This is a genomic window from Micromonospora sp. NPDC007230, from assembly GCF_042869115.1.
Lineage (GTDB): Bacteria > Actinomycetota > Actinomycetes > Mycobacteriales > Micromonosporaceae > Micromonospora.
Genome location: NZ_JBIAFE010000015.1, coordinates 1 through 55,005 on the forward strand (window position 1 = coordinate 1; position 55,005 = coordinate 55,005).

59 protein-coding genes, 1 other RNA gene and 3 pseudogenes (1 of these 63 only partly in view) are annotated in these 55,005 nt (G+C 72.4%); 46 read left to right on the forward strand and 17 right to left on the reverse strand.

The features are described 5' to 3' along the window. From ACFYML_RS21245 to ACFYML_RS21260, 4 genes and pseudogenes are all read left to right on the forward strand, one after another. Positions 1 to 83, forward strand: a pseudogene (locus ACFYML_RS21245) (transposase); the annotation flags it as partial. Between the two features lie 131 nt (positions 84 to 214). Continuing rightward, on the forward strand, positions 215 to 739 hold the full coding sequence (locus tag ACFYML_RS21250; RefSeq protein WP_387422292.1) for a hypothetical protein: 525 nt from the start codon (positions 215 to 217) through the stop codon (positions 737 to 739). Positions 740 to 866: 127 nt separating this feature from the next. Beyond that, positions 867 to 1,382, forward strand: a complete 516-nt coding sequence (locus tag ACFYML_RS21255) for a SigE family RNA polymerase sigma factor (RefSeq protein WP_387422293.1) — start codon at positions 867 to 869, stop codon at positions 1,380 to 1,382. Beyond that, entirely contained in the window at positions 1,379 to 2,359 is a 981-nt protein-coding gene (locus tag ACFYML_RS21260) for a hypothetical protein (protein ID WP_387422294.1), read from the forward strand. The genes ACFYML_RS21255 and ACFYML_RS21260 overlap by 4 nt, the downstream gene beginning before the upstream one ends. A 273-nt stretch (positions 2,360 to 2,632) precedes the next feature. Here the strand turns inward: ACFYML_RS21260 and ACFYML_RS21265 are convergent, their stop codons facing one another. After that, positions 2,633 to 3,136, reverse strand: coding sequence for a hypothetical protein (locus tag ACFYML_RS21265; RefSeq protein WP_387422295.1), 504 nt, complete (start codon positions 3,134 to 3,136; stop codon positions 2,633 to 2,635). A 313-nt stretch (positions 3,137 to 3,449) separates the two neighbouring features. On the opposite strand from ACFYML_RS21265, the gene ACFYML_RS21270 reads away from it, so the two are divergent. The 3 genes from ACFYML_RS21270 (at position 3,450) to ACFYML_RS21280 (ending at position 6,607) form a co-directional block, all read left to right on the forward strand. Then, entirely contained in the window at positions 3,450 to 4,940 is a 1,491-nt protein-coding gene (locus tag ACFYML_RS21270; RefSeq protein WP_387422296.1) for an NCS2 family permease, read from the forward strand. A gap of 220 nt (positions 4,941 to 5,160) precedes the next feature. After that, positions 5,161 to 5,643: a GNAT family N-acetyltransferase gene (locus ACFYML_RS21275; protein ID WP_387422297.1), complete on the forward strand. Its 483-nt coding sequence runs from the start codon at positions 5,161 to 5,163 to the stop codon at positions 5,641 to 5,643. A gap of 166 nt (positions 5,644 to 5,809) precedes the next feature. Next, a complete protein-coding gene (locus ACFYML_RS21280) occupies positions 5,810 to 6,607 on the forward strand; it encodes an alpha/beta fold hydrolase (protein WP_387422298.1) in 798 nt (265 codons plus the stop codon). 11 nt (positions 6,608 to 6,618) lie between these two features. Here ACFYML_RS21280 and ACFYML_RS21285 read toward each other — a convergent pair whose 3' ends face one another. Next, complete coding sequence (locus ACFYML_RS21285; RefSeq protein ID WP_387422299.1) at positions 6,619 to 7,554, reverse strand: phosphotransferase family protein; 936 nt, start codon at positions 7,552 to 7,554, stop codon at positions 6,619 to 6,621. Positions 7,555 to 7,595: 41 nt separating this feature from the next. Beyond that, a complete protein-coding gene (locus tag ACFYML_RS21290; protein WP_387422300.1) occupies positions 7,596 to 8,171 on the reverse strand; it encodes a dihydrofolate reductase family protein in 576 nt (191 codons plus the stop codon). A 90-nt stretch (positions 8,172 to 8,261) separates the two neighbouring features. Here ACFYML_RS21290 and ACFYML_RS21295 point away from each other — a divergent pair, with 90 nt between their 5' ends. Next, on the forward strand, positions 8,262 to 8,837 hold the full coding sequence (locus tag ACFYML_RS21295) for a TetR/AcrR family transcriptional regulator (protein WP_387422301.1): 576 nt from the start codon (positions 8,262 to 8,264) through the stop codon (positions 8,835 to 8,837). Positions 8,838 to 8,907: 70 nt separating this feature from the next. Further along, the gene (locus ACFYML_RS21300) at positions 8,908 to 10,059 is read left to right on the forward strand and encodes a polysaccharide pyruvyl transferase family protein (RefSeq protein ID WP_387422302.1); all 1,152 of its coding nucleotides are present in this window, start codon (positions 8,908 to 8,910) and stop codon (positions 10,057 to 10,059) included. Between the two features lie 75 nt (positions 10,060 to 10,134). Here ACFYML_RS21300 and ACFYML_RS21305 read toward each other — a convergent pair whose 3' ends face one another. Continuing rightward, a complete protein-coding gene (locus ACFYML_RS21305) occupies positions 10,135 to 10,341 on the reverse strand; it encodes a hypothetical protein (protein ID WP_073833716.1) in 207 nt (68 codons plus the stop codon). Between the two features lie 82 nt (positions 10,342 to 10,423). Between ACFYML_RS21305 and ACFYML_RS21310 the strand changes: the two genes are divergently transcribed. Beyond that, entirely contained in the window at positions 10,424 to 10,945 is a 522-nt protein-coding gene (locus ACFYML_RS21310; RefSeq protein WP_387422303.1) for a DinB family protein, read from the forward strand. A 167-nt stretch (positions 10,946 to 11,112) separates the two neighbouring features. Here ACFYML_RS21310 and ACFYML_RS21315 read toward each other — a convergent pair whose 3' ends face one another. After that, positions 11,113 to 11,982, reverse strand: coding sequence for a carbohydrate kinase family protein (locus ACFYML_RS21315; protein ID WP_387422304.1), 870 nt, complete (start codon positions 11,980 to 11,982; stop codon positions 11,113 to 11,115). Between the two features lie 63 nt (positions 11,983 to 12,045). On the opposite strand from ACFYML_RS21315, the pseudogene ACFYML_RS21320 reads away from it, so the two are divergent. The 3 genes and pseudogenes from ACFYML_RS21320 to ACFYML_RS21330 all read left to right on the forward strand — a co-directional run. After that, positions 12,046 to 12,502, forward strand: a pseudogene (locus tag ACFYML_RS21320) (ATP-dependent helicase); the annotation flags it as partial. A gap of 116 nt (positions 12,503 to 12,618) precedes the next feature. Continuing rightward, a pseudogene (locus ACFYML_RS21325) lies at positions 12,619 to 15,204 on the forward strand (DEAD/DEAH box helicase); the annotation flags it as partial. Beyond that, positions 15,201 to 16,166: a hypothetical protein gene (locus tag ACFYML_RS21330; RefSeq protein ID WP_387422305.1), complete on the forward strand. Its 966-nt coding sequence runs from the start codon at positions 15,201 to 15,203 to the stop codon at positions 16,164 to 16,166. The pseudogene ACFYML_RS21325 and the gene ACFYML_RS21330, both read left to right, overlap by 4 nt. A gap of 45 nt (positions 16,167 to 16,211) precedes the next feature. Here ACFYML_RS21330 and ACFYML_RS21335 read toward each other — a convergent pair whose 3' ends face one another. Beyond that, positions 16,212 to 16,469: a DUF3040 domain-containing protein gene (locus ACFYML_RS21335; RefSeq protein ID WP_073833711.1), complete on the reverse strand. Its 258-nt coding sequence runs from the start codon at positions 16,467 to 16,469 to the stop codon at positions 16,212 to 16,214. A gap of 529 nt (positions 16,470 to 16,998) precedes the next feature. Then, positions 16,999 to 17,670: a bifunctional DNA primase/polymerase gene (locus ACFYML_RS21340; RefSeq protein WP_357434916.1), complete on the reverse strand. Its 672-nt coding sequence runs from the start codon at positions 17,668 to 17,670 to the stop codon at positions 16,999 to 17,001. 243 nt (positions 17,671 to 17,913) lie between these two features. Here ACFYML_RS21340 and ACFYML_RS21345 point away from each other — a divergent pair, with 243 nt between their 5' ends. The 7 genes from ACFYML_RS21345 (at position 17,914) to mctP (ending at position 24,859) form a co-directional block, all read left to right on the forward strand. Further along, complete coding sequence (locus ACFYML_RS21345) at positions 17,914 to 19,137, forward strand: helix-turn-helix domain-containing protein (RefSeq protein ID WP_387272369.1); 1,224 nt, start codon at positions 17,914 to 17,916, stop codon at positions 19,135 to 19,137. A gap of 4 nt (positions 19,138 to 19,141) precedes the next feature. Further along, positions 19,142 to 19,723 (forward strand): flavoprotein, encoded by a 582-nt coding sequence (locus tag ACFYML_RS21350; RefSeq protein ID WP_387422306.1) that lies wholly within the window; start codon positions 19,142 to 19,144, stop codon positions 19,721 to 19,723. 151 nt (positions 19,724 to 19,874) lie between these two features. After that, positions 19,875 to 20,747 carry a Nif3-like dinuclear metal center hexameric protein gene (locus ACFYML_RS21355; RefSeq protein WP_387422307.1) on the forward strand — a complete coding sequence of 291 codons (873 nt, stop codon included), beginning with the start codon at positions 19,875 to 19,877 and terminating at the stop codon, positions 20,745 to 20,747. Beyond that, positions 20,737 to 21,474, forward strand: a complete 738-nt coding sequence (locus ACFYML_RS21360; protein WP_387422308.1) for a zinc ribbon domain-containing protein — start codon at positions 20,737 to 20,739, stop codon at positions 21,472 to 21,474. The genes ACFYML_RS21355 and ACFYML_RS21360 overlap by 11 nt, the downstream gene beginning before the upstream one ends. A 5-nt stretch (positions 21,475 to 21,479) precedes the next feature. Beyond that, on the forward strand, positions 21,480 to 22,700 hold the full coding sequence (locus tag ACFYML_RS21365) for a bifunctional RNase H/acid phosphatase (protein ID WP_387422309.1): 1,221 nt from the start codon (positions 21,480 to 21,482) through the stop codon (positions 22,698 to 22,700). Positions 22,701 to 22,899: 199 nt separating this feature from the next. Then, entirely contained in the window at positions 22,900 to 23,145 is a 246-nt protein-coding gene (locus tag ACFYML_RS21370; RefSeq protein WP_387422310.1) for a DUF3311 domain-containing protein, read from the forward strand. A 58-nt stretch (positions 23,146 to 23,203) separates the two neighbouring features. Further along, positions 23,204 to 24,859: a monocarboxylate uptake permease MctP gene (gene mctP, locus ACFYML_RS21375; RefSeq protein ID WP_387422311.1), complete on the forward strand. Its 1,656-nt coding sequence runs from the start codon at positions 23,204 to 23,206 to the stop codon at positions 24,857 to 24,859. 55 nt (positions 24,860 to 24,914) lie between these two features. On the opposite strand, the gene ACFYML_RS21380 is transcribed toward mctP, so the two are convergent. Continuing rightward, on the reverse strand, positions 24,915 to 25,394 hold the full coding sequence (locus ACFYML_RS21380; protein WP_387422312.1) for a MarR family winged helix-turn-helix transcriptional regulator: 480 nt from the start codon (positions 25,392 to 25,394) through the stop codon (positions 24,915 to 24,917). 53 nt (positions 25,395 to 25,447) lie between these two features. On the opposite strand from ACFYML_RS21380, the gene ACFYML_RS21385 reads away from it, so the two are divergent. After that, the gene (locus ACFYML_RS21385) at positions 25,448 to 26,680 is read left to right on the forward strand and encodes an MFS transporter (protein WP_387422313.1); all 1,233 of its coding nucleotides are present in this window, start codon (positions 25,448 to 25,450) and stop codon (positions 26,678 to 26,680) included. 61 nt (positions 26,681 to 26,741) lie between these two features. Here ACFYML_RS21385 and ACFYML_RS21390 read toward each other — a convergent pair whose 3' ends face one another. After that, on the reverse strand, positions 26,742 to 27,503 hold the full coding sequence (locus ACFYML_RS21390) for a sulfite exporter TauE/SafE family protein (RefSeq protein WP_387422314.1): 762 nt from the start codon (positions 27,501 to 27,503) through the stop codon (positions 26,742 to 26,744). 109 nt (positions 27,504 to 27,612) lie between these two features. Here ACFYML_RS21390 and ACFYML_RS21395 point away from each other — a divergent pair, with 109 nt between their 5' ends. From ACFYML_RS21395 to rnpB, 3 genes are all read left to right on the forward strand, one after another. Further along, positions 27,613 to 27,897, forward strand: a complete 285-nt coding sequence (locus ACFYML_RS21395; protein WP_357434927.1) for a hypothetical protein — start codon at positions 27,613 to 27,615, stop codon at positions 27,895 to 27,897. Beyond that, positions 27,894 to 28,280, forward strand: a complete 387-nt coding sequence (locus tag ACFYML_RS21400; protein WP_387422315.1) for a hypothetical protein — start codon at positions 27,894 to 27,896, stop codon at positions 28,278 to 28,280. Before ACFYML_RS21395 ends, ACFYML_RS21400 begins: the two co-directional genes overlap by 4 nt. 58 nt (positions 28,281 to 28,338) lie before the next feature. Further along, positions 28,339 to 28,751, forward strand: an RNA gene (gene rnpB / locus ACFYML_RS21405) — RNase P RNA component class A. A 998-nt stretch (positions 28,752 to 29,749) separates the two neighbouring features. Here the strand turns inward: rnpB and ACFYML_RS21410 are convergent. The 3 genes from ACFYML_RS21410 to ACFYML_RS21420 form a co-directional block, all read right to left on the reverse strand. Next, positions 29,750 to 30,184, reverse strand: coding sequence for a hypothetical protein (locus ACFYML_RS21410; RefSeq protein ID WP_387422316.1), 435 nt, complete (start codon positions 30,182 to 30,184; stop codon positions 29,750 to 29,752). Between the two features lie 173 nt (positions 30,185 to 30,357). After that, positions 30,358 to 31,101, reverse strand: coding sequence for a glycosyltransferase family 2 protein (locus ACFYML_RS21415; protein ID WP_387422317.1), 744 nt, complete (start codon positions 31,099 to 31,101; stop codon positions 30,358 to 30,360). Then, a complete protein-coding gene (locus tag ACFYML_RS21420; RefSeq protein ID WP_387422318.1) occupies positions 31,101 to 31,916 on the reverse strand; it encodes a GntR family transcriptional regulator in 816 nt (271 codons plus the stop codon). The genes ACFYML_RS21415 and ACFYML_RS21420 overlap by 1 nt, the downstream gene beginning before the upstream one ends. Positions 31,917 to 32,105: 189 nt before the next feature. Between ACFYML_RS21420 and ACFYML_RS21425 the strand changes: the two genes are divergently transcribed. From ACFYML_RS21425 to ACFYML_RS21475, 11 genes are all read left to right on the forward strand, one after another. Next, positions 32,106 to 32,504, forward strand: a complete 399-nt coding sequence (locus ACFYML_RS21425; RefSeq protein WP_387422319.1) for a transcriptional regulator — start codon at positions 32,106 to 32,108, stop codon at positions 32,502 to 32,504. A gap of 83 nt (positions 32,505 to 32,587) precedes the next feature. Further along, positions 32,588 to 32,722: a hypothetical protein gene (locus tag ACFYML_RS21430; RefSeq protein ID WP_387422320.1), complete on the forward strand. Its 135-nt coding sequence runs from the start codon at positions 32,588 to 32,590 to the stop codon at positions 32,720 to 32,722. A gap of 266 nt (positions 32,723 to 32,988) precedes the next feature. Continuing rightward, positions 32,989 to 34,635, forward strand: a complete 1,647-nt coding sequence (locus ACFYML_RS21435) for an FtsK/SpoIIIE domain-containing protein (RefSeq protein ID WP_387422321.1) — start codon at positions 32,989 to 32,991, stop codon at positions 34,633 to 34,635. Beyond that, the gene (locus tag ACFYML_RS21440; RefSeq protein WP_387422322.1) at positions 34,632 to 34,943 is read left to right on the forward strand and encodes a spread protein; all 312 of its coding nucleotides are present in this window, start codon (positions 34,632 to 34,634) and stop codon (positions 34,941 to 34,943) included. The genes ACFYML_RS21435 and ACFYML_RS21440 overlap by 4 nt, the downstream gene beginning before the upstream one ends. Positions 34,944 to 34,970: 27 nt before the next feature. Next, the gene (locus ACFYML_RS21445) at positions 34,971 to 35,159 is read left to right on the forward strand and encodes a hypothetical protein (RefSeq protein ID WP_387422324.1); all 189 of its coding nucleotides are present in this window, start codon (positions 34,971 to 34,973) and stop codon (positions 35,157 to 35,159) included. Beyond that, positions 35,156 to 35,425, forward strand: a complete 270-nt coding sequence (locus ACFYML_RS21450; protein WP_387422325.1) for a hypothetical protein — start codon at positions 35,156 to 35,158, stop codon at positions 35,423 to 35,425. Before ACFYML_RS21445 ends, ACFYML_RS21450 begins: the two co-directional genes overlap by 4 nt. Then, positions 35,410 to 36,030, forward strand: a complete 621-nt coding sequence (locus ACFYML_RS21455; RefSeq protein ID WP_387422326.1) for a hypothetical protein — start codon at positions 35,410 to 35,412, stop codon at positions 36,028 to 36,030. The genes ACFYML_RS21450 and ACFYML_RS21455 overlap by 16 nt, the downstream gene beginning before the upstream one ends. Continuing rightward, a complete protein-coding gene (locus ACFYML_RS21460) occupies positions 36,027 to 36,470 on the forward strand; it encodes a hypothetical protein (RefSeq protein ID WP_387422327.1) in 444 nt (147 codons plus the stop codon). Before ACFYML_RS21455 ends, ACFYML_RS21460 begins: the two co-directional genes overlap by 4 nt. Positions 36,471 to 36,693: 223 nt before the next feature. Beyond that, positions 36,694 to 38,409: a replication initiator gene (locus ACFYML_RS21465; RefSeq protein WP_387422328.1), complete on the forward strand. Its 1,716-nt coding sequence runs from the start codon at positions 36,694 to 36,696 to the stop codon at positions 38,407 to 38,409. Continuing rightward, a complete protein-coding gene (locus ACFYML_RS21470; protein ID WP_387422329.1) occupies positions 38,402 to 38,578 on the forward strand; it encodes a helix-turn-helix transcriptional regulator in 177 nt (58 codons plus the stop codon). The genes ACFYML_RS21465 and ACFYML_RS21470 overlap by 8 nt, the downstream gene beginning before the upstream one ends. Before the next feature lie 2 nt (positions 38,579 to 38,580). Further along, entirely contained in the window at positions 38,581 to 39,792 is a 1,212-nt protein-coding gene (locus ACFYML_RS21475; protein ID WP_387422330.1) for a tyrosine-type recombinase/integrase, read from the forward strand. A gap of 113 nt (positions 39,793 to 39,905) precedes the next feature. Here the strand turns inward: ACFYML_RS21475 and ACFYML_RS21480 are convergent, their stop codons facing one another. After that, positions 39,906 to 40,265 carry an ArsR/SmtB family transcription factor gene (locus tag ACFYML_RS21480; protein ID WP_387422331.1) on the reverse strand — a complete coding sequence of 120 codons (360 nt, stop codon included), beginning with the start codon at positions 40,263 to 40,265 and terminating at the stop codon, positions 39,906 to 39,908. Between the two features lie 66 nt (positions 40,266 to 40,331). On the opposite strand from ACFYML_RS21480, the gene ACFYML_RS21485 reads away from it, so the two are divergent. From ACFYML_RS21485 to npdG, 8 genes are all read left to right on the forward strand, one after another. Beyond that, a complete protein-coding gene (locus ACFYML_RS21485; RefSeq protein WP_387422332.1) occupies positions 40,332 to 41,408 on the forward strand; it encodes a cation diffusion facilitator family transporter in 1,077 nt (358 codons plus the stop codon). A gap of 135 nt (positions 41,409 to 41,543) precedes the next feature. Continuing rightward, complete coding sequence (locus ACFYML_RS21490) at positions 41,544 to 42,758, forward strand: PP2C family protein-serine/threonine phosphatase (RefSeq protein WP_387422333.1); 1,215 nt, start codon at positions 41,544 to 41,546, stop codon at positions 42,756 to 42,758. A gap of 162 nt (positions 42,759 to 42,920) precedes the next feature. Continuing rightward, positions 42,921 to 43,250: a PadR family transcriptional regulator gene (locus ACFYML_RS21495; RefSeq protein WP_387422334.1), complete on the forward strand. Its 330-nt coding sequence runs from the start codon at positions 42,921 to 42,923 to the stop codon at positions 43,248 to 43,250. Beyond that, a complete protein-coding gene (locus tag ACFYML_RS21500) occupies positions 43,244 to 44,209 on the forward strand; it encodes a hypothetical protein (RefSeq protein ID WP_387422335.1) in 966 nt (321 codons plus the stop codon). The genes ACFYML_RS21495 and ACFYML_RS21500 overlap by 7 nt, the downstream gene beginning before the upstream one ends. Before the next feature lie 195 nt (positions 44,210 to 44,404). Next, entirely contained in the window at positions 44,405 to 44,608 is a 204-nt protein-coding gene (locus ACFYML_RS21505; protein WP_073833768.1) for a hypothetical protein, read from the forward strand. Between the two features lie 76 nt (positions 44,609 to 44,684). Then, positions 44,685 to 45,398 (forward strand): histone, encoded by a 714-nt coding sequence (locus ACFYML_RS21510; RefSeq protein ID WP_387422336.1) that lies wholly within the window; start codon positions 44,685 to 44,687, stop codon positions 45,396 to 45,398. 183 nt (positions 45,399 to 45,581) lie between these two features. Then, complete coding sequence (locus ACFYML_RS21515; RefSeq protein ID WP_387422337.1) at positions 45,582 to 47,039, forward strand: RNB domain-containing ribonuclease; 1,458 nt, start codon at positions 45,582 to 45,584, stop codon at positions 47,037 to 47,039. A 77-nt stretch (positions 47,040 to 47,116) separates the two neighbouring features. Then, positions 47,117 to 47,815 carry an NADPH-dependent F420 reductase gene (npdG, locus tag ACFYML_RS21520; protein WP_387422338.1) on the forward strand — a complete coding sequence of 233 codons (699 nt, stop codon included), beginning with the start codon at positions 47,117 to 47,119 and terminating at the stop codon, positions 47,813 to 47,815. A 63-nt stretch (positions 47,816 to 47,878) separates the two neighbouring features. Here the strand turns inward: npdG and panB are convergent, their stop codons facing one another. Beyond that, positions 47,879 to 48,724: a 3-methyl-2-oxobutanoate hydroxymethyltransferase gene (gene panB, locus ACFYML_RS21525; RefSeq protein ID WP_073833697.1), complete on the reverse strand. Its 846-nt coding sequence runs from the start codon at positions 48,722 to 48,724 to the stop codon at positions 47,879 to 47,881. Between the two features lie 172 nt (positions 48,725 to 48,896). Beyond that, complete coding sequence (locus tag ACFYML_RS21530) at positions 48,897 to 50,657, reverse strand: NAD+ synthase (protein WP_387422339.1); 1,761 nt, start codon at positions 50,655 to 50,657, stop codon at positions 48,897 to 48,899. A gap of 210 nt (positions 50,658 to 50,867) precedes the next feature. Here ACFYML_RS21530 and glnA point away from each other — a divergent pair, with 210 nt between their 5' ends. Continuing rightward, positions 50,868 to 52,217, forward strand: a complete 1,350-nt coding sequence (gene glnA / locus ACFYML_RS21535) for a type I glutamate--ammonia ligase (protein ID WP_387422340.1) — start codon at positions 50,868 to 50,870, stop codon at positions 52,215 to 52,217. Positions 52,218 to 52,305: 88 nt separating this feature from the next. On the opposite strand, the gene ACFYML_RS21540 is transcribed toward glnA, so the two are convergent. After that, on the reverse strand, positions 52,306 to 52,782 hold the full coding sequence (locus ACFYML_RS21540; RefSeq protein ID WP_357434940.1) for a hypothetical protein: 477 nt from the start codon (positions 52,780 to 52,782) through the stop codon (positions 52,306 to 52,308). 181 nt (positions 52,783 to 52,963) lie between these two features. On the opposite strand from ACFYML_RS21540, the gene ACFYML_RS21545 reads away from it, so the two are divergent. After that, entirely contained in the window at positions 52,964 to 53,848 is an 885-nt protein-coding gene (locus tag ACFYML_RS21545; RefSeq protein ID WP_387422341.1) for a virginiamycin B lyase, read from the forward strand. Between the two features lie 19 nt (positions 53,849 to 53,867). On the opposite strand, the gene ACFYML_RS21550 is transcribed toward ACFYML_RS21545, so the two are convergent. Continuing rightward, positions 53,868 to 54,800: an LD-carboxypeptidase gene (locus ACFYML_RS21550; RefSeq protein ID WP_387422342.1), complete on the reverse strand. Its 933-nt coding sequence runs from the start codon at positions 54,798 to 54,800 to the stop codon at positions 53,868 to 53,870. A gap of 71 nt (positions 54,801 to 54,871) precedes the next feature. On the opposite strand from ACFYML_RS21550, the gene ACFYML_RS21555 reads away from it, so the two are divergent. Further along, on the forward strand, positions 54,872 to 55,005 hold the 5' portion of the coding sequence (locus ACFYML_RS21555; RefSeq protein ID WP_387422343.1) for a type 1 glutamine amidotransferase. The gene runs 634 nt beyond the window's last position; the window shows 134 of its 768 coding nt (coding positions 1–134); the start codon lies at positions 54,872 to 54,874; its stop codon lies beyond the right edge, outside the window.

Genomic DNA, 55,005 nt, shown 5'->3' on the forward strand with positions numbered 1-55,005 from the left:
GCAACCAACGCGCCAAACCCAAAACCGCATTCGCCACGGGATCCAAGATCCGCCACCCGGATTACCCGTTCAAGGCTGCATGACGGGGCACTAGGTGAGTGAGATGGACGCACTGCCGATGCATGATGGCCAATCGCCGGTTCTCGGACCGTAGATCACCCGATCGTGACCGTTGAGGGACCGGTGCGTGATGCCGCGTTGGAATGATGCAGCCATGCGTAGACAGGCCGCTCCAGGAATTCTGATCCTGCTGCTAGGGCTCCTCGCAGCATGCACCCCGCCTGACCAGCCGATTACGGCTTTGGCTATCCATGATGGTCAGCCGATGGGCGTCCTCGTCACGTGCCGCGGCCATTTCTCCCAGCTCGACGTTTACGAGCACGACAACAGGAGCGACCCGGACGACCAATCGCTGATCACATGGGGAGTCCACGGCCATCCGACCAGCGAGGTTGCAGAGGTCCTCCTATTCGGTCAGCCACCCGAAGGTTGGGAGGTCGACGGCCTCCACCAGATCCCTGGCTCCACCTGGGAGATCAAACCACTCACCGAGCTGAAGCCCGGGGTCAAGTACAGCCTCTCCGGGTCAAGTCGCTATAAGGCCATTCCCGTGGACTTCACCGTCGAGGACTTCGCGCGGATTGGCCCAGACGACGTGCTGGCACCGGCCGGTCGCAAAGCGATGAAGATCATGCCGCGGGAGACCTTCGTACGCAAGGCCCGGAAAGGCTGCGACTGAACCGCGACTGAAGGTGGTGACCGTCGGCGGTCGTCTTCGGCCTTGCGCCTAGCGGCCGACACGTGGTGACCGGCGGCCAGACCGGGGAACCATCGGGCAGGTCCAGGTCCCTTAATTAGGTATGGGCTTGCTTCGCAGAGCGGAACCCGCCGGCTACGAGGGCTTCGTCGCCAGCCGGTACCGCGAGATCGTTCGCTTCGGCGCGCTGCTGACCGGTGACGGCCGGCTGGGCGAAGACCTCGCCCAGGAGGGTCTGATCGCGGCCTATCGGTCGTGGCATCGGTTGGGCGTGCCGGACGGGCGACCGGAGGCGTACGTCCGGCAGGTGATGGTCCGTACCGCGATGCGGGCCAGGCGTCGGCGCTGGCGCGACGAGGTGCCGACAGAGGAGCTGCCAGACGCGTCTCGTCGTGGCTTCGCGGATCAGTCGGATCTCAGCGTGCAGGTGCTCGCCAGTCTGCGCCGGTTGCCCGTCGACCAGCGGGTGGTGCTCGTGTTGCGTTTCTGGGCCGACGCCTCCGAGGCCGAGGTGGCGCAGACCCTCGGCGTTGCGGTGGGAACGGTCAAGAGCCGCACGTCCCGTGCCCTGGCGGCGCTGCGCGCCAGCGGTCTATTCGTCGAATCTTCCAAGGAGACGCCGTGAATCCCACCCACGTCAGCGAACTACTCGAACGCGCAGCCGCCTCCGTGACGCCGGCCGAGACCGATCCCGCCTCCCGGCTGGTCAGCCTCGGGCGGCGCAGCGTGCAGCGCCGTCGCCGTGCCTGGGGAACTGCCGGCTCTGTCGCCGTCGCGGCCGCGGTCGCGGCCGTCGTGGCCCTGCCCCTCACAACGACGGCCCCGGACCGGTCCGAGGCCGCCGGGGCGCCCGGGACCACGGTGAGCCTGGGTGGCCTGTCGGTCGCCGTCCCGGAGGGCTGGCGGACGAGCGAGGTCACGACCTTCGACCCCTGCATCGCCGAGCCGCACACTGTCTACCTCGCCGCGCGGTGGGGTTCCCCCCGGGCCACGCAGCCCAGGTCTAAGTGCCCGTCAGAAGGTCAAGCGTGGATCGCTCTCGTGCAGGACGCCGTTCCCCGGTACGTCAACCCGGAGCGGCTGGTGGTCAAGGACGGGCAGTTGCTCCAAGTCGCGGAGGACATTACGCAGTCCCAGTGGACCTACCGCGCCTTCAATGAGGAGACCATGGCGACGGGAGTCTTCATCTCGGGTGACGCGAAGGGTCGCGAGCAGCTGCTCAAGCGCGTCACCTGGCCCGCCGGACCGGCGGCTCCGGCCTCCGGCGGCCTGATGTTGCCCGATCGCATCACCAGCGCCGTCAGCGAGGACGCGGGCCCCATGGTCACCGCGACGGACGCCAAGACGCTGACCCGGATCCGGGCAGCCCTCACCGAGCTGCGCGACCCCGTGCCCGCACATGAGGAATGCACGCTACAGGTGCCCGGTGCGGTCGGAATCGCCTTCGACGGCGTCACAGTGGTGCTGGGTGACGCAACGTGCCCGCAGGCGATCTCGACCGGCGGCGGTCGCGTCCGGGTGCCGGCCGGGCTGGGCAAGGAACTGCTCGACCTCATCGTGGCGAGCGACCGCGCCGCGGCCAGGCGTGCCACCAAGGATTGACCGAACTACTCCCGCCCGTCGGCGTGAGACCTCGAAGACCAGCCCCTGACGCGGCGATGTAGGCATCGTCGATTGATCGTTTTGCCACACGGCGGTCCCGAGCGGAGTGCCTCGCCGCGCTCGCCGATTGGCGCCTGCCGACGGAGTTCCTGGCCCGGGAGGTGCTGTTCACCGAGGCCACCGCCGGTGCCTAAACGGTGCTGCGCCGATTGCCGCTGGCCGCACCCGACGCGGGACGTGACGCGACGAGTGGCCGGGCCTGAGCGGACCAGGTCAGGCGAACGGGCCGTCCGGAAACAGTAATCGGTAGATCACGAGCGGCCCCATGCACACCAGGAAGAGCAGGGCGAGCAGCGCCACGATGCCGGCCAGCACGGAGATCAGGACCGCCACGTGCGCGCGGACGGGTCCGGGAGGAGCGGGTGCCCGGCGGCCGGTCTCGCGGACCAACCAGTCTGCCGCCGACGCGGCGGCGGGGACCGGCTCGACGTGATCGAGCCGCAGCCCGTGACGGGAAGCCGAGTCGAGCAGGTCGTCCGGCGCAGCCTCGCTCTCCCAGGCCGGCGAGACGGCGCTCCACCCGCCGCGGAGCCGCCGTCCGTCGTACGTCAGCACGGGGTGGGTCCCGGCCCGGTCGCCGTCGCCAGGAAGGTACGAGACCGTAACCCGGGGAGCCCCGTCAGCATCCTGCCCGAACCAGAGGTCGAACCCGTCGACCCGCTGGCACAGCTCATCGACGAAGAGGCGCTCGGCGGCGGTCGGCTCCCGGTCGGTCACGGCGTGATCATGCCAGTGGCGATCAGGCGGGCCGCAGACCGGCGAGCGGAGCAGCCGGCCACCGGTCGGGAGTGACCTTGCCCACCCTCTTGACGGGCCACGCGTAGGGGCAGGTCATCCGCCGTTACCCGGTAGTTAAAGTGGGGGTGCGAAGTCGCTCTCCGACCGGGGTGCGGCTTCGTAGTGCTTCACGGGGATCCGTGGAGCCCAGCCGTTCCGACGTTCTCCGGGCCAACCGAATCGGGACGACTGCACCCCCACCGCCCGACCGGCGCGTCCGGCGGGCCAACCCGGAACGGAGTTACGCCACGCCATGAGCGTGACTACGCAGGATCCTGCTGCCCCGGTCGAGTCGGCGGAACCCGCCGAGCGCGGCCGCCTCGACCGCTTCTTCGAGATCACCCGCCGTGGCTCGACCGTCAAGCGCGAGGTGCTCGCCGGGATCACCACCTTCGCGACGATGGCCTACATCGTCGTGCTCAACCCGCTGATCATCGGTACCGCGCCGGACAAGGACGGCAACCTGCTCGGCATCGCACCGGTCGCCGGGGTCACCTGCCTCGTCGCGGCGGTCATGACGATCATGATGGGCGTCGTCGGCCGGGTGCCGTTCGCCGTGGCGACCGGCCTGGGCCTGAACGCGTTCGTCGCGTACGCCGTTGCCTCCCAGATGACCTGGGCCGAGGCGATGGGCCTGGTGGTGATCGAGGGTCTGATCATCACCGTGCTGGTGCTGACCGGCTTCCGGAAGGCCGTCTTCCGGGCCATCCCGGCCTCGCTGAAGGCGGCCATCGCCGCTGGTATCGGTCTGTTCATCGCCATGATCGGCTTCGTCGACGGCGGTCTGGTCCGGCGGGTGCCGGACGCGGCCGGCACCACCGTCCCGGTGCAGCTCGGCGGCGACGGCACGCTGCGCGGCTGGACCACGGTCGTCTTCCTGGTCGGCCTGCTGGTCACCGGCATCCTGGTGGCCCGCAAGGTGAAGGCCGGCGTCCTGATCGGCATCGTGGCGACCACCGTCGTCGCGGTGATCGTCAACGCCCTCGCCAAGCCCGGCCCGGCGTTCGTCGACGGCAAGCCCAACCCGGCGGGCTGGCGGCTCAACGTGCCGACCCTGCCCGATCCGCTGGTCAAGGCGCCCGACCTGCACCTGGTCGGCAACGTGTCGTTCAGCTCGTTCGCCCACGTCGGCGTGATGACCGCGCTGCTGCTGGTGTTCACCCTGGTGCTCGCCGACTTCTTCGACGTGATGGGCACGACCGTGGGACTGGCCAAGCAGGCCGGCCTGACCACCAAGGACGGCACCGACATGCCCCGACTGGGCAAGGTGCTCTTCGTCGACGGCGTCGCCGCGGTCGCCGGTGGCGCGGGCAGCGCCTCCTCGGCCACCACGTACGTCGAGTCCTCCTCGGGCATCGCGGACGGTGGGCGTACCGGCCTGACCAGCGTGGTCACCGGCGTGCTCTTCCTCGGCGCGCTGCTGCTCACCCCGCTGGTGTCGCTGGTGCCGAGCGAGGCCGCCGGCCCGGCGCTGGTGATCGTCGGCGCGCTGATGATCCGCCAGGTCAAGGAGATCGACTTCACCGACGTGGGCGTCGCGGTTCCGGCCTTCCTCACCATGACCCTGATGCCGTTCACCTACTCGATCACCAACGGCATCGGCGCCGGCTTCGTGAGCTGGGTGGCGATCCGGGTGGCCCAGGGCAAGGCGCGCCAGATCCACCCGCTGATGTGGGCGGTCTCCGCCGCGTTCGTGGTCTATTTCGGCATCAACCTGGTCAAGGCCGTCACCGGCGTCAGCTGACCGGTCCACGCCGCGCCCCCGTCGCCCCCGGCCCGAGGCGGCGGGGGCGCGGCGTATCCGGATCATGGGTTAGAGTGCCGTCGCGCGGAACACGCGACCGTCGTGGGCGCAGGGAGATGAGGCCATGGATCGCCATGAGCTTCCTTCCTCGTACCCTCTTCCGGGTCGCGCGCGCTGACCGACCGCGACCCGGGTCGCTCCACGACCTTGGAGAATCGCGTTGTCCTTTTCCGACCTGACCACCGACCGACTCGTGCTGCGCCCGTGGCCCGCCGAGGAGGCCGCCCTCGCCGCCGCCGGTGACCGCTGCCCGCACTGGGCGGCGGACTTCCCCAGCGAGGCCGACCGCATGATCGCCGGCCGGCTCACCCGCGAGCCGGAACGGCCGCACGGGCACTATCTGATGATCGAACGGGAAACCGGCCTGACCGTCGGCGCCATTGGCCTGTTCTGGCCGCCCACCGACGGTGCCGTCGAGTTCGGCTACGGCGTCGCCCCGTCCCGGCGCCGCCGCGGCTACACCACGGAGGCGGCCCGAGCCCTCGTTGCGTTCGCCCTCGCCCTGCCCGGGGTGTCCCAGGTGTACGCCAACGTGGACCCGGCCAACGTGGCCTCGGTCCGGGTGCTGGTGAAGGCCGGCCTGCGCCTCACCGGCACCGTGGCCACCGACGAGGGGCCGTTGCACCGGTACGTCGCCGAGTAGCGCGGGACCGACCCGGCTTGAGACTTTGGGTGCGTTTGTTGTCGCTCCAGCGACGACAAACGCACCCAAAGGAGTGCATCGCCGCCGGGCGCGGCCGGGAGACGCTGCCCGTCCCGACGCCGGGGCGCGACGCTCGTTGTACCGATACACGACGGGGGAGCACGGCATGAGCTACGCGGACGTCAACGGGGTGCGGCTCTGGTACGAGGTGCACGGGACCGGCCAGCCGCTGGTGCTGCTGCACGGCGGCTACGGCGCGGTGGAGATGTTCCAGCCGATCCTGCCCGCCCTCGCCGCTCGCCGCCGGGTGATCGCCGTCGACCTGCAGGGGCACGGCCGCACCGCCGACGTGGACCGGCCGCTGCGGTACGAGTCGATGGCCGACGACATCGCCGCGCTACTGCGGCACCTCGACCTGCCGCAGGCCGACCTGATGGGCTACTCGCTCGGCGGCGGGGTGGCCGTGCGTACCGCGATCCAGCACCCGGCCCTGGTCCGCCGCCTGGTGCTGGTCTCCACGCCGTGCCGGCGGCGCGGCTGGTACCCGGAGGTGCTGGCCGCGATGGCGGCCCAGGACGAGCGGGTCGCCGAGCAGATGCGCGGCACCCCGCCGCACGAGCTCTACCTGCGTCTGGCACCGCGCCCGCAGGACTGGCCGACGCTCTGGGCCAAGACCGGTGAGCTGCTGCGCCGCGACTACGACTGGTCCGCCGAGGTGGCCGCGCTCGCCCTGCCGGTGCTCCTGGTCTTCGCCGACGCCGACTCGGTCCCGGTCAGCCACATGGCGGAGTTCTTCGGGCTGCTCGGCGGCGGGCACCGGGACGCCGGCTGGGACGGCACCGACCGGCCGGCGTCCCGGCTGGCCGTGCTGCCCGGCCTGACCCACTACGACATCGTCGGGTCACCGGCGCTGCCCGAGGCCGCCCTGCCGTTCCTCACCCACGAGGTCCGCGCGCCCGCCTGACGCCCAACGCGTCAGGGGAGGCGGCGGGTGAGCCAGCGCAGCAGAGCGTCGCCCTGGGCACGCTGGAACGCCCGTACCGTGGGGATGCCGGGCGGCGGCGGCAGCCGGGCCCCGTCGAGGAAGAACCCGGTGAACCCGGCCAGTACGCCGGTCAGGTCGGCCGGATCCACTCCGGCAGCGAGCGGCAGGTCGCGCAGCAACGCCTCGGGGTCGTGCCCGCCGTAGACCTGCACGTTGACCAGGATCATCAGGCTGTCCAGCCACACCGGCCCCCGGCAAGCCCATGGCCAGTCCACCACGCTGACCCTGCCGTCGGGGCCGATCAGCAGGTTGTCGGCGCGGATGTCGAGGTGGCACAGCGTCTCGCCGGTCAGCGCCGCCAGCCCCCGGTCGGCGGCGGCGCACAGTTCCGGCAGCCGGGCCCGGGCCCACGGGTCCAGGTCGGTCGGCGGGTCCGCGGCGATCCGCCGCCAGCCGGCGAAGTCTGGCGCGAGCTGGGCGGCGGCGGTGGGCGCCACCGCGACCGACGCCGGCGTGAGCGCCGCGGCCATGGTCTCCAGGGTGGACAGCACCGCCGTCAGCTCGCCGGCCGCCCAGGGCGTCACCGGGTGCCGCCCCGCCACGTCGGTGAAGACCAGCGCCACCCAGTCGCCGTCGTCGTAGCTGCCGAGCAGCCGGGGCGCGGGCGCGGCCGGCGGCAGTGCGGCGGCGATCAGCGCCTCCGCCCGGTGCAGCCCGGGACTGCGGTCGTTCTGGGCCGGGCTGACCGCCTTGACGAAGGCGCGCCGGCCGCCGGCGGTACGCACCCGGTCGGCGGTGCCGGGGGAGAAGCCGCCCGACTGGGAGACGGCCTCCACCACCCGGTCGCCGAGGATCGCCTCCACCGCGGCCCGGACCCGGTCGGGCAGGTCCGTCCAGTGGATCCGGCGGTTCGTCGCGAGCGTCACGCTCCCACCGTGCGGCCAGGCGCCCGGCGCGGGCAAGCCGATTACCGTGCCGGAGCGGCGTACCGGAGGACGACGACGCCACTGTCGAAGGGGCGCGCCTCGACCAGGGTGAACCGGTGTGGCTCGAAGCCCCGGTCGGCCAGCTTGATGCCGCTGCCGGCCACGATCGGGTGCAGCTTGATCACCAGCTCGTCCACCTCGCCGAGGAGTTGGCCGGCGAGCTGCCCGCCGCCGCAGAGCCAGACGTCGCCGCCGGGCTGTTGCTTCAGCTCGCGGACGAAGGCCACCGGGTCACCGTCGACGATCTCGACCTGCGGGTCGTCCGCCGGCGGCAGCGAACGGGAGAAGACGTACTGCTTCAGGTGGGCGTACGGGCTGGTGACGCCGAGCTTCAGCCCGGGGTCGTAGGTGCCGCGGCCCATCACCAGGGCGTCGAAGCGGCCCTGCGGCGACTCGATGCCGAACTGGGGATGGGTGAACGCGGGGAAGGTCTGGGGCCATTCGGCGACCAGGTGGGCCAGCACGTCCGGCTCCAGCGGGAAGAAGTCGAACGACCCGTCGGGGGCGGCGATGAAGCCGTCGAGGGTGGCGGCGACGTAATACACGAGCTTGCGCAAACCTGCTCCGATGTTCGGCTCAACCACGACGGCCGTCGTGGTTGAGCAAGAATCTACTACACCTGTTGTGGTTGTTGCTAGGGTGTCGGCGTGGCCAGAAATCCGGAACGCCGCATGCTCCTCGCCGACGCCGGGCTGCGCGTGCTCGCCGCGGCCGGCGCGCGCGGGCTGACCCACCGCGCGGTCGACGCCGAGGCGGGCGTGCCGACCGGCACCGCCTCCAACTACTTCCCGTCCCGGGCCGCGCTGCTCGCCGGGCTCGCCGAGCGGATCTTCGAACGGATGGCGCCCGACCCGGCCGTGCTGGCCGACCTCGGCCGGCGCGAGCCGTCCCTCGCCCTGGTGGCCGACTATCTGCGGTACATCGTCGAGCGCACCACCCGCGAGCCGGACCTCACCCGGGCCCTGTTCGAGCTGCGGCTGGAGGCGTCCCGCCGCCCCGAGTTGCGGCGCGCGCTCGGCGACGTGCTCCGCCGGGGGTACGCCGACGACGTGGCCTTCCACGTCGCGGCCGGGCTGCCCGGCGGGGCCTTCGAGGTGGCCCTGCTGCACTACGCGGTGGACGGGCTCCTGCTCGACCTGCTCACCACGTCGATCGACGCCGGATTCGACGTCGATCAGGTGGTGTCCGCCCTGGTCTCCCGCCTGGTCGGCGCCGCCGGCTGACCGCCGTCCCAGGTGTGTCCACCGGCCCAGGGGGAAACCCCGGCAGGACGCCCCTGGGGAGGAGCGACGGATGACGGATGCCCCGGCACTGACCATCGGCGTGCTCGGCTCGTACGGCGGTCGCAACCTCGGCGACGAGGCGATTCTGACCGGCCTCCTGTCCGATCTGCGGCAGCTTGAGCCGAACGCCCGGATCATCGTGTTCTCCCGGAACCCGGCGCACACCGCGCTGGCCCATCCGGACGTGGAGGCGGTGCCCTGGGAGGGGGTCAGCCGGGCCGACTCGTCCATGCTGCTGGCCGAGCTCGACCTGCTCATCCTCGGCGGCGGCGGGATCCTCTACAACCGCGAGGCCCGCCGCTACCTGCGGGTGGTCCGGGTGGCCCAGGAGCGGGGCCTGCCGCTGCTCACCTACGCGGTGGGGGTCGGGCCGCTCAGCGACGGCATCGACACCGGGATGGTGCGCGAGACCCTGGCCGGGGCCGCCGAGGTGACCGTGCGGGACCAGGAGTCCCGGATGGTGCTGGAAGAGGCCGGGCTGCTGAACCCGATCACGGTCACCGCCGACCCGGCGTTCCTCCTGGAGCCGGAGGACTTCCCGGAGAGCTGGCTGCGCGAGGAGGGCGTCCCGGGTGGCAAGCGGCTGGTCGGGTTGAGCGTTCGCGAGCCGGGCCGGGCCGCCGAACGCCTCGACGTCGACGGCTACCACCGGCTGCTCGCCCAGATCGCCGACTTCCTGGTGCACCGGATCGACGCGTACGTGCTCTTCGTGCCGATGGAACGCGACGACATCCGGCACTCGCACGGGGTGATGTCGCACATGACCGCGTCGGAGCGGGGCCGGATCCTGCACGGTGACTACTCGCCGAGGCAGATCCTGGGCATGATGCGCCACCTCGACCTCGCGGTCGGCATGCGGCTGCACTTCCTGATCTTCGCCGCCATGATCGGCACGCCGTTCCTGCCCCTGCCGTACGCCGGAAAGGTCTTCGACCTGGCCCAGCGGCTCGGGGTGCCGGCGCTGCGCGGCGTGGAACGCGAGGTGGAGGGCCCGCTGCTGGCGGAGGTGGACCAGCTGTGGGACGAGCGGGAGGCGCGGGCCGACGAGACCGCCCGCCGGGTGGCCGAGGTGTGCGAGCAGGCCCGCGGCACCTCCCAGGTCACCCGGGGGGTGCTGGAGAGCATCCGGTCGCGCACCCTGACCCGGACCGGCGCCAGCTGAGCCGGCTCGTCGGGCCGGCGGGCCTCGTCCACCCCGGTGCCGGCCCCGGCCGTCGAGGGATCGACCCGAGTGGGGTCAGAGCGCCGGGCCGCGCCAGGCGTAGACCCACGGGCGGCCGCGGTGGTCGTCCGACTCCAGCTCGTAGATCTCCGCCTCGGCCAGCCCCTCCGGGCCGAGGCGATGGTGCGTCAGCGGCGGCCGGCCGTTGTCGTCCAGCTCGACGGTGACGGTCTCGCCGTCGGCCACGCCACCCACCAGGGGGATCTGCACCGTTCCTGCCATGCGCCCATCCTGCCCCGGAGGCCGCCGCGCCGCAGCGATAGCGGGGCAGCGGGCCGGGCCGCTGCGGGACTAGGGTCCGAGGATGGCGGACACGACGATCGACCCCACGCTCGGTCCGATCCTCGCCCGTACGGGCGACGAGCGGGCCGTGCTCGAATCGTTCCTCGACTTCCACCGGGCCATCGTGCTGCGCAAGGCGCGGGGCCTCGCCGACGCCGACGCGAGCCAACGCCTGGTGCCGTCCCTCACCACCCTCGCCGGCCTGCTCAAACACCTGGCCCTGGTGGAGCGGAACTGGCTCCCCTGCCTGTTCGCGCCTGAGCCGGGGGACGTCTACCTCACCACCGAGGAGGAAGCGGCGGCGAGCTTCACCCTCGAGCCCGGCGAGACCGTCGAGACCCTCGCGGCCGGGTACGAGGCGGCCTGCGCCCGGTCCCGGGCGATCGCCGCCCGGTTCGACCTGGACCACGTGGTGCCGCACCCGCAGCTCGGTGAGGTGTCGCTGCGCTGGGTGCTGGTACACCTGATCGAGGAGACGGCCCGGCACGCCGGGCACGCGGACATCCTGCGCGAGCTGACCGACGGCGCGACCGGGGCGATCTAGGGCGTGTCTCCCGGATCTCGTCGAGCCGAGACGAGGCCCAGGCGGCGATCCGGCAAGGCGCCGGGTCGTCCGGATACCGGTGTTGTATCCGGACGATTCGGCAACGCCGCGCCGTCTGGGCCCGTCGCAGGCCGGCGAAGACCCGGGAGACACGCCCTAGCGACGGTTCAGTCCCGGGGCAGCAGGCCGGGCGGATATTCCATCCCGTCGTGGGTGCAGGCGGCGGCGGCCACCCGGGCGGCGTACCGGGCCGCGTCGAGCGGGGACGCGCCGCCCAGCCGGGCGGCGATCAGGCCGGCCGCGAAGGCGTCTCCCGCGCCGTTGGTGTCCACCACCGAGGCGGGCGGGGTCGCCGCGGGCACCCGCACCGGCGTGTCCGGGCCGTGCAGGATCGCGCCGGCTGCCCCGCCGGTGACCAGCACGGTCCGGGGCGCCAGCCCCGCCGCCACCTTTCCGGCCCGCTCGCCCAGCCGCACGTCGCTCAGGAAGACCAGGTCGGCGACCTCGGCGAAGGGGCGGTGGTAGTCGTTCTCGCCGTCCCAGTCGTGCAGGTCGGTGGAGAGCGTCACGCCGGCCGCCAGGCTCGCGCGCAACCCCGGCAACGCGTCCCGCGCCCAGTCCATGATCGACACGTGCACGTGCCGCGCGTCGCCGGCCAGCGCGGCGAGCTCCGCCGGGGCGAACGGCGCCGGGCCGGACCACGGGCGCGGGTCGTAGAGGGACATCCGGCGGCCGGTCGGGTCGACCAGGTTGACCGATCGGCGGGTGCCGGTGGGCGCCTCGGCCAGCACGGCCCGTACCGAGGTGCGGGCCAGCGCGGCCCGGACCACGTCGCCGGCCGGGTCTGCGCCCAGCACGTCCACCAGCGCCACCCGCAGGCCCAGGGCGTGCGCGGCGAGCGCCACCCCGGCCCCGGTGTTGCCGATCCGCAGCTCGATCGGGGGTACCGTCAGCGAGTCGGCGGCCGGCAGCGGGAGCGCGGGCACCTGGGCACGGATGTCGACTCCCAGGCCACCGATCACGAGCAGATCGACCATGGCGGCGAGAGTAGTCGGTCCCGGCCGCCTATCCTGGCCTCGGGCGTCGTCGAGGGGGAGTGCGTGCTGGTCATCCACGGGCTGTGGCTGTCCGGCGTCGGGCTCGCCGTCTGGGCCGAGGACAGCACCCGCCCGGCCCGGGCCCCGCGCCGACCCGGCCGGGCGCCACGGGAGCGTCCGCACCCCTTCGCCGCCGACCACGCCACCCTCGCCGCCGCGCTCGGCGACCCGCCGGGCGAACCGGCGTCGGTGCTGCTCACCCTGCCCACCCGGGCCGGCTCGCCGATGGACTCCCCGGAGCTGGTCCGGACCACCGCCGGGGAACCGGTCCGTGGTCCGGTCACCCTCGCCGGGTGGCGGGTCCCCGCCCTGGCGTACGCCCCGGACGCCGCGCTCGCCCTGCTCGGCGCCCTCGAGGTGGGGGACGTGGTGCCGGGGGCGACCCTGCGCCACCTGGCCGAGCTGGCCGACTTCGCCGCCGACCTCGTCAGCCGCGGCCGGCTGCTGCCCGGTGTGGCCGACGTCGTCGCCGTGCCACCCGCCGACTCCGCGACGCGGACCCGGACCGGGCGGGGCGCGGTGGACGACCCGCGACCCCGGCGGCACCTGCGTCCGGTGGACCACTCCGACGTGGTCACCGCCCGGGCGGTCTGGCGGCCGCTGCTCACCGGCACGGACGCGGCCTGGGCGCGCTCGCTGGCCCTCGCCCTGCCCCCGGCCACCCGCGCCGCCGTCGAATGGGAGGTCACGCGGCCCGGGGCCGCGGCCGGTGCCGGCGGACCAGGGGAGCTGGTCGCCGAGGCGCTGGACGCGTTGACCGACGCCGCCGCCCGGGCCGCCCTGGCCGACACCCTGCTGCACCGGGGCATGCGCCCGGTCGGGCCGGTGCCCCGCTGGCTGGCCGCGCTCACCGGGCCGGAGCGCGCGTTCCACGCCGAGCCGGCCGCCCTGGACACCCTGCGGACCGAGCTGGACGCCTGGCAGCGCGACGCCGCCGGCGGCCGGGTACGGGCCGTCTTCCGGCTGGTCGAGCCGCCCGTCGACCCGGTGGCCGAGCTGGTCGAAGGGGGATCCTGGCGACTCGAGTTCGGCCTGCACCCCACCGACGAGCCGGGCCTGGTGGTCGACGCGGCGCGGATCTGGCGCGGGTCCGCCCCCGCCCTCGTCGACCACCGGATCGAGCCGCAGGAAACCCTCCTCGCCGAGCTGGGCCGGGCCAGCCGGCTCTGGCCGGACCTGGACGACGCGCTGCGGACCGCCGCGCCAGAGGGGATGGAGTTGGACGCGGACGGCGCGCACCGGTTCCTCCGGGAGGGTGCGCCGGTGCTGCACGCGGCCGGCTTCGGGGTGCTGCTGCCGTCCTGGTGGCGGCGGCCCTCGTCCCGCCTCGGCGCCCGACTGCGGGCGCGCAGCCGGAGCGCCCCCGCCACGGTCGCCGCCGCCGCGGCGGGCCTCGGGCTGGACGCCCTGGTCGACTACCGCTGGGAGGTGGCCCTCGGCGACCAGCCGCTGACCGCCGAGGAACTGGCCGCCCTGGCCGAGCTGAAGTCCCCGCTGGTCCGGTTGCGGGGCCGCTGGGTCGAGCTGGACCCGGACCGGCTCGCCGCCGGGCTGCGGCTGCTCCGCTCGGCCGGCGAGCTGACCGTGGCCGACCTGCTGCGGATGGGTCTGGCCGGCGCCGACCGCCCCGACGCGCTGCCGGTGCTGGAGGTGACCGCCGACGGGCCGTTGGGTGAGCTGCTGGCCGGGGAGGCGGAGCGGCGGCTCACCCCGGCCGACCCGCCACCGGGGTTCGCCGGGACGCTGCGGCCGTACCAGCGGCGCGGGCTGGCCTGGCTGGCGTTCCTCCAGTCGCTCGGGTTGGGCGGGATCCTCGCCGACGACATGGGGCTGGGCAAGACCGTGCAGCTGCTCGCGCTGCTCGCCGGGGACCCGCCGGAGGTCGGGCCCACGCTGCTGGTCTGTCCGATGTCGCTGGTCGGCAACTGGCAGCGGGAGGCAGCCCGGTTCACGCCCGGGTTGCGGGTCCACGTGCACCACGGGGCCGAGCGCGCCCGGGGTGAGGCGTTCGCCGCGGCGGTGCACGCCGCCGACCTGGTCCTCACCACCTACTCGGTGGCCGCCCGCGACGCGTACGACCTGGCCGGGATCGACTGGCACCGGGTGGTGGTGGACGAGGCGCAGGCGATCAAGAACGCCGCCACCCGGCAGGCCGAGGCGGTCCGGTCGCTGCCCGCGCGGCACCGGGTCGCGGTCACCGGTACGCCGGTGGAGAACCGGCTCGCCGACCTCTGGTCGATCATGCAGTTCGCCAACCCCGGCCTGCTCGGCCCGGCCGCCACCTTCCGGAAGAAGTTCGCCGAGCCGATCGAGCGGCACGGCGACGCCGAGGTGGCCGGGCGGCTGCGCCGGATCACCGGACCGTTCGTGCTGCGCCGGCTCAAGACCGACGCGTCGATCATCTCCGACCTGCCCGAGAAGCTGGAGATGGAGGTGCTCTGCAACCTCACCGCCGAGCAGGCCGCCCTCTACCGGGCGGTGGTCGACGACATGATGGCGAAGATCGAGTCCAGCGACGGGATGGAACGCCGCGGCCTGGTGCTGGCCACCATGACCCGGCTCAAGCAGGTCTGCAACCACCCCGCGCAGCTGCTGCACGACGGCTCGGCCCTGCCCGGCCGCTCCGGCAAGCTGGAACGGCTCGAGGAGATCGTCGACGAGGTGCTCGCGGCCGGGGAGAAGGTCCTGCTGTTCACCCAGTACGCCGAGTTCGGCGGGATGCTGCGCGGGCACCTGTCCGCCCGTACCGGCCGGGAGGTGCTCTACCTGCACGGCGGCGTCGGCAAGGCCGAGCGGGACGCCATGGTGACCCGGTTCCAGTCCCCGGACGGTCCGCCGCTGTTCGTCCTGTCGCTCAAGGCCGGCGGCACCGGGCTGACCCTCACCGCGGCGAACCACGTGGTGCATGTGGACCGCTGGTGGAACCCGGCCGTCGAGGACCAGGCCACCGACCGGGCGTTCCGCATCGGCCAACGCCGCCGGGTGCAGGTACGCAAGTTCGTGTGCGCCGGCACGGTCGAGGAGAAGGTGGCCGCGATGATCGCGGACAAGCGCAGCCTGGCCCAGCGGGTGGTGGGCAGCGGCGAGCAGTGGGTCACCGAGCTGTCCACCGACACCCTGCGTGAGCTGTTCGCGCTGGACGCCGGGGCGGTGGTGGAGTGACCACTCCGGACCGAGGGTCGCGGTTCGCCGAGTTCGGGCCGCCGCGCCGGGTCGAGGGCGGCCTGAAGGCGCGCAGCACCCGGGGCGCGATCGGCCGATCCTGGTGGTCCCGGCGCTTCCTGGAGGTGCTGGAGTCCTTCGCGCTCGGCACCCGGCTCACCCGGGGCCGGGCGTACGCGCGCCGGGGCCAGGTGCTCCGGCTCGACGTCGCCCCCGGGCTGGTGACCGCCAGCGTGCAGGGGTCACGGCCCAAGCCGTACCCGGTGCGGATCGGGTTGGCGGCGTACCCGGACGAGGTCTGGGACCGGCTCGAGGCGGACCTGGCCGGGCAGGCGTTCTTCAGCGCCCGGCTGCTCGCCGGCGACCTGCCGTCCGAGTTGGAGGAGCTCTTCGCCGAGGCGGAGGCGCCCCTCTTCCCGGCCGGCGTGGCCGAGCTGGAGCAGCACTGCGGCTGCCCTGACTTCGCCGTCCCGTGCAAGCACCTGGCGGCCACCTTCTACCTGCTGGCCGAGGCGTTCGACGCCGACCCGTTCCGGCTCCTGCACTGGCGCGGCCGGAGCCGGGCCGAGCTGCTCGACCGGCTGCGTACCCTGCGGGGCGTCGCCGCGAGCGCGGACGGCGCACCGGCCGAGCAGGCGGTGGTGCCGGGCGCACCGGCCGGCCCGGCGGATGCCGGTGCCGGGCCCGCGGCGGCGGAACCTGCCGTGGCCGGCGCGGGGCGGGTGCTCGGCGGCCTGCCGGCGGCCGAGCTGGCCGACGCGCTGGACCGGTTCTGGCTGCCTCCGGCGCCGTTGCCCGACCGGCCACCCACCCTGGCGACCGGACCGGAGCTGCTGCTGCGCCAGCTCGCCCCGCCGGGGGCCGCGATCGGCGGGCCCGGCCTGGTCGAGCGGCTACGGCGGGCCTACCGGGAGTTCGGCCGGCCCCGACCGGCGACGGACCCGGACGCCTCGGCGCGCTGATCCCCGGCGTCCGGTCTCCCGGCCCGCAGGGTGCGATCGGCGCGGTCATAGCCAGCGTCGCCGGAAATGCCACATGAGCCCGGCGTTGGCCAGCAGCACCACGGCGCAGATCGCGCCGGCCAGCCGGCCGGCCAGTACGGTCATCGCCGGCAGCGAGGCCCACAGCACGATCGTCAACAGCATCAGATAGCGGCCTCGGCGGCCCCGGGCCCGGTGATCGAGCCGGGCGAAGAACTGCGGGTCGCTCTCCCGCAGCTGGCGGGTGATCTGTTCGAACCTGCGCTGATCCTCTTTGCTGAGCATGGCGGTGCCTTCCCCTCACGGCTTCAGCGGTCCCGCGGCATACCCGCAACGGAGGCGGGTCACGCGCTGCTCCTGCCGCCACTTCGATCAAAGTCGGGCGGGTAGGCAGCTTCCGGTCGGACGACCTCAGCGCAGGCCTGCCCGGGGGTTACGTTCCGCGGTGCCTCCGAACGGCCCAACAGCGTCGCCGCGGGCGAAAACGTGAGGTCCCGGCCGCCGCGGCGACAACGTTCGTGAGCAACGGGCGGCGGGGCACGGTGGGCGGCCGGGTCGGCCGGGCGGGGGTAGGTCAGCGGAGGGGACGGTGGGTGGTGTTGGGGCGGGAGCCGGTGGGGCGGGGTCGGCCGGGGCGGGAGCCCCAGGGCCGGGTGCCGGCCCAGCGGCGCGGGCGGCGGCGGTGCGGTGCTGGTTCGGTGCCGCCGGTGTGGCGGGCCGCGTCATCACTGGACATGGTCAACCCCCGCTCTGGCGCGAGCGCGCCGTCACCCGGGTCCAACGAGTCCGGCACCGGGGAGGACGCTGCCCGCGGTCAGCAGCCGCGGCGGGGTAGGGGGAGTTGGCCCGGGAGCAGATCGGAGGTGAGCGTGACGCCGGCCGCCCGTAGCGCCTCGATCAGCGCGTTCTGCACCAGATAGGAGTCGGGGAGCTGCCAGCGCGCCTGCTCGGGGGCGACCGCCCAGCGCACCGTCCCCTCGGGCAGCCGGGTCGGCGGTGCCGGGATCCAGGAGCCGCCGCCGTGCCGGATCACGTGGAAGCAGTGCTCGAGTTCCGGCCGGAGCGGGTCGCCGCGGCGGACCAGGAACATCCAGCGGCCGGTGGGGGTGACCAGGACCGGCCCGCGTACGCCGAAGCCGGCCGGGTGGGTCGCGAGCGTGTCCAGGACCCGTCGGCCGAGGTGGGCCGCGACCTCGAGTACGTCGAACGCGCGCCCGGTAGGCAGCAGCACCCCGTGCGGGCGGCTGCGCCACCAGGTGGCCACCCGCGCCGGGTCGGCGCTCGCCGCGTGCTCCCAGTTCTCCAGGGCCGGGTGGCAGCCGCTGGTGGGGCAGCCGGCCCGTCCGCAGACGAAGCGGCTGTTGGCCAGGCAGGCGCCGGGTGTCACCTCCCAGCCGTGGACGGCGTAGCGGACGGCGACCCGGCGCAGCCGGACCCGTTCCAGGGGCGACAGGTGAGCCACGCGTGGTCCGACATTCCCCCACATGTGTGCCACATCCCCTCTCGTCCGCACTGGATGGTCCACGTCGCACGTCGAACGCCGTCACTGCCGTAACCCGCGGTCGTTGAGTTGACGAACGGCTGATGCAACTTGCACGGAAACTACGAGGACTGGCCGTACGGCTGACGTACAGAGTGTGCGACCAGGGAAAACCTGAGAACCGACCGGTCGTTGCGACCGTCGACCGGGGTAGCTCAGCCGGACGTGGGCAGGGGGAGGGATGGCGAGATGGACGAACTACCCATAGGCCGCCGGGTGGCGTACTGGCGGGGGCGGCGCAAGATGTCCCAACAGGTCTTCGCCGACCGGCTCGGCAAGTCCAAGAGCTGGGTGGACAAGGTGGAACGCGGAGTCCGGCGGCTGGACAAGTTCTCCGTCCTCTACGAGATCGCCGACATTCTCCAGGTCGACGTCCAACTGCTCCTCGGCAAGGACCCGGAGCGGCGCACCGACACCCTCAACTGCATCGACCAGGTCGAGGTCGAGGAGATCCGGGCCGCGCTGGAGCGGTACGACTCGATGACCGCCTACTTCGACGCGGCGCCGTACCCGCCCCCGCTGGCGGACATGCGCAAGGCGGTCAACCACGCCTGGCTCACCTACCAGTACGGCCGCTACGGGATGCTCACCCGCGCCCTGCCGAAGCTGCTGCGCGACGCCCAGGCCGCCGACGCCGGCTACGCCGACGAGCAGGCCCGGGACGCCGCCCACCTGCTCGGGCAGGTCTACCAGATCGCCTCCTCGGTGCTCCGCAAGCTCGGCGAGTGCGACCTGGCCTGGCTGGCCGCCGACCGCTCGATGGCGGTCGCCCAGCGGGCCGACGACCAGTTGCTGGCGGGTGTCGCCACCACCCGGGTCTGCAACGCGCTGGCGGCCATGGGCCGGTCCCGGCCGGCGCTGGAACTCAACGTCAACATCGCCAACCGGCTGGCCCCCGGCACCGGCGACGCCAGCCCGGAGCAGCTCTCCGTCTACGGCATGCTGCTGCTCCAGGGTGCGATGGCCGCCGCCCGCATCGGCGACTCCGCGACGGTGGACGACCTGCTCAACGGGGCCCAGGAGGCGGCCACCCTGCTGGGCAGCGACCAGAACCACTACTGGACCTCGTTCGGCCCGACCAACCTCGAGCTGCACCGGGCCGCCGCCGCCGTCGAACTCGGCGACGGGGGCCGGGCGGTGGAGATCCACCAGCGGATCCCCGAGCCGGCGTTCAACGCGCTGCTGCCCGAGCGGCGCGCGCACCACCTGCTCGACATCGCCCGCGGCTACGCCCAGATCGGTGACGTCGCCAACGCGGGTGAGATGCTGCTGCTCGGTGACCGGCTCGCCCCGTCCGAGATCCGCTGCCGGCCGATCGCCCACGAGGTGATGTCCGACGTGCTCCGTCGCACACGGGGTACGCCGCCTCCGCCGATCGGGGAGTTGGCTGAGCACATGGGAGTCGGAGTATGAGCGGATGAACAGTCCGCATCTCAGCCACCGGCGCCGTCGGGTGCTCTACGTGATCGCCTGCGGCTCGCCGCTGGCCCGCAACGTCGGCCGGTTGGTCGACCTCGCCCAGCAGGACGGCTGGGACGTCTGCGTGGTCACCACCCCCGACGGTGCCAAGTTCGTCGACCGCGCGTCGCTGGCCCGGCAGACCGGGCACCCGGTACGCACCCACTACAAGAACCCGGGCGACCCGGACGTGCTGCCCCCGGCGGACGCGATGCTGGTCTGCCCGGCGACGGTCAACACCGTCAACAAGTGGGCGGCCGGCATCGCCGACACGCTCGCCCTGGGGCTGCTGATCGAGGCGCAGGGGCTCGGGGTGCCGATCGCGGCCGTCCCGTACACCAATTCGGCGATGGCCGCGCACCCGGCGTTCCGGGCCAGCCTGGACCGGCTGCGTGAGTGGGGGGTGCGGATGGTCTTCGGCGACCACGTCGTACCGCTGCACCCGCCGGGTACCGGTGAGCGGCACGCGGACGTGTTCCCCTGGGAGGTCGGCCTCGCGGCGCTGCGCGGCACGCCACGCCCGGCCGCCCCGGTCGGCTGAGCCGGCCCCGACGTGCCGAGGGGGCAGCTCGCGCCGGCCCGTGCCGGCCGCACCGGCCCCCGGCCACCGGCGAGCGGATGACGGGCGACCCGTGGGCCGCAGGTTCCGTCTGCCGCCGGACCGGGCCGGGACGCCGGTAAGCTGGCCGGCCGTGAGCACAACCGGATCCCCGCCCACCGTCGCCGACGTGGTGGCCGTGTTGGACCGCCGCTACCCGCCCGCGTGGGCTGAGGAGTGGGACCGGGTCGGCCTGGTGCTCGGCGAGCCCAGCACCCCGGTACGCCGGATCGCCTGCGTGGTCGACGTGGTCCCGGAGACGGTGGACGAGGCGCTCGCCGCCGGTGCCGACCTGATCGTCGCGCACCACCCGCTGCTGCTGCGCGGGGTCTCGTCGGTCGCCGCCACCACGTACAAGGGGCGCATCGTCCACCGGATGATCAAGGCGGACGTGGCGCTGTACGTGGCGCACACCAACGCCGACGTGGCCGATCCGGGCGTCTCCGACGCGCTCGCCGCCCGGTTCGGGCTGGCCGGGCTGCGCCCGCTGCACCGGCCCCGGCCGGGGTCACCCGCCGACGGCCCGGGGCGGGGCATCGGCCGGATCGGCGCGCTGCCCGCCCCGATGACCCTGGCCGAGCTGACCCGGCACGCGGCCGCCGTGCTCCCCGCCACCGCCTGGGGAGTTCGCGCCGCCGGGGATCCCGGGCGTATGGTTCGTACCCTTGCCGTCAGCGGAGGCTCGGGGGACAGCTTCCTCGCCGAGGCGACCGCCGCCGGGGTGGACGCGTTCCTCACCGCGGACCTGCGCCACCACCCCGCCGGTGAGCACCTCGCCGCCGGCGGCCCGGCCCTGCTGGACGCCGCCCACTGGGCGACCGAACGACCCTGGCTGGACGACCTGGCCGCCCACCTGCGGGACGAGCTGGGCGTCGAGACCGTGGTGTCCGACCTGGACACCGACCCGTGGACCGTGCACGCCGCCGCACCCGACCGGACGACAAGGAGTCCCGACCGTGAAGGCTGATCCGAAGGTGCAGCGCCGGCTGCTCGACCTGCAGGCGATCGACACCGCCCTCGCCCAGCTCGCCCACCGCCGCCGGTCGTTGCCCGAGCGGGCCGAGCTGGAGGCCCTCGCCCGCGAGCTCTCCGCGCTGGAGGACGAGCGGGTCCGGGCGCAGGTGGCCGTCGACGACCTGGACCGGGACATCGCCCGGCTGGAGAAGGACGTCGACCAGGTACGCGCCCGCAAGAGCAAGGACGAGGCGCGGCTCGCGTCCGGCAGCGGGCCGGCCCGGGAGTTGGAGGCGATCCAGCACGAACTGGCCTCGCTGAACCGCCGGCAGAGCGACCTGGAGGACGCCGAGCTGGAGCTGATGGAGCAGCGGGAGACCGCGCAGGGGGCGCTCGACGGCGTCGAGCGGCGGATCGCCGAGGCCCGGGACCGGCGGGCCGCCGCCGAGCAGCGGCGCGACGAGAGCCTGGCCGAGATCGCCAAGGAGGAGGAGTTCAAGCGCGGCGCCCGCCAGCCGCTCGCCGGCGACCTCCCGGCCGACCTGGTCGCCCTCTACGACCGGATCCGCGAGGACACCGGGCTCGGGGCCGCGCTGCTCACCGCCGGCCGCTGCGGCGGCTGCCGGCTGGAGCTCTCCGGCGCCGACGTGGCCCGGATCCGCAAGGCCGACCCGGACGAGGTGGTGCGCTGCGAGGAGTGCCGGCGGATCATGGTCCGGACCGCCGAGTCGGGTCTCTGACCGCCGTGGCGGTGCGTGCGGTCGTCGTCGAGGCCGACGGCGGGTCCCGGGGCAACCCGGGGCCGGCCGGCTACGGCGCGGTGGTCCGGGACCCGGCGACCGGCGAGGTGCTGGCCGAGCGGTCCGAGGCGATCGGCACCGCCACCAACAACGTCGCCGAGTACCGGGGCCTGATCGCCGGGCTGGAGGCCGCCGCCGAACTGGGCGCGGCCGAGGTCGAGGCCCGGATGGACTCGAAGCTCGTGGTCGAGCAGATGTGCGGCCGCTGGCAGATCAAGAACCCGGGGTTGCGGCCGCTCGCCGCGCAGGCCGCCGGCCTGGTGGCCCGGTTCGCGGCCGTCCGGTTCACCTGGGTGCCCCGGGAGCGTAACCAGCACGCCGACGCGCTGGCCAACGCGGCGATGGACGCCGCCGCCGGGATGGCGCCGGCCCGGCCGGTCGTCGCCACGCCCCGCATCGTGGAGCCGCCACGCGAGGTCGCCGGCCCCGACGCGGCCACCCGGGCCGCGGCCCGCGAGGTCGCCGCCCGCGCCGCCATCGACCGGGCCACCGGCACCGACCCGGCCACCACGCCGGCCTCCTGGGAACCGCGCCCGACCGAGAGCGCCACCCGGCTGATCCTGGTCAGGCACGGCGAGACCGAGCGCACCGTGCAGAAGCAGTACTCCGGTCGCGGTGACGTCCCGCTGACCGATCGGGGCCGGGCCCAGGCCCGGGCCACCGCCGCTCGGGTGGCCGCCCTCGCGCCGTCCGTCGCGGCCGTGGTCAGCTCGCCCCTGTCCCGCTGTACGGCCACCGCCGAGGCGATCGCCGCCGTGGTCGGGAACCCACCGGTACGTACCGACGACGACCTCGTCGAGTGCGACTTCGGGGTCTGGGAGGGGCGGACCTTCGCCGAGGTGCGCGCTGACTGGTCGGGGGAGCTGGACGCCTGGCTCGCCTCCACCCGGGTCGCCCCGCCCGAGGGGGAGTCGTTCGCCGCGGTCGCCGAGCGGACCGGCCGGGCGGTCGAGCGGCTGCGTACGGCGTACCCCGGGGAGACCGTCGCGGTGGTCTCCCACGTCTCGCCGATCAAGCTGGTGCTGCGCGACGCCCTCGCGGCCGGCGACGCCTTCCTGCACCGGCTCTACCTGGACACCGCGGGCGTCTCGGTGCTCGACCTGTACCCGGACGGCGGCGTCGCGGTCCGGTCGGTCAACGACACCGCTCACCTGACCGCCCACTGACCACGGCGGCTCCGGTTCGGCGCGTCGGGCGCCGGTGACTGGAGTCGCCGCCGGCCGTCCGTCCGTTCGGCTCCGCCGTTCGGCGCATCCGGGTGTCCGCTCGGCGCATCGCCCGTGTCCGGCTGAACGTGACCGGGCTCACAGGGTCGTAGCCTCCGGCCGTCACATGGCGAGTTACGACTTCCCGGAGGTGTGTCACATGGCTGCACCCGTGCCGGAGGCGCCGACGACGGCGCGATCCAGGGCGAAGGACCACAGTCCCTGGAACTGGTTGCTCTTCATACCGATCGTGGTGCCGCTCATCCCGGCCTTCTTCAACGCCGACTCACCCCGGATCTTCGGGTTCCCGCGCTTCTACTGGCTGCAGCTGGCCTGGATCCTGCTCGGCGTCGGCACCACCACGCTCGTCTACCAGATGACGAAGAAGCGGGCAGGTGAACGGTGAGCGCGAGGAGTGAGCCGGGCCTGCGAGCCCCGCAGTCGCGAACGAAGGTGGTTCAGTGATGTGGCGGGACCACCTGACCGAGATCATCGTCTTCACCGTCCTCTTCCTGCTGGTCAGCGCGATGGGCTTCGTGGCGGCCCGGTGGCGGGCGCCGCGCGACATGGCGCACCTGGACGAGTGGGGGCTGGGCGGGCGCAGCTTCGGCGGCTGGATCACCTGGTTCCTGGTCGGCGGTGACCTCTACACCGCGTACACCTTCGTGGCGGTGCCGGCGCTGATCTTCGGGGCCGGCGCGGCCGGGTTCTTCGCGGTGCCGTACACGATCGTCATCTACCCGATGGTGTTCCTGGTGCTCTGCCGGCTGTGGTCGGTGTCGCACCGGCACGGCTTCGTCACCCCGGCCGACTTCGTCCGCAGCCGGTTCGACTCGCCGGTCCTGGCGCTGCTGGTCGCGATCACCGGCATCGTGGCGACCATGCCGTACATCGCGCTGCAGCTGGTCGGCATCGAGGCGGTGCTGAAGACGATGGGGGTCACCGGGGAGAGCGTTCTGGCCCGGCACCTGCCGATCATCATCGCGTTCGCCATCCTGGCGGCCTACACCTACCAGTCGGGGCTGCGCGCGCCGGCGCTGATCGCCTTCGTCAAGGACTCGCTGATCTACATCGTGATCCTGGTGGCGGTCTTCTACCTGCCCTACAAGCTCGGCGGCTGGGGCAGCATCTTCGACGCGGCGGACGCGAAGTTCCAGGCCTCCCCGGCGCCGGGTGACGGCATCCTGCTCAACGCCAACAACCAACTCCAGTACGTCACCCTGGCGTTCGGCTCGGCGCTGGCGCTCTTCCTCTATCCACACAGCATCACCGGCGTGCTGGCCAGCCGGAACCGGGACGTGATCAAGCGGAACATGTCCGCGCTGCCGGCCTACAGCCTGCTGCTCGGGCTGATCGCGCTGCTCGGCTACATGGCCATCGCGGCGAAGGTGACGCCGCTGGCGGGGACCAAGGAGGGCAGCTTCGACACCAACACCATCGTGCCGAGGCTCTTCGACGCGCAGTTCCCGGACTGGTTCGCCGGGGTCGCGTACGCCGCCATCGGCATCGGTGCGCTGGTGCCGGCGGCGATCATGTCGATCGCGGCCGCGAACCTGTTCACCCGCAACATCTACAAGGAGTACTTCAAGCGGGACGCGACCCCGGCGCAGGAGGCGAACGTCTCGAAGATCACCTCGCTGGTGGTGAAGGTCGGCGCGGTCGCCTGCATCGTCTTCCTCGACCCGCAGTTCTCCATCGACCTGCAGCTCATCGGCGGCGTGATCATCCTCCAGACGCTGCCGGCGGTGGCGCTGGGGCTCTACACCCGCTGGTTCCACCGCGGGGCGCTGATCGCCGGCTGGGCGGCCGGCATGGCGCTCGGCATGTGGATGCTCTACCAGATCGGGAATCAGGCGACCGGCAAGAAGCACTTCGCCGGTTCGGCCTTCCCGCTCTCCGAGTTCGGCTTCGACACCAAGAAGACGATTTACGTCGGGATCGTCGCGGTGCTGGTCAACCTGGCCGTCGCCGCGCTGCTCACGCTGGTGCTGCGGGCCGGCAAGGTGGCCGACGGGGCGGACGGCACCACCCCGGACGACTACTTCGCCGACGAGGGCGACGCCCGGGTCACCCCCGGCGCCACCCGCGACGCCGACTCCGCCCCGGAGCCGGTCGCCTGAGCTCCCCCGAGGCCCCCGGTCGCCCCCGCAGGCGGCCGGGGGCCTCGCCGTGCCGTCAGCGGCGTCGGTTGCGCGACTCCAGCGCCTCGTTGAGGCGGCGCAGCAACTCCGCGAGGGTGTCCCGGTCGCCGGCGGTCCAGTCGGCGAGGATGTCGCCGTAGAGCCGGGTGCGGGCCGTCTGGACGGCGGCCATCCGCTGCAGCCCGGCCTGGGTGGGGGAGATCACCGTGCCCCGCCCGTCGGCCGGGTCCGGCGTACGGACGATCAGGCCGTCCCGCTGCATGGCGGAGACCTGCCGGGTGACCGTGGAGCCGTCCAGGTTCAGCCGCGCGGCCAGCGCCGAGACGTTCTGCGGGCCGGCGCTGTCCAGGTGCCGCAGGATCACGTACGCCGCCCGGTCCAGCACCCGGTGCTCGGCCGTGCCGGTGGCCCGGCGGGTCGCCTCGCCCAGCCGCATCAGCAGCGCGATCTCGGTCTCGATCCGACCGAGGGTGGCCTCGTCCTGAGCCGGTCCGGTCGTGTGGTCGTCCCTCATAGCTGTATGATACAACCGAATTACCTGTACGATACAGCTATCTGGGAGGCGGAGTGGATCGGCGATCCGAACCCAACCGCAGTGCCATCTACGCCACCACGCTGGTGGCCTTCCTCGCCATCGCCGGCATCGCCGTGGTGGACCCGATCCTGCCGGCCATCGGCGAGGCGATCGGGGTCACCGCCTGGCAGGTCGAACTGCTGTTCACCGCGTACATCGCGGTGATGGCCGTCGGCATGATCCCGGCGACCCTGGCCAGCGGGAAGTTCGGTTTCAAACCGGTGCTCGTCACCGGCGTCTCGGTGGTCGGCCTGGCCGCGATCCTCGCGTCGTTCAGCAACGACATCGTGCAGCTCTCGGCGCTGCGCGGCGTGTGGGGCCTGGGCAACGCCATGTTCTTCGCCACCGCGATGGTGGTGCTGGTCAACCTCGCCAACGACCGGGAATGGGTGGTCGGCCTCTTCGAGACCGCGCTCGGCCTCGGCTTCGCCGTCGGCCCGCTGATCGGCGGCCTGCTCGGCGAGGTGAGCTGGCGGCTGCCGTTCTTCGTCTGCGGCGTGTTCATGGTGCTCGCGCTGGGCGTGGCGGCGCGCAAGCTCCGCGAGCCGGCCCGCCGGCAGGCCCCGGTACGCCTCGGCCAGATCTTCTCGACCTACCGCAAGCCGGCGTTCATCACCCTCTGCGTGGTCACCGCCGCGTACAACTTCGTCTTCTTCGTGGTGCTCGGCTACACGCCGCTCTTCCTGCACCTCGACGTCATCCCGCTGGGGCTGGCCTTCACCGGCTGGGGCCTCGGCCTGGCCGCCGGCATCCTGCTGATCGGCCACCGGCTGGCGCACCGGATCGGCGCGGTGCAGACCGTCGGCGTGGCCATCGCCGGCCTGCTGGTCTGCATGGTCCTCTTCGCCACCTCGTCCGGCACCACCGAGTCGCTGGTGGTGCTGGTGCTGTCCGGCCTGTTCATGGGGCTGGCCAACGCCAACCTCACCGACCTGGCGCTCGGCCTCGGCTCCGCCGACCGGCGGGTCGCCACCGGCGCGTTCAACCTGGTCCGCTGGGGCGCCGCCGCGCCGGCCCCGATCATCTCCGGCAAGCTCGCCGAGCACGGGCTGGCCCTGCCGTTCTGGGTCGGCTTCGGGGTGCTCGCCGTCGGCGTGCTGGTCTACCTCGCCTTCGCGCACGTGATGGCCGCCGGCTACGGCGAGCGCGTGCTCTGGTCCCGGTGGAACAGGGCCGCCCGCGGCGCCGAGCACACGCCGGAGGAGCCGGTCGGCGAGGCGTACTGAGCCACTGTCCCTCCTGGTCGAACCGCCCCGGCGCAGCCTTGCGCCGGGGGTGTCCAGGGGGTCAGCGCAGCGCGCGCCAGAGCAGGTCGAGGCCGATCACCGTGCCGAACACCACGATGACGGTCTTCAGCACCACCGGCGGGAGCCGGCGGACCAGCCGCGCGCCCGCGTACCCGCCGACCACGGTGGCCGGCGCGACCACCGCGACCGCCGCCCAGTTGACCGGGCCGAAGAGCGCGAACACCACCAGCGTGGTCAGCCCCACCACGGCCGAGAGCAGGTTCTTGACGGCGGTGACCCGGGCCAGGGTGGCGTCCAGCACCAGGGCCAGGCCGGCCACCAGCATCACCCCGAGCGCCGCGCCGAAGTAGCCGCCGTACACCGAGCCGACCGCGACCATGGCCTGCACGGTGACGGTACGGCGGCGCGGGCTGAGGTCGGCCGGATGGCCGACCAGCCGGCGCAGCGGGTCCTGGAAGGCCAGGACGGCGGTCGCGCCCAGCACCAGGAACGGCACCACCAGCTCGAACGCCCGCGCCGGGGTGGCCAGCAGGAGCAGGCAGCCGACGCCCGTGCCGAGCACGGTGGTGGGCAGCAGGCGCCACAGTTGCGGCCCGCGCGGCAGGTCCATCCGGCTGCCGGCGACGCTGGCCACGTACCCGGGGAAGACCGACACCGAGTTGGTGACGTTCGCCGGCACCGGCGGCAGGCCGGTCGCGATCAGGGCCGGGAAGGTGATCAGGGAGCCGCCCCCGGCCACCGCGTTCACCGTGCCCGCGGCGAGACCGGCGGCGAGCAGGAGCGCGGCGTCGGAGAGGTCCATGGTTACCGGAGGCTAGCTGGTCGGGCGAGCTTCAGTGGCAGCCCACTCGCCCTCCCGACACGCCAGAGCAGGAGCGACCGGAGGGGTATACCGCTCGTATACTTTGGCGGTGGACACGACCATCAAGGTGGCTGCTGAGGTACGGGACCGGTTGGCCGTCCTGGCCCAGGAGCGCGGCGTCAGCATGCGCGACCTGTTGGCCGAGTTCGCCCGGACGACGCCGACCCGCGAGGAACTGCGTGAACGGGCGACCAGAGCCGAGGCGTACATCCGGGCCCGAATCGCGCCCGACCTGAGCGATGAGGATCTTGCCCGAGGCGAGAGTGTGTGGTCGGCGATCGAAGCCGGCGAGGCTCCCGAGAGCCTGGCCGAGCCTCGACCACGAGCCGCGTGACCATGAACGGAGTGGTTTTCGACCACACCGCGCTGCTCGCCTTCGGTGCGGGGCACCAGTTGCTCTCCGGTCTCGTTGTCCAGGCGCACCGGGAGCACGGAAGGCACCTGTTCGTACCCGCGCTCTGCCTGGCTGGCGCCGCCGCCCAGCGGCCAGCCCTTGGCGAGCACGTCGGAGCCCTACCGGTGCTGGACGTCGTGGAGCTGCGCTACTCCGGGGCTCTCGCGGTGGGTCGGCTGGTGAAGGAGGGCGTGGACTGGGAGCTGGCGCACGCCGTGGTGCTGGGGCGACCCGACCCGGAGTGGCCGCAGGGCCGCCCTGTGCTGACGGCGACGCCCAAGGCGTACGCCGGGTTGGGTGTTCTGACGATCGACGTGCGGTGACCGCACGGCCGGGAAATGGTGGCGGCGCGGGCGTCGTTAGGATGATGGACGCGACGGACGAGTCGACCGGGCGGTCGCGTCGACGGGCTTTGCGGCCCGTCGCCGAGGAACGTCCGGACTCCACAGGGCAGGGTGGTTGCTAACGGCAACCCGGGGTGACCCGCGGGACAGTGCCACAGAAAACAGACCGCCGGCCCCGAAACGGGACGGTAAGGGTGAAACGGTGGGGTAAGAGCCCACCAGCATCCCGGGTGACCGGGATGGCTCGGTAAACCCCACCCGGAGCAAGGCCAAGAAAGGATCCTCGCCGCGAGGCGACGGTCCGCGCAGACGCTTGAGGGCTGCCCGCCCGATGTCTGCGGGTAGGCCGCTGGAGCCTGCCGGCGACGGTAGGCCGAGATGGATGGCCGCCGCCGACGCGCCTTCGGGCCGCGTCGGTCACAGAATCCGGCGTACAGGTCGACTCGTCCGTCGCCCACCAGGTCAGAGCCGCGATCAAGGCTCTGACCTGGCTGTATGCTCAGGTGTCGATGGTTGTTGTTGGTCATTGTTGGTCGACATTTGACGGCCTGGTGACGGCCTGACGGCCTGGAAACGGCCTGATCTTGGCGCGAACGTCGCCCACGCTTCCCCGCTTCTGCTGCCATCCCGTCTGCCGCCGACCCACACACCGTGGAGCGGGCCAGGGCCAGGGTGACAAGGTGGAGCGCCCTACCGGACGAACGACCTTGGCACCCTGGCCCTGGTCTGCTCGGCTTGCCTGGGTCGGTGGTAGACGGGATGGCAGCTTCCCAACCACCCACTCACCGCAACCGTTCGGCAACTCCATCCTGGAGTCGTCTGGCCCCCGCCGGAGGCACAGCCCTAACCCCGCCCCTCCCTCACCTTCCACCCTCTCCCACCACCTCCACCCCTTCCCTCCCTGGGGCTCCAGCGGCCCCGTACGGGCCGTTCGGCAACTCCGTCCGCCCGTGGTGGCCTCCGGCTCTCCTGGTGCCTCTGGAGCGTCGAGAACGGGTGAGAGCGTGTCCGCCTGGCCCCGGTCACCCCGGGACTCGTCACCGGTCACCTCACTGACCCAGGCTGACGCGCGGGGCGGGGCGTGGGGTTCGGGCCGGTTGACTTTCCGCCCCGCCGCCGTAGGCGGGCGGGGCGGCGGCTCCGCAGGAGCCGGTTACCGCGCCCCGGCCCGCGCCGCGCGGAGCGCCTTGATCTAGTACAGGCCAATTCGGCAACAGATCACAGGAAGCGCTCCGAGTCGACCAAGCCGGCACGAACACAACCCCACCCCGGCCATCGCCGTCCGGTGCCGCCTCGGGATCGCTGTGGTTCATCCGCGCGTGACGCTGGCTGCCTCGTCCGCTCCGCTCGTGGCCGCCTGCCCACCCTTATCCTCGTCGGCCCCGCGGCTTCCTGCCGGCCTATCTGCTCGGGCTTCGCCTCTCTCGCCCTTCACGTCCTGGTCCTCATCAACCACACACGTCGACCCGGACATGTCCGCCGCACCACGGCGGTAGCTCGACGGACCAGACTCGCCAACCGCCGTCATCCCTCCGCAGCTCCCACCGCCACTGGTGATCAGAGCCCGCGAGTATGTTCGGGCCGTCCCACCACACGGCGCGTACCTGCTCGGCCACCGTCGCTCGGTCGTCGCCCTGGTGCTCGATAACACTCGGCCCCACGCTCTCAAGCTTCGATGGTGGACGGCGTGAACCGTTCATCTCGTCGCGGTAGTCGCTCCACTGCTGCCGCAGCTCGTCGTGACGGGGCGCAGCCAGCACCCGAGACAGGCCGATCTCCTCATCGGCGCTGAGCTTCAGGAGCCAGACCGTGGCCGCCGCCTCCGGCGTCGCCTCGCCCCGCTCGGCTTCCAACTGCTTCCGCACCGCCCACGACGCGGGCACAGCAACAAGGCCGGCGCAGACGATCGCCACGAGCGCCAGAAGCGCCCAGGGCCATCGCCGTGCCGGCCTACTCGCGTCTCGGACCCGGTGTGGTCGCCACCCCTGCGGTTCCTCCCCCATGGTCATCTCGCGACGATACGAGAGGTGTCAACCTCGGTAGAGGTCCCGGGCGGTTAACCAAAGAGTTCCAAGAGGGCTTGTGCCCGGCCCGCAACAATGCTGTTGCGGTGATCGCGGGCTTCCTTGTCAATGAAGTTTGCCTGCATTGTTGTCTGCCCCGGCCACTTCCGGTAAAGCAACCCCGGCTCACTGATGAAATAGCCATCGCTGAGGACATTGGCAGCAAGCAACAGGCCGGTATCTTCTGAGGCTGGAAGCGCCATCCAGCCACCCAGCGCCAGCAGTAGCCGGCGACGGATACACAACGTCGCAGGGTGAACGGGCAAGCGATACTCGTTGTTCATCCAGAAATCCACAACCTGACGCCGGGGAATCTGCCCCTCCGGCGGGTCCTGGTGTTCCCAAGAGAGAACCGAACCGTCCTGGAGTAGGTCCAATACGCGCGAGGTTGTCCAACCCACCTCAGGGCTTCGGGTAAGTCGGTCGATATCCCTGGATAGCGCGCCGGGCATCAGTTGGTCGTCCGCGTCCAGAACTTTGACAAATTCGCCATTAGCCCTGCCGAGCGCGACGGTGCGTGCCACGCCTGGTCCGCCCCGACGTCCTGACCCGAACTTGATCCTTGAGTCATCTGGCAGGCACAGCTCAATCTCTCCGTCTTGGCCGTCTTCTTGGACAAGCCACTCCCAGTCCCAGCCGGGCGGAAGATCCTGAGCAAGAAGGGACTTGTAGGCGTCCTGCAAGAACGAAGCCATGGGCGCGTAGACAGGCGTGATCACACTGACCGTACGGTTCATCACTTCTTATCCCATGGCTTGAGCTGGATGCCGTAGACGAGTTCGGTTCGATCGGCCGGGTAAACCGCGTCGGCTACCTCGACAACTCTGCCGTTCACGTCTGTTGAGACCTTCCGAATAGCTAACACCCAGTCGCCGGCTTCGGTCCGCAGAACCTCTACTTCATTGGGGGAAGGCGGTCGAGCGACTACGCGATCTGAAACGTGGTCAACTTCCACGCCGATGGTTGACAGTTGATGATGCGTGCCCCCCGGCCACGGCTCGTTTGAGTCGTCAAGCAAGGCAGGGTTCTGCGCCGCAACCTCGTGTACCAAATACGACACCGACATACTCAGCGGCGCATCTTCAGACTTCGCGCTGGTCCAGTACATCCGACGCAACAACTTCGTTCCTACCGGCACCGACAGGACGTTGGCGATGTCCTCATTTGCGTCGACCGTCGAATACTTTGCGTGGAACTGTAGTTGGTGCACTTCTAAGCCGGTGTCGTGTTCGGTCCCTCCGCTTTGGCGTCGAACCTCTTCCGGCTGATGAACGCGGTCCTTCTCCCACTGGTACCGCTCGATGTTGCGTCGGGTCACTCGGACCTTCCGTGCGCGGACGTACGTGCCGCGCCCCTGCTCGGCGCGAACCAGCCCCCACTCACGTAGCTGCCGCAGAGCGTTCCGAACGCTGGTGCGGGACATGCCCGTCTGAGCCGCCAACTCCGGCTCGCTGGGGAGCAGCGCACCTGCGGCCAGCTCTCCCCGGTCGATCTTTTCGCGCAGCTCCTCGGCTAGCTGGACGTATCGAGGTCGCCAGTCACGTTCGGTCACGCGGGTCACGGTACCCCCTGGCTGTTGTCATGTCTGCCATCTCAACATGTGAGCGGATCGATGAGGTTGTTGACTTGTCTGCCAAGTTCCCTCTACCGTTCTTGCATCGAACTTGGCAGACATGCCGACAAGTATTCCTCACCGAGGCGGTGGGGGCCAACAGCACCAGAGGTGCAAGGAGGTAGAGCGGTGGCTCTTCGTGGTGGTACTCGGTTCTCGGTTCCGTTCGAGGCGGTCTTCCCGCACGGCGCGGTGTTCGTGCCGGACTCGATCGCGGAGGCGCAGGACTTCAACGAGGCGACCAGGCAGCGGACGCCGGCCAAGGACAAGGTGACGGGTCAGCGGGTGTGGCAGTGCCGGGTGATGGACATGGACCCGGAGTTGGGCTCCCGGTCGCGTGAGGTCGCCATCAAGATCCTGGCCGACGTGCAGCCGGTTCCGCCGGTGGGTCCGTTCCAGCCGGTGGAGTTCGAGAACCTGACGGTGACGCCGTACGTGGGCAGCAACGGTCGGCTGGCGTTCTCGTACCGGGCGACCGCGTTGGTCGCGCCGAAGTCCCTGGCCGAGTCGCGCGGCAAGGCCGCCTGATGTCGGCCCCGTACCTGACGACGGGCGTGCACGTCGGCGGGAAGACGGAGCTGTCGTTTCGCTCGTACCCGGCGGATGACCGGGTGACGGTGCAGATCGGTTCGCTTGGCGCTGAGGTGACGGTGTTCCTGCCTCGGGCCGAGATCGACCGGTTGGCCGGTGTGCTGGCTGAGGCTCGCGAGTCCCTGTCGGTGCCGTCCGTGAAGGCGGCGGCCTGATCCCTGATGTGGCGCGGGGCGGTCCTGGCCCTAGGAAAGCTTGACCGCCCCGCTGCCCTCTCCAAAACCCTCACGGCCTGGAAGGGCAGGTTCATCATGCCAACATTCCTGGACTGGACGCGCGGCGGTGGTGCCGGCGATCCGGTTCCGTGCGTCATCTGCAACAAGCCGACGATCTGTCGTAGCCCAGCGGGGAAGCCGGTGCACAAGGTGTGCGCGGAGGCGTGGACGGAGCAGCACCGTTCGGACCGTAAGGCGGTGGCGTGATGGTGCGCGCTCCGCTGGTCAACTTCCGCCGCTTCCAGATCACCGCGCCGTGGCCGCTGGTCTGGACCGTCACCGGCCTGTTCCTGCTGTTCCGCTCGATCGTCGCGGCGGTCCGTCTGGCGGTGTTCGCGGTGCGGCACTGGCGGGCCTGGCCGGCCGTCGCCCTGGTCCTGCTCGCCGTCGACACCTACCGGTCCCACGGCTGGTGGCCTCACCTCCTGGTCATGGGCGTCCTCGCCGCTGCCGGCGGCGTGTGGTGGTGGCGGGCTCGGGAGTCCTTCCACCGCCTGGTCGTCCTGCGCGCCGTCTCGGTCTGGCGGCGGCTGTGGGTGTACCGGCGTCAGTGGCACGAGGTCATGTCGCTGTGCGGCCTGGTGAAGAAGTACGACGGCGGCGAGAAGCTGCCGGAGCTGCTGTCGGTGCGCTGCACCTACGCCACGGATGAGCTGGTGCTGCGGATGCCGAAGGGCCAGAACCCGGAGGTGTATCACAAGGCGGCGCGGGATCTGGCGTACTCGTTCGGCACCCGGCACTGCCGGGTCTTCTCCGGCCGCCCCGCCGCCCCGCACCGCACGGGTCGTCTCGCGTGGCTGCTGCGCCTGGTGGACCGGGTGCGGTTCCGGGACCGGCCCCGGCATGTGTGGCTGAGGTTCATCCGCCGTGACCCGCTGACCCGCATCGTCAAGCCGCTGCCGGTGCCGGCCCGCCCGGACTTCACCGCGTTGCCGCTGGGGCTGCGGGAAGACCTCGCCACCTACTGCCTTCGACTGCTGGCGACCCACGTCCTGATCGGTGGGGCGACCCGGATGGGCAAGGGGTCGGTGATCTGGTCCCTGCTCCGTTCCCTGGCGGCGGGTATCCGGTCGGGGCTGGTGCGGGTGTGGGCGATCGACCCGAAGGGCGGCATGGAGCTGTCCATCGGTCGGGCGCTGTTCTCCCGCTACGTCGATGACGACTGGCACCGCATGGCGGACATGCTCGACCAGGCCGTGACCCGGATGCGGACCCGTCAGCGGGCGCTGCGGGGCAAGGTCCGGGTGCACACGCCGACTGTGGATGAGCCGCTGATTGTCATCGTCATTGACGAGGTCGCCGCCCTGCTCGCGTTCCTGCCCGACAGCGACGTGCGCCAGCGGATCACTCAGGCGCTGGGGCTGCTGCTGACCCAGGGTGCCGGCCTCGGCGTCCTGGTCGTGGCCGCCACCCAGGACCCCCGCAAAGAGGTCGTGTCGGTCCGCGACTTCTTCCCGACCCGCATCGCTCTCGGCCTGGTCGAGAAAGGCCACGTGGATCTGATCCTTGGTGACGGTGCCCGCGACCGGGGCGCACTGGCCGACCAGATCCCCCGCTCGGCCCCCGGCGTCGGCTACGTGCTGCTCGACGGTCAGCCCGAACCCGCCCGGGTCCGGTTCTCCTTCATCCCTGACGACGTGATCCGGGACATGGCCGCGACCTTCCCCGCCCCGCCGGAGGCACAGCCCGAACCGGTCGACACCCCGGCCCCGGTCAAGCCGGCCCCGACCAACGGCAACGGGCGGCACACCTACCGGCCGACCCCGCCGAAGCAGGCCGCGCCGCTGCTGCCCCCGTCCCTGCTCAACGCCCTGGACCTCAACGGCACCACCAACGGGAGTGACCCGCGATGACCGACAACGAGATGCCCGAGAGCACTCCGGTTCGGATGCCCTACGCCGACGAGCCTGACGAGCAGACCCCGGAACCGCGCCGGTTCTACCGGCTGCGCGCCCCGCACGTCGACAAGGCGTCGGTGCCGGTCACGGTCCGGGTCACCCCGGACGCCGACCTCTACGTCGCCGTCGGGTCCGGCCGCCGCCGCATGTACCTGACCCCGGCTGAGGCGTGGGCGCTGTGGCGCTGCCTGTCGGAAGCCGTGGCGTCGACCGGCGAGCCGCCGGAGTGGATCCGCGTGCACATCACCCCCACCCACCGCTGACCTTCCCCGCCCTGTCTGGAGCCCGTGATGCGTACCCGTCGTCTCAACCGCCGGCCGATCCGCCGGACCTGCCTCGACCTCGCCCACACCGACCCCGACCAGCACTGCCCCTACTGCGGCCCCGACACCCAGGCGGCCGACATCATCGCCGCCGCCCTGCGGCAGCACGCCGAGATCGCCGCCGAAGACGCCGAAGCGTGGGGGTGGGCCGCATGAGCACCTATCAGCTCTGGTCCTGGCTGCTCATGATCGTGGGCGTCACTGGCCTGTGGCTGGCCGGCAAGCGGTCCTGGACCGGCTGGGCCGTTGGTCTCGCCGCCCAGGTGCTGTGGCTGGCCTACTCGATCAGCACCGGTCAGTGGGGGTTCCTCGTCTCCTGCTTCGTCTACGGCGCGGTCTACCTGCGCAACCTTCGCGCCTGGCTCCACCCCGCCCCGTCCGCGTCGGCTGACCCGGAGGTGACCAAGTGCGCCGCCTCCTGAACCCGGACCGGGCCGAAGCCGCCGCCCTGGTCCTGATCCTCCTGGCGGTGGGTGGCATGGCCGGTGCGGCGTCGTTCACCCACGTCAAGGACTGGACGATGATCCACGCCCCGGCCGGCACGCACGAGTGGTTCGGCTGGTCCAACGCGATCATCTCGGAACTGACCCCGGCCGCCGCCCTGCTCGTCATCCGCCGTCGCCGTCGCCGTGACCCGCACGCCTCGGTGTTCTACCCGCTGGCGATCCTCATCGCCGCCGTCGCGCTCTCGCTGTCCGCGCAGATCGCCGTAGCGAACGACAGCTTCTCGTCCCGGCTGCTGTCGTCGGTGCCAGCGCTGGCGTTCCTCGCCCTGTCGAAGCTCATCCTCACCGGCAACCCGGCCACTCCTCCTCAGTCCGACCCCGACCCGGTCGACGAGCCCGCCGACCTGGATGCCGTCGAGCTGCCCACCGATCCCGCCCCGGTCTACGTCCCGCCCACCCCGGACCCAATCACCCCGCCGGCCCCCGTCCCGGTGGCTGCTCCGGTCCGCTCCGCGCTCGTCTCGTCCGTCGTCCACACCCCTCGCAACGGTCAGGTCTTCGCCTCGGAGGTGACCCGATGACCCGCTCCCAGCTTGCCCGCCGCACCCACACACAGAACCGCACCAGCATCCTGACCCGCCGCATCGTCGGCACCCCCGCCGAGGTCGCCGCCACGGTGGCTGTCCTGCGGGACTCGGGCCGGCTGACGTTCATGGACCGGCCCCAGCAGCACCCGGACGGCAACCGCGTCACCGTCACGGTCCGGTTCCTCGACTCGCCTCGGCCCGCTCCGGCCCCGGTGCGTCGGCTGCGCCGTGGCCGCGTCATCGCCGCCGCCACGATCCCCACGGTCGGTGTCCTGGCCGGGGTCGGCTACCTCGCCGTCCAGGTCACCCACGCAGTTCAGACCGCGTTGCCGCTCATCGCTGGCGTGGTCCTGGTCCTCGTCGTCCTCGCCCTCCTGCTCGGGCGCCGCAAGACGAAGTGCGCCGGGCTGCACTGCTCGGGCTGCCAGCACTGACCGCCATGACCGCCGCTCGGCCCACCTACTGCGCGAGATGCCGTAGGTGGGCCACGGCCCTCATCGAAGCCGGACACCCCGGCACCGGCCGCTACCGCGCCGAGACCGCCTGCCCACGCCACGAACCGGCCGCCCGGCGCTGGGCCGCCCACGCCGGTCCGACCCGCTCCACCCCGATCGGCCCCACTCAACCCGTCCTGTTCGAGCTCCCGGAGGTGACCCGTTGACCGCCCCGACCCTGCCCGGCCTCACCCCCGACACCCCGACCCCCGACCCGGCAACCATCCCGGCCGCCGTCGCGCCGCCGCCGGGCTCCCGTGCCGCCCGCCTCGCCCTACCCATGTCGCGCCAGGTGCTCACCGAGATGGCCGCCGAGTACGGCGTCTGCCTGCACCCGGTCACCCTGCGCCGCACCGACCTACACACCGGGCAGACCGAAGTGGTGGACCTGCCCTGCGGCACCACCCGGGAAGACAAGTGCGAGCCGTGCGCCAAGCGTGCCCGCCGGCTACGGCAAACCCAGATCCGCGAGGGATGGCACCGCACCGACGAACCGATCCCCGGCCCGGACCCGGCCACCGACGCGCAACGCGAACTAGTCATGCTGCGCGCTCACCTGGAGTTCGCCCGCGACGACGCCGCCCGCAACAGCGAACACGACCAGGTGGCCGACATCGACACCGCGATCCGCGAGGTAGAGGAAGCCCTCACCGCCGAAGGTCTACGCGGTGCGGTCGCCCCCTCCCACGACCAGGACGACAACCACAGCCGGCGCAAGCGGTCAACCCGCCGCCGCCAGGACGCACCCGACCTCCCGAGGAAGAAGGTGGAACCGCGGACTGTCGGCCGGGTCTACACCGCCCCGGACGGCACCCAACACCGGCCCTCCATGTGGCTGTCCCTCACCCTCGACACCTACGGGCGCGTCCTCCCCGACGGCACCCCCGTCAATCCCGACAGCTACGACTACCGGCGCGCCGCGTGGGACGCCGTGCACTTCGCCCGACTCCTTGATCGGTTCTGGCAGAACCTCCGGCGATGCGTCGGCTGGAACGTCCAATACGCCGGCTGTGTCGAGCCACAACGACGACTCGCCCCGCACGCCCACTTCGCCATCCGGGGCACCATCCCCCGCACCGTGCTGCGGCAGGTCGCCGCCGCCACCTACCACCAAGTCTGGTGGCCCCCGGCTGACGAGCTGGTGTACTCCCTCGACCGGCTCCCCGTCTGGGACGGCGACCAGGGACAGTGGGTCGACCCCGACACCCGTGAGCCGCTGACTTCCTGGGCTGACGCCCTGGACCTCATCGACACCGACCCCGACGCGCAACCCGCCCACGTCGTCCGGTTCGGCACCCAGGTCCACGCGGAGGGCGTCACCCCGGGCACGGTCCACGCCAACCGCACGATCGGCTACATCACGAAGTACATCACCAAGAGCGCCGCCGACTGCCACAAGCCGACCACCGACCGGCAACGGGACCACCTGGACCGGCTGTGGCAGGAACTCCGGGTCACGCCCTGCAACGAACGGTGCGCCAACTGGCTGCTCTACGGCGTCCAACCGAAGAAGGCACACGGCAGGCTCCAAGCCGGGCGCTGCAAGGGCAAGGTCCACCAACGGGCCACCCTCGGCATCGGCGGCCGACGCATCCTCGTCTCCCGCGACTGGTCCGGCAAGACCCTCGCCGACCACCGCGCCGACGCTCGCGCCTGGGTCCGTCGACTCCTGGGCGTCTCGACCGGCGCTGATGATGCTGAGCCCGTCGACCAGGACGACGCCCCCGTCTACGCGTGGGAGATGGCGCGGCCCGAAGATCCCGACATCCCACCTCTGCAACACCGACTACTCAAGGCGCTGTCACAACGTGCCCAGTGGAAGGCGGCTCTCCTTGCTGCTCGATCGTCTGCCGGCTCGGGGGAGGCTTCGCATGGATGATCGCCTCTGGTCGGTTGATGACGTGGCGGCGTATCTGCGGGTGCCCGTGGAGACCCTCTACCGTTGGCGCAAGGTCAAGTACGGTCCGCCGGCTGCCCGGGTCGGCCGGCATCTGCGCTACGACCCGGCCGACGTGCGCGGGTGGTTTAAGACCCAGGCGGCGGCGTAGCCATGGCCCACGTCGAAGACCGCTGGTACAGCACGATCAAGCACCCAAGCGGGCGCACCGAGCGCGTGAAGTCGGAACTGTTCGGCAAAGGAATGCGCTACCGCGTCCGCTACATCGCCCCGGACGGTCGGGAGCGCAGCAAGTCCTTTCCCGACCGGGCCAAGCGCGAGGCCGACGCGTTCCTCGTCTCGGTCGAGTCGGACAAACTGCGGGGCACCTACATCGACCCAGACGCCGGGAGGATCACGTTCCGTGAGTACGCGGAGGAATGGCTCCGCACCCGGTCGTTCGATGAGTCGACGCGCGAGTCAACGGAGTTCCGGGTTCGCAAGCACCTGATGCCCTACTTTGGTGATCGGCAACTCAAGGCGATCAAGCCGGGCAACGTGCGCGAGTGGGACCGGAGCATGGTCGGCAAGCTCGCCCCCGCGACCCGGGCCGTCGTCTTTGCTCACCTCCGGACGATCCTCACCGCCGCTGTCGATGACGAGAAGATCGCGAAAAACCCCTGCTCGGCAAGCTCGGTGACCCCACCCAAACCGGTGCAGCGCCGGGTAGTGCCGTGGAAGGTCACGACGGTTGCCGCCATCCGGGAATCCCTGTCCCGCCGTTACCGTCCCGCCGTCGACCTGGGCGGAGGCTGTGGCATGCGACAGGGAGAGATCTTCGGCCTCGGTGTCGATGACCTTGACCTTGATGGCGGCTGGGTGCACGTCACCCGTCAGGTCAAGCTCGTCCGCTCGCGGCTGGTCTTCGGCCTGCCCAAGAATGACCGGGACCGTCGTGTCCCGCTCCCGGCGAGCGTGGCTGAATCCCTGCGCGCCCACCTCGACTGGTGTGAGCCTGTAAAGATCACCCTTCCGTGGGAAGACCCATTCAGCGATGAGCAGGTCACCGTGCCCCTGGTGCTGACGACTCCGCGCAAGGGTGCGATCAACCGGTCGACGTTCGACGCGAAGGCATGGCGGCCGGCGCTGACCGCCGCAGGCATCGTCTCGACCAGGGCGACGGGCATGCACGCCTTGCGCCACTTCTACGCCTCGGCGCTGCTCGACGCGGGGGAGAGCATCAAGGCGCTCGCGGAGTACCTCGGCCACGCCGACCCCGGGTTCACACTGCGGGTCTACACCCATCTGATGCCGACCAGCGAAGACCGCACCCGCCGGGCGATTGATGATCTGTTCCGGGGGCCTGACGGCCTGGCGACGGCCTGATCATGCTTCCGGTGGAAGTTTCCGCAGCATAACGCGGGTGCGCGTAGCAGAATCCGGCGTACAGGTCGACTCGTCCGTCGCCCTCCGGCTGGCCGGCACGGCCCTGGGGCTGCTCAGTCGTGCTCCGGTAGGCCGTTGATCCGGTGCGCCGCGGCGTGCAGCACCTCCGCCACCAGTCGGCGCACATGACCGCCCCGGGCCCGGTAGAGCGCCCGGCGGCCCTCCCGCCGCACGCTGACCAGCCCCGCCAACCGGAGCTTGCCGAGGTGCTGCGACACCGCCGGCCGGGCCAGCCCCACCGCCGCCACCAGCGCGGTCACGTCGTGCTCGCCCTCGCTGAGCAGGTGCATCAGCCGCAGCCTGGTGCCGTCGGCCAGCATCCGCAGCATCTCCGTCGCCGCCGCCACGTCCGGCCCGCCAGGTAGGCGCTGTTGCAGGTCACTGGCAGGTGCAACATTGTCGCGTGCGTACATGAGCACATATTATCGCCGGCGTCAGGGGTACGGACCGTCCGTGCGACCGGGCGAACTGGGGGAGCGGTGACGGACCACGGCCACGGCCATGACCACTCGCGCGACCACGGCCGGCACGAGCGCGACCATGATCACCACCACGGCGGGCGCACCGCCTGGTGGCACCGGCTGACCCACGCCGCCGTCCCCCACTCCCACGACTCCCGGGCGAAGGTCGACCCCGCCCTGGAGTCCTCCCGGCAGGGCCTACGCGCCCTGTGGCTCTCGCTGGTCGGACTCGGGATCACGGCGCTCGCCCAGGCGGTCATCGTGGTGCTGTCCGGCTCGGTGGCGCTGCTCGGCGACACCCTGCACAACGTCGCCGACGCCCTGACCGCCGTGCCGCTGGGGATCGCCTTCCTCGTCGGCCGGCGTGCCGCCACCCGCGCCTACACCTACGGGTACGGCCGGGCCGAGGACCTCGCCGGCATCATCATCGTCGCGGTCATCGCCGCCTCCGCCGTCGCCGCGGCCGGGACCGCCGTCGTCCGGCTGCTGCACCCCGCCGAGGTGACCCACCTGCCCTGGGTCGCCGCCGCCGGCCTCGTCGGCTTCCTCGGCAACGAGCTGGTCGCCCAGTACCGCATCCGGGTCGGCCGGCGCATCGGCTCCGCCGCCCTCGTCGCCGACGGGCTGCACGCCCGCACCGACGGGTACACCTCGCTGGCCGTGCTCGCCGCGGCCGGCGGTGCGGCCCTCGGCTGGCGCTGGGCCGATCCCGTCGTCGGCGTGGTCATCGCCGTCGCCATCACCTTCGTCCTCAGGGACGCCGCCCGCGAGGTCTACCGGCGCCTGATGGACGCCGTCGATCCCGACCTCGTCGACCAGGCCGAGTCCGCGCTGCGGGCCGTCGACGGCGTGCAGGACGTGGCCGCCGTGCGACTGCGCTGGATCGGCCACCGGCTGCACGCCGAGGCGGAGCTGGTGGTCGACGCGAAGCTCAGCCTCCTCGCCGCGCACGAGATCGCGGCCGACGCCGAACACCAGCTCACCCACGCCGTGCCCCGGCTGGCCACCGCCACCGTCCATACCGACCCGGACAGTCATCCCGGGGGGCACCATCACACCGCGCTGTCGCACCGCCGGCGTGCGCCCTCCCGATGAGTGCCCGGTAGCTGCCCCGATCGCCGTCACCGGCCCTGTCTGGGCAGCTCACGCCCCTGCGTATGCCGCCGGCGCGCCGACATCGGGGCAAGCTCGGACGGGCGGAAGTTGCCGGAATGCAACTACGATCCTGAGGTGGTTCGCGCCGAGCACCTGAGGGACGAGCAGCGGTTGCACCGCATCGAGGCGGTGACCGATGCCACGCTCTCTCGTCTCGACGTCGCCGACCTCTTCGACGAGATGCTCGACCGGGTCCGCGACCTGCTGCAGGTCGACACGGCGGCGATCCTCCTGCTCGACGTACGCGCCCAGCAGTTGGTCGCCACCGCGGCCAAGGGGCTGGAGGAGGAGGTGCGCCAACGGTTCCGGGTCTCGGTCGGGCGTGGCTTCGCCGGCCGGATCGCCTACACCCGGCAGCCGGTGATCATCGAGCAGGTCACCCCGGACAAGGTGGTCAACCCGATCCTGCTGGACACCGGTGTCCGGTCCCTGCTGGGCGTACCGATCATCGCGCGAGGTGACCTCGTCGGCGTCCTGCACGTCGGCACCCTCACGCCGCGCCGGTTCACCGCCGACGACGTCCGCCTGCTGGAACTCGTGGCCGACCGGCTCAGCCTGGCCAGCCGGGCCCGCGCGAACACGCTGGACCAGGCCGCCGCGCTGGCGCTGCAGCGCAGCCTGATCCCCACCGAACTGCCCGAGGTGCCCGGTATCGAGATGGCCGCCCGGTACGTGCCGGGTCACGCCTCCGGCGTCGGCGGCGACTGGTACGACGTCTTCACCCTCCCGTCCGGCTGGACGGGTGTGGTGGTCGGCGACGTGTCGGGTCACGGGCTGCAGTCGGCCGTGGTGATGGGCCGGGTCCGCAGTGCCCTGCGCGCGTACGCGCTGGTCTGCGACGATCCGGCCGAGGCGCTGACGCTGCTCGACCGGAAGGTGGTCCACTTCGAGGCCGGCAGCCTGACCACCGCGCTGTACGCGATGATCTCCCCGGACGGCACCACCGTGCGTGTCGCCCTGGCCGGGCACCCCCGCCCGGTGCTGGCCGTCCCCGGCCAACCGAACGACATGCTCTCCGCCCGCGTCGACCCACCGCTCGGCACCGGCCGCCGGCCGCCCGCGCGGCACACCACCACGATCGACTTTCCGCCCGGCGCGGTCCTGGTCTCCTACACCGACGGCCTCGTCGAACGCCGCGGCGAACTGCTCGACGTCGGCATCGCCCGGCTGATGGCCGCCGTGTCGCCGGCGTCCGTCGAGACGGTCTGCGCCACCGTCATGGCGATGCTCGACACCGAGCACCCGGTTGACGACATCGCCCTGCTGGCCATCCGCCGCCTGCCCGACTAGACCGCCGCGGTGGGGAGGGCGGCTGTGCCGGGTTGGTGGACGGTTCGGCGTGGTCGCGGATCCGGTGCCGGCCGGGCCCACACCCGGCCGGGCCGGCGTCCATCCACTTTGGCGCCCCTGGTGCACTCGCACCCTATGTAGAAATCCGATACAGTGCCGACCATGCGGATGACGATTCCGGTGGCTAAGGTGCTCGCCGCACTCCTCGCCGACCCGGCGGCCCCCCGCTACGGCCTCGACCTGATGAAGCTCACCGGCCTGCCCAGCGGCACCCTCTATCCCGTCCTGCACCGGCTCCAGGCGGCCGGCTGGCTCGCCGCCGACTGGGAGGAGGTCGATCCGGTCGCGGCCGGTCGACCCGCGCGCCGCTACTACCTGCTCACCCCCGAGGGCGTACGCGCCGCCCGCCAGGCGCTCGCCGAGCTGCGGGCCCTCGCCCCGGACGGCCGGGCGTGGGGTGGCGTCGAGCCGACGGGAGCCCCGGCGTGGTGAGCCGGCGGCTGGCCGAGTTCCTGCTGCGGTCGGCGGTGCGCCGCTGGCCGGCGGAACTCCACGACGAACTGTCCCGGGAGTGGCAGGCCGAGCTGCACGTGCTGGCCGAGCACGGCCAGCGGTGGCGGATGCTGCGCTTCGCCGCCAGCCTGGCCGCCAGCCGGGCCGGCACGCCGGTGGTCGACCGGACCCGGTTCGACTCTCGGGCCCGCCGGACGGCCGCCACCCTGCTGCTGGCCCCGTCGGCCTGCCTGGCGATCGTGATGATCGCGGTGGTCGGGTCCGGGGCGCTGGTCGGCTCGCTCTTCGGGGTGGTGGACGCGAACCTGTCGCAGGTGCCCGTGTTGAGCGCCCTCACCGCCGGGCTCGCGGTGCTGCTGGCCCGTCGGGTCGGCCGGGGCGCCGCGCGTACCGCCCTGCGTGGACCGCTGCGTCGGGCGCTCGGCGTGATGCTGCCCCTGGGCCTCACCGTCGTCGCCGTCGAGTACGCGCTGAACACCACCACCGACGACCTGGTCCGTACCGCACCCGGTCTGGTGGTGTGGCTGGCCGGCCTGGCGCTGGTGCTCTGGGGGGCCGGGACGCTCGCCGGGCGGGGACGGGTCCGGGCCGCCTGGTGGCTGGGGGTGCTCGCCGCGCTGGTGGTCGCCGACGCGGCGGTGGTGCTCTCCGTGGTCAACCACATCCCCGGCGGTCCGGGGACGGTCGTCGACGGGGTGGCGCAGTACGACAGCGTCAACCGGGTCTCCGCGCCGCTGTGGCTCTTCACCTGCTGGACCGACTGGTCCTTCGGGCTGCCCCGCCCGACGCAATGGGAGATCTTCCTGATCGGTGACCTGGTCGAGCTGCAACCCTTCCTCTACCTGGCCGGTACCCCGTACGCGCTGGCGTACGTCGTCGGCGCGGCCCGGCCGGCCGACCCGGTGGCCGTGCCGGCGCCGGTGTCGTCGCCCGCCTGAGCGGACCCGGCCGGGTCGCTCCCTGCGCCTAACGGACCACGAGCGTGACCGAATCCTGGCTGAGCAGGAGTGGAATCGTGTGCGACTTCGCCCGTTCCGTCCCGCGACGGCCGGAGCACGTCTACTGTGGAGGTCATCAGGACTATTTGCGGCGTTCCGGTGGCGGCCGGGCACTTCGCGGTGCACAGTGATCGCATGAGCGACGACGGAAGTGGTGGGCACTACTACTGGTGCACGCGACACCACCGGGTCGAGACCGATGCCGACGTGTGCCCCGCGAAGCACGTTCTCGGACCGTACGCCTCAGCCGCCGACGCGGAGAACGCCCTGCAGACGGTGCGGGAGCGGAACGAAGCGTGGGACGCCGAGGACGCCCGTTGGGCCGGGGAGGGCAGCTAGACGGCGCGGGACGGCCCGCGTCGAGGTGATCCGTGCTCCGCGAGGGCGAGAGCACGTCCCCAAGGAGGGAACCGAGATGGCCGAAGCACAGCAGGCCACCACCCGCCCGGCCGCCAGACGTACGAGCGCGAAGAAGACCACCGCAGCCAGGCGTACCGTGGGCACGGCCACGGCCAGGACGGCGACGGTCACCAAGGCGTCCGCCAACGCCTCGGGTGCGGGCGCCGGCCGGGTGCCGGCGAAGAAGGCGGTCGCGAAGAAGGCGGCCGCCAGGAAGGCCGTGTCGGCGGCGCGGAAGGCACCCGCGAAGAAGGCGCCGGCCACCAGGACCACCGCCAAGAAGGCGCCCGCGAAGAAGGCCACCACGGCGAAGAAGACGGTGGCCGCGAAGAAGGCCACCGCGGCGAAGCGGGCTCCGGCGAAGAAGGCGCCCGCGAAGAAGGCACCGGCGAAGAAGGCCGTGGCGGCGAAGCGGGCGCCGGCGAAGAAGACCACGGCCGCGAAGAAGACCACGGCCCGCAAGGTCACCGCGACCACGGCCCGGAAGGCCGGCGCCGCGCCGAAGAAGACGGCGGCCGCCAAGAAGGCCACCGTGGCGAAGAAGGCTCCGGCGAAGAAGACCACCGCCACCCGTCCCGCGGCCCGCAAGACCGCGGCGAAGAAGGCGCCCGCGAAGAAGGCCACCACGGCGAAGAAAACCGCGGCGGCCAAGAAGGCACCGGCCAAGAAGACCACGGCCGCCCGGAAGACCACCGCCCGCAAGGCGCCCGCGCGGAAGGCCACCGCCTGACGTCGCGGCGCCGCCGGTCTCCGGCAACTCCAGTGCGGCTGGCGGCCACAACTCGGCCGCCGCGCCGCCAGGCGGCGCTCCGGACCGGATGAGGGCCGGTCTGGCGCCGTGCCGGCACCTGAAGCCGTCGCCGGCGCCTCGGTCGGTGGGCGGATCACCCGCCGCACTGTCAGGATTGACCACGTGGTGATCCGACGCGTACTCGCGCCCCGCATCGACTTCGGCGCGCTGCGCCGTGAGCTGGGACTGCCCGAGGGCTTCCCGGCCGCGGCGCAGCGCGAGGCCGACGAGGCGGCCGCTGCGCCGCTGCCCGCCGTCGCCGACCGGACCGACGTCCCGTTCGTCACGGTCGACCCGGCGGCCTCGCGCGACCTCGACCAGGCGATGCACCTCGCCCGCCGCCCCGGTGGCGGTTTCCGGGTCCGGTACGCCATCGCCGACGTGGCCACCCACGTACGCCCCGGTGGCGCGCTGGAGGCGGAGACCTGGCGCCGCGGGCAGACCGTCTACCTGCCCGACGGCAACGTGCCGCTGCACCCGCACACCCTCAGCGAGGGGGCGGCGAGCCTGCTGCCCGACGCCGACCGGGCGGCGGTGCTCTGGACCCTCGACCTCGACGCCGACGGCGCCACGGTCGGCGTGGTGGTGGAACGCGCCCGGGTCCGCAGCCGGGCCAAGCTCGACTACGTCGGCGTGCAGCTCGCCGCCGACGCCGGCCGGCTGCCCGAGCCGATCGCCCTGCTGCCCGAGATCGGTGCCCTGCTCACCGCCCGTGGGCTGCGCCGGGGCGCGGTCAACCTGCCCCTGCCCGAGCAGGACGTCGAGCCGGACGGCGACGGCTGGCGGCTGGTGCTGCGCGGGCCAGGCCTGATGGAGGACCACAACGCGCAGATCTCGCTGCTGACCGGGATGGCCGCCGCCGACATCATGCTCGCCGGCCGGATCGGACTGCTGCGGACGATGCCCGCGCCGAAGCCGGAGGCGGTCGACCGGCTGCGGCTGGCCGCCGGCCCGCTGGGCGTCCGCTGGCCGGCGGGGATGTCGGTGGGCGAGGTGCTCGCCGGACTGGACGCCTCCCAGCCCCGGGCGGCCGCCTTCATCGACCAGGCGGCCGAGCTGATGCGCGGGGCCGCGTACACCGCCTTCGACGGGGAGTTGCCCGAGCAGCCGGCGCACGGCGGGGTGGCCGCCGCGTACGCCCACGTCACGGCGCCGCTGCGCCGGCTCGCCGACCGGTACGCGACCGAGGTCTGCCTGGCCCTGCACGAGGGCCGGGAGGTGCCCGACTGGGCCCGCGCCGCGCTGCCGAAGCTGCCCGAGGTGATGGCGACCACCGACCGGATGGCGTCGACGGCCACCCGGGGCGCGATCGAGCTGGCCGAGGCGGTGCTGCTGGAGCACCGGGTGGGGGAGACCTTCGAAGCGGCGGTGCTGGACGTGGACGAGCCCCGGCCGGCCACCGACCCGCCCCGGCAGGCCGGCAACGGCCGGCCCGGTCGACCGCCCGGCGGCACGGTGGCGCTGGACGAGCCGCCGGTCCGCGCCCGCTGCGTCGGCCAACTGCCGCTCGGCGAGCGCGTCGCGGTCCGCCTGGTCAGCGCCGACCCCACCCACCGCAAGGTCCTCTTCGAACGCGCCTGACCCACCGGCCGGGCCAGCGGGGATTGTCACAGCCGCGTACGGTGCTGCCCGGTGGCACGGTTTGCGAGGATGATCGCATGGCTTACGACGCGAGCACGCTGCCCGATGTCTCCGGGCTGACCGTCGGCATCATTGGTGGCACCGGCGACCAGGGGCGGGGTCTCGCCTACCGGTTAGCCCGGGCCGGGCAGACTGTCCTGATCGGGTCCCGCTCCGCCGACCGGGCGGCGCAGGCCGCCGCCGAGATCGCCGCCCTGCCCGGCGTACCGGCCAACGGCGTGGTGTCCGGCGCGGACAACGACGAGGTGGCCCGCCGCAGCGACGTGGTGATCATCGCGGTGCCGTGGGACGGGCACGCCGCCATCGTCGCCGCTCTGGCCGGTGCCCTCGTCGGCAAGATCGTGATCGACTGTGTCAACCCGCTCGGCTTCGACAAGCAGGGCCCGTACGCCCTCGCCGTCGAGGAGGGCAGCGCCGTGCAGCAGGCCGCCCGGCTGCTGCCCGAGTCCCGGGTCTGCGCCGCGTTCAACCACGTCAGCGCGCCGCTGCTGGCCGACCCGGAGATCGACCGGATCGACCTGGACGTGCTGATCTGCACCGAGGACCGGGAGCTGGTCGGCGTGGTCGCCGCGCTCGCCGCCCGGATCCCCGGCATGCGGGGCGTCTACGCCGGTCGGCTGCGCAACGCCCACCAGATCGAGGCGTTCACCGCGAACCTGATCGCGATCAACAAGCGCTACAAGGCGCACGCCGGCATCCGGGTCACCGACCTCTGAACCGCAGCCGCCGTACCGGCCAGTGCGGGCGGTGCGGCCCTCAAGCCGCACCGCCCGACCTGCTCAGAAGGTGTGCTCGGCGGCGGGGAACTGCCCGTCGCGTACCTCGTCGGCGTACCGCCGGGTGGCGTCGGTCAGCGCGCCGGCCAGGTCGGCGTAGCGCTTGACGAAACGCGGCGCCTTTCCGGTACGCAGCCCGGCCATGTCCTGCCAGACCAGCACCTGTGCGTCGGTGTCCGGGCCGGCACCGATGCCCACGGTCGGGATCCGCAGCTCGGCGGTGATCCGCTTGGCCACCTCACCCGGCACCATCTCCAGCACCACCGCGAACGCGCCCGCCTCGGCGACCGCCCGGGCGTCGGCGATCACCTCCTCGGCGGTGTCGCCGCGGCCCTGCACCCGGTAGCCGCCCAGCGTGTGCTCGCTCTGCGGGGTGAAGCCGATATGCGCCATCACCGGGATGCCGGCGCCGACGATCGCCTCGATCTGCGCGGCGCAGCGCCGGCCGCCCTCCAGCTTCACCGCGTGGCAGCCGCCCTCCTTCATGAACCGCACCGCGGTCCGCAGCGCCTGCGTCGGCCCCTCCTCGTAGGAGCCGAAGGGCAGGTCGCCGACGATGAGCGAGTGCTTCGTCGCCCGGACCACCGCCCGGACCAGGGGCAGCAGCTCCTCGGCGGTCACCGGCAGGGTGGTCTCGTAGCCGAAGACGTTGTTCGCCGCCGAGTCGCCGACCAGCAGCACCGGAATCCCCGCCTGGTCGAAGATCGAGGCGGTGTACTGGTCGTACGAGGTGAGCATCGCCCACCGCTCGCCGCGCTCCTTGGCGGCGATCAGATCGCGGGTACGGACCCGCCGGGTGGCCGGCCCGCCGTAGAGGGCGGTCACCTCGGCCGGGGTGGACTCCACCATGACTCTCTCCTTCCTCGAGGCCGCGTTCGCGGTCCCCGGGCTCTGCCGCGATCGTCGCACCGGACGACCGGGCGGCGGCAGGGCGGAGTGGAGGATGTCACTTCCCGACCCCGCGTACCGGGCAGGCTCAGCCCGGCGGGCGGGAAGCCGGCAGCCCGGCGGGCGGAGCCGCTCAGCCGTGCTCGCGCCAGCGGTTCGTGATCGGCAGCCGGCGGTCCCGCCCGAACGCCTTGTGCGAGATCTTCGTGCCGGGCGCCGACTGCCGGCGCTTGTACTCGGCGGTATCCACCATCCGCAGCACCTTGTCCACCACCGCGGCAGTGTGGCCCGACGCGATCAGCCCGTCCCGGCCCAGGTCGCCGTCGACGTAGCCGATCAGGATCGGGTCGAGCACGTCGTAGTCGGGCAGGGTGTCGCTGTCCAGTTGGCCGGGGCTCAGCTCGGCCGACGGGGGCTTGCCGATCGAGCTCTCCGGGATCGGCGGGGTCTCGCCGCGGCGCTCGGCGTCCGCGTTGCGCCACCTCGCCAGCCGCCAGATCAGCGTCTTCCAGACGTCCTTGACCGGGTTGTAGCCGCCCACCGAGTCGCCGTAGAGGGTGGAGTAGCCGACCGCCAGCTCGCTCTTGTTGCCGGTGGTGAGGACCAGATGGCCCTCCTGGTTCGACAGCGCCATGAGGATCACCCCGCGGACCCGGGCCTGGAGGTTCTCCACGGCCACCCCGGAGAGCGACATGTTGGCCAGGAAGGCGTCCACCATGGGCTGGATCGGCTCGATCCGGTAGTCCAGGCCGGTCCGCTTGGCCAGGTCCTCCGCGTCCGCCCGGGAGTGCTCGGAGGAGTGCTGGCTGGGCAGCGAGACGCCGACCACCCGGTCCGGCCCGAGCGCGTCCACCGCGATGGCGGCCGACACCGCCGAGTCGATCCCGCCGGAGAGACCCAGCACCACCGACGGGAACCGGTTCTTGTTGACGTAGTCGCGCATGCCCAGCACCAGCGCCTGCCACACCTCGGCCTCGTCGGCGACCGGCTCGATGATCCCGCCGGTCGCGATCTCACCGGTGGCGGCCGGCGGGAGGCTGTCGCTGACCTTGGTGCGGACCACCCGCATTCCGCCGAGCTCCTGCTCGCCGTCAACCTGCTCCAACGCCTGTGGCAGATCCACGTCGTGCACCAGCAGGTGCTCGACGAACTGCGGCGCCCGGGCGAGCAGCGTGCCGTCCGCGCCGACGATCATCGAGTCGCCGTCGTAGACCAGCTCGTCCTGGCCGCCGACCATGTTCACGTACGCGACGGTGGCGCCGGCCTCGGCGGCCCGGCGGCGGACCAGCGGCAGCCGGACGTCGTCCTTGTTCAGCTCGTACGGCGAGCCGTTGATGTTGACCACCAGCCCGACGCCGGCCTGCCGGGCCACCGCGAACGGGCCACCGGCCTGCCAGAGGTCCTCGCAGATGGTCAGCCCGACGTCCACCCCGCCGATCCGGACCACCTCAAGCGTGTTGCCCGGGACGAAGTACCGGTCCTCGTCGAAGACGCCGTAGTTGGGCAGGTGGTGCTTGAAGTAGGTGGCCACGACCGCGCCCCGGTGCAGCAGCGCGGAGGCGTTGCGGGCGCCCCGGCCCGGCTGGGCGTCGCCGCTGACCTGGGGCGGGCCGTCCGCGTCGAGGTAGCCGACCACGACCGGCAGGTCGCCGAGCCCGTCAGCGGCCAGGTCGGCGGCGAGCTGCCGCAGCGCGGCCTGGGAAGCGGCGACGAAGGAGCGGCGGAAGACGAGGTCCTCGACCGGGTAGCCGGTCAGCATCAGCTCCGGGAAGAGCGTGAGCTGGGCGCCGGCGTCGGCGGCCTTGCGGGTCCAGGCGCGGATCAGGTCGGCGTTGCCGGCGAGGTCGCCGACGGTCGGATTGACCTGACACAGGGCGAGACGCAAGGTGGGCATGTCCCTCATCTTGCCCCAGCGGGGCGGGCCCAACCCGGCCGGACGCCGGAGACGCCGGCCACGCTCCCACCCCCGACGACGGCGGCGGGACACGGCGGGACAGCCCCGGGGTGGTCGCGTAACGTCGGCGTAACCAGGCCGGTGGAGACTGGGCGGTCAGGGTCGGGCCGGCCGGACCGGCGCCGGACGTACGTGTCACGAGGGGTGGAAGTGGACCGTCAGCAGGAGTTCGTCCTCCGTACGCTGGAAGAGCGGGACATCCGGTTCGTCCGGCTGTGGTTCACCGACGTGCTCGGCACGCTCAAGAGCGTGTCGGTGGCCCCGGCGGAGCTGGAGGCGGCCTTCGACGAAGGCATCGGGTTCGACGGCTCGGCCATCGAGGGCTTCGCCCGGGTCTTCGAGTCCGACATGGTCGCCATGCCCGACCCGACCACCTTCCAGGTCTTCCCCTTCGAGGGCGGGGTGAGCGGCGAGAGCGCCCGGATGTTCTGCGACATCCTGCTCCCCGACGGCAGCCCGTCCTGGGCCGACCCGCGGCACGTGCTGCGCCGGGCGCTCTCCCGGGCGGCCGAGAAGGGCTTCACCTTCTACACCCACCCGGAGATCGAGTTCTTCCTGCTCGAGGACGGCGCCAACGACGGCTCGGTGCCGACTCCGGTGGACACCGGCGGCTACTTCGAGCACACCACCCACGCGGTGGCCCGGGACTTCCGCCGGCAGGCCGTGCTGGCGCTGGAGCGGATCGGCATCTCGGTGGAGTTCAGCCACCACGAGGTGGCCCCCGGCCAGCAGGAGATCGACCTGCGCTACGCCGACGCGCTGACCACCGCCGACAACATCATGACCTTCCGGCACGTGGTGAAGGAGGTGGCGCTCTCCACCGGCGTGCAGGCCAGCTTCATGCCGAAGCCGTTCACCGACCAGCCGGGCAGCGGCATGCACACCCACCTGTCGCTGTTCGAGGGGGAGCGCAACGCGTTCCACGACGCCGGCGACCCGATGAAGCTCTCCAAGGTGGCCAAGTCGTTCATCGCCGGGCTGCTCACCCACGCCCGGGAATACACCGCGGTCACCAACCAGTGGGTCAACTCCTACAAGCGGCTGTTCCCGCTGGCGCTGCCGGACCGGATCACCGAGAGCCCGGCGTACGTCTGCTGGGGCCACCTGAACCGGTCCGCGCTGGTCCGGGTGCCCGCGTACGGCAAGCCGAATTCGGCCCGGGTGGAGGTGCGCTCGCTGGACTCGGCGGCCAACCCGTACCTGGCGTTCGCGGTGATGCTCGGCGCCGGTCTCAAGGGGATCGAGGAGGGCTACGAGCTGCCCCCGGGCGCGGAGGACGACGTCTGGTCGCTGAGCAGCGCCGAGCGCCGCGCCATGGGCTACGAGGCGCTGCCGGAGAACCTCGCCGAGGCGATCGACGTGATGGCCGGTTCGGAGCTGGTCGCCGAGGTGCTCGGCGAGCACGTCTTCGACTTCTTCCTGCGCAACAAGCGGGCCGAGTGGGAGCAGTACCGCCGCGAGGTCACCCCGTACGAGCGCCAGCGCTACCTGTCGCTCTGAGGTAATGCGCGGGATTGGCGATGTGGCGGCATCCCCGGACCGGGATGCCGCCACATCGGCGAGGTGCAGTCGATCAGCGTGACGGGTCTTAGCGGCCGTTACCCCAGCCGCCGCGGTGGCCGCCGCCGCCCGGGCCCGGGAAGACACCGGCCTCGACCGCCTTCAGCACCGCGTCGGCCTGCTCCTGGGTGAGCTTGCCGTCCTTGACGGCCTGGTCCAGCCGCTCCTTCAGCTGCGCCTGCCGCTCCTGCTGCCACGCCTGCCGGTCCTCGGTCGACGGCCGCTCCGGGCGGTCGCCCTGGTGCTGCTCGCGGATCTTCTCCAGCGCCGCGGTGACCTTGTCGGTCGACACGCCGAGCTCCTTGGCGAGGGCGTCGGCGAACTCGGCCTGCCGGTCGGCCCGCTGCTGCTTGCGGTCGGTGCCCTGATCGGCGTTGGCGCTGGCGCTCGGGCTCGGGCTCTTGTCGTCGGCGAGCGCCACCGTGGGGGCGGCGATCCCGACGCCGAGCACCCCGGCGGCGGCCAGGCCGGCCAGTACGTGCTTCCTCGACATCTTGCGGATCATGCGGTTCTCCAGTTCGGTGGTGGTGCGTTGACGTGACCGACAGTGACGGGCGGAGCTGGGGGGAACCCGTGGTGAGCCTGTCAACGCGCTGAAAATCCGGTTTCGAAGTGCGGGCAAACCGGTTGCGAGGGGCACGGCAAGGCCGGAAGGGTAGGCCCGCCCGCGACGAGAGGTGACCCGCATGACCAGCCCCGCAATCCGCGAGATCGCCCTCACCGGGCCGGGCTCCGGGCCGTACGCCATCACGACCGGCCCCGACGGCGCGCTCTGGCTGACGCTGGCCGGGACGGGCGGGGTGGCGCGGCTGGGGCGGGACGCCTCGGTCCGTACCTACCGGACCGACCCGGCGGAGAGCCGGCCGCTGATCATCACCACCGGGCCCGACGGCGCCCTCTGGTACACCCGCTCCGGCGATCATCGGCTCGGCCGGATCACCGTCGAGGGCGACGTCAGCTCCGTGGCGCTGCCGCCGGGGACCGGCCCCTGCGGCCTCGCCGTCGGCCCCGATGACGCCCTCTGGTACGCGGGCATGGGCAACGACACGATCGGCCGGGTCACCGCCGACGGGTCGGTGACGACGTTTCCGCTGCCGGTGACCGGCGGCTTTCCGTCGATGCTGGCCACCGGCCCCGACGACGCCCTCTGGTTCACCCTCAACCAGGCGAACGCGATCGGCCGGATCGGCCTCGACGGCGAGGTGACCCTGCACGGGCTGCCCACCGAGGCGGCGGGGCCGGTGGGCATCACCCTCGGCGGCGACGGGGCACTCTGGTTCGTCGAGATCGCCGCCGGTCAGCTCGGCCGGATCACCCCCGACGGCCGGGTCGAGGAACACGCGCTGCCGGACCGGGCCGCCCGGCCCCACGCGATCGTCGCCGACCCGGCCGGCGGCTGCTGGTTCACCGAGTGGGGCGCGAACCGGATCGGCCACGTCGACGCCGCCGGCCGGATCACCGGCCACCACCTACCCACCCCGGGATCGGAACCTCACGGCCTCACGGTCACCCCAGACGGCACGGTCTGGGTCGCGCTGGAGATCGGCGCGGTAGCCCACCTGACCCCCTGACCCGGGGCTGGGGTGGGGGTCAGCGGACGGCGGGGGAGACCGTGAGGGTGCCGGCGGTGGCGTCGAGGATGGCGGGGGTGCCGACGGGGACGGTGAGCTGGCCGACGCCGTGACCGATCGGGAGGCCGCCGAGGACGGGCACGCCGAGGTCGCCCAGGCGTTCGGCGAGCACGTCGGCGACCGTGGTGTCCCAGCCGTCCGCGCACTCGGTGAACTGGCCGACCGCGACCCCGGCGACCCCGGCCAGGGCGCCGCAGCGGCGCAGGTGGGTGAGCATCCGGTCGACCTTGTACGGCGGCTCCTGCACCTCCTCGATCAGCAGCACCGCCCCGGTCAGGTCCGGCATGTCCGGCGTGCCGATCGACGCGGTGATCAGGCAGAGGTTGCCGCCGAGCAGCCGGCCCTCCGCCCGGCCGGGCACCCGGACCGGGTACGTCTCCTCCTCCCGCACCGCCTCGACGGTCACCGGCCCGGTGGTCATCAGCGCGGCGTGCAGCGACTCCGCCGAGCGGGGCGGGGTGCGGTCGTCCAGCCACGCCGCTCCCGGGCCGTGCACGCCGGCCAGCCGGGCGCCCCGCCAGAGCGCGAACTGCAGGGCGGTGATGTCGGAGAAGCCGGCCACCACCTTCGGGTCCCGGCGTACCGCGGCCATGTCGATCAGGTCGACCACCCGCTGCGCGCCGTAGCCGCCCCGGGTGCAGATCACCCCGCGTACCTCCGGGTCGGCGAAGGCGGTGTTCAGGTCGGCGGCCCGCAGCTCGTCGCCGCCGGCCAGGTAGCCCTGCCGGGCGTACGCGTTGGGTGCCAGCACCGGGCGCAGCCCCCAGCCGGTGAGCAGTTCCATGCCGCGGGCCACCCGTTCCGGGCGGGTCGGGCCGGAGGGCGACACCAGCATCACGGTGTCGCCGGCACGCAGGACCGGTGGGCGCAGGCAGTGTTCGTCGGTGGGCACGACGGCAGCCTAGTGAGCGCCCGACCGAGCCGTGCCGGCCCTGGTCGGTAGCACCGGCTAGCCTCGACGTCGTGGCGACCGCGCTGGTGATCGAGAACGACCCGACCGACGACCTCCGCCGACTGGGGGAGTGGCTCCTTGAGGGGGGCCTCGACCTGCGGGTGCTGCGCCCGCACGCGGGCGACGAGCTCCCCGCCGACCTCGA

What these genes read in the sequence shown, in the direction of transcription:
- ACFYML_RS21250 (WP_387422292.1), top strand. Translation starts at nt 215, where the DNA reads ATGCGTAGACAGGCCGCTCCAGGAATTCTGATCCTGCTGCTAGGGCTC.
- ACFYML_RS21270 (WP_387422296.1), top strand. Translation starts at nt 3,450, where the DNA reads ATGAGCGTGACTACGCAGGATCCTGCTGCCCCGGTCGAGTCGGCGGAA.
- ACFYML_RS21280 (WP_387422298.1), top strand. Translation starts at nt 5,810, where the DNA reads ATGAGCTACGCGGACGTCAACGGGGTGCGGCTCTGGTACGAGGTGCAC.
- ACFYML_RS21300 (WP_387422302.1), top strand. Translation starts at nt 8,908, where the DNA reads ATGACGGATGCCCCGGCACTGACCATCGGCGTGCTCGGCTCGTACGGC.
- ACFYML_RS21305 (WP_073833716.1), bottom strand. Translation starts at nt 10,341, where the DNA reads ATGGCAGGAACGGTGCAGATCCCCCTGGTGGGTGGCGTGGCCGACGGC.
- ACFYML_RS21310 (WP_387422303.1), top strand. Translation starts at nt 10,424, where the DNA reads ATGGCGGACACGACGATCGACCCCACGCTCGGTCCGATCCTCGCCCGT.
- ACFYML_RS21315 (WP_387422304.1), bottom strand. Translation starts at nt 11,982, where the DNA reads ATGGTCGATCTGCTCGTGATCGGTGGCCTGGGAGTCGACATCCGTGCC.
- ACFYML_RS21335 (WP_073833711.1), bottom strand. Translation starts at nt 16,469, where the DNA reads ATGCTCAGCAAAGAGGATCAGCGCAGGTTCGAACAGATCACCCGCCAG.
- ACFYML_RS21340 (WP_357434916.1), bottom strand. Translation starts at nt 17,670, where the DNA reads ATGTGGGGGAATGTCGGACCACGCGTGGCTCACCTGTCGCCCCTGGAA.
- ACFYML_RS21345 (WP_387272369.1), top strand. Translation starts at nt 17,914, where the DNA reads ATGGACGAACTACCCATAGGCCGCCGGGTGGCGTACTGGCGGGGGCGG.
- ACFYML_RS21350 (WP_387422306.1), top strand. Translation starts at nt 19,142, where the DNA reads ATGAACAGTCCGCATCTCAGCCACCGGCGCCGTCGGGTGCTCTACGTG.
- ACFYML_RS21370 (WP_387422310.1), top strand. Translation starts at nt 22,900, where the DNA reads ATGGCTGCACCCGTGCCGGAGGCGCCGACGACGGCGCGATCCAGGGCG.
- mctP (WP_387422311.1), top strand. Translation starts at nt 23,204, where the DNA reads ATGTGGCGGGACCACCTGACCGAGATCATCGTCTTCACCGTCCTCTTC.
- ACFYML_RS21380 (WP_387422312.1), bottom strand. Translation starts at nt 25,394, where the DNA reads ATGAGGGACGACCACACGACCGGACCGGCTCAGGACGAGGCCACCCTC.
- ACFYML_RS21390 (WP_387422314.1), bottom strand. Translation starts at nt 27,503, where the DNA reads ATGGACCTCTCCGACGCCGCGCTCCTGCTCGCCGCCGGTCTCGCCGCG.
- ACFYML_RS21415 (WP_387422317.1), bottom strand. Translation starts at nt 31,101, where the DNA reads ATGAACCGTACGGTCAGTGTGATCACGCCTGTCTACGCGCCCATGGCT.
- ACFYML_RS21435 (WP_387422321.1), top strand. Translation starts at nt 32,989, where the DNA reads ATGGTGCGCGCTCCGCTGGTCAACTTCCGCCGCTTCCAGATCACCGCG.
- ACFYML_RS21440 (WP_387422322.1), top strand. Translation starts at nt 34,632, where the DNA reads ATGACCGACAACGAGATGCCCGAGAGCACTCCGGTTCGGATGCCCTAC.
- ACFYML_RS21445 (WP_387422324.1), top strand. Translation starts at nt 34,971, where the DNA reads ATGCGTACCCGTCGTCTCAACCGCCGGCCGATCCGCCGGACCTGCCTC.
- ACFYML_RS21450 (WP_387422325.1), top strand. Translation starts at nt 35,156, where the DNA reads ATGAGCACCTATCAGCTCTGGTCCTGGCTGCTCATGATCGTGGGCGTC.
- ACFYML_RS21460 (WP_387422327.1), top strand. Translation starts at nt 36,027, where the DNA reads ATGACCCGCTCCCAGCTTGCCCGCCGCACCCACACACAGAACCGCACC.
- ACFYML_RS21470 (WP_387422329.1), top strand. Translation starts at nt 38,402, where the DNA reads ATGGATGATCGCCTCTGGTCGGTTGATGACGTGGCGGCGTATCTGCGG.
- ACFYML_RS21475 (WP_387422330.1), top strand. Translation starts at nt 38,581, where the DNA reads ATGGCCCACGTCGAAGACCGCTGGTACAGCACGATCAAGCACCCAAGC.
- ACFYML_RS21480 (WP_387422331.1), bottom strand. Translation starts at nt 40,265, where the DNA reads ATGTACGCACGCGACAATGTTGCACCTGCCAGTGACCTGCAACAGCGC.
- ACFYML_RS21495 (WP_387422334.1), top strand. Translation starts at nt 42,921, where the DNA reads ATGCGGATGACGATTCCGGTGGCTAAGGTGCTCGCCGCACTCCTCGCC.
- ACFYML_RS21505 (WP_073833768.1), top strand. Translation starts at nt 44,405, where the DNA reads ATGAGCGACGACGGAAGTGGTGGGCACTACTACTGGTGCACGCGACAC.
- ACFYML_RS21510 (WP_387422336.1), top strand. Translation starts at nt 44,685, where the DNA reads ATGGCCGAAGCACAGCAGGCCACCACCCGCCCGGCCGCCAGACGTACG.
- npdG (WP_387422338.1), top strand. Translation starts at nt 47,117, where the DNA reads ATGGCTTACGACGCGAGCACGCTGCCCGATGTCTCCGGGCTGACCGTC.
- panB (WP_073833697.1), bottom strand. Translation starts at nt 48,724, where the DNA reads ATGGTGGAGTCCACCCCGGCCGAGGTGACCGCCCTCTACGGCGGGCCG.
- ACFYML_RS21530 (WP_387422339.1), bottom strand. Translation starts at nt 50,657, where the DNA reads ATGCCCACCTTGCGTCTCGCCCTGTGTCAGGTCAATCCGACCGTCGGC.
- ACFYML_RS21540 (WP_357434940.1), bottom strand. Translation starts at nt 52,782, where the DNA reads ATGATCCGCAAGATGTCGAGGAAGCACGTACTGGCCGGCCTGGCCGCC.
- ACFYML_RS21545 (WP_387422341.1), top strand. Translation starts at nt 52,964, where the DNA reads ATGACCAGCCCCGCAATCCGCGAGATCGCCCTCACCGGGCCGGGCTCC.